The organism is Candidatus Contendobacter odensis Run_B_J11 (assembly GCF_000531125.1).
GTDB lineage: Bacteria > Pseudomonadota > Gammaproteobacteria > Competibacterales > Competibacteraceae > Contendibacter > Contendibacter odensensis.
The window spans coordinates 57,672-115,342 of record NZ_CBTK010000261.1 but is presented as its reverse complement, the minus strand read 5'-3'; the positions used below and the strand labels follow the sequence as shown (position 1 = coordinate 115,342).

The window sequence follows — 57,671 nt, the reverse complement described above, 5'->3', positions numbered from 1 at the left end:
TGAATCTGGATTTCCTCAGCCTCGTGCAGCACTTCGCCCATATTGAACTGCACCGCTCCGGTCAAGGTCTTGGGAATCGGGTTGGGTTTCCATTCGGTTGGTTTTTTCTTACCTTTCTGCGCTTTGGTGTCGGCAAGCAGATCATCCGACGATTCCATGCTGCTGCTGTCCTCTTCCTTCTGACCCTTAAACGCCAGCGAAGAGCCGAACCAGCGGGCGTCCATGAAGCTGTCGAGCAGGATGTTGACCAATTCTTCTCCATCGGCCTTGGCCTTGCCGATACTTTCCAAGTAATACGCTACTCGGCCAGTAAGATTAGTGGTGCGGCCTTCAATATTACCGACCAGAATCTCCTGACCCTTAGCGGCGAGATAATCACGGGCAAAGCGTTTCAACCGCACGTCCGTCACATAAAACCGGCCATCGGGTAGACTTCGCGGGCGGTTTTCATCGGGATCGCCATTCGGGTTGCCCATGCGAATGTCATAACCAAACAAAATTTCCCGGCGGGAAGAGAGCGTAGACATTGTTTCAATCCTCATCTTTTTCAGGATTAGAAGGAATTACATCAACCATAACTGACTGACCGAGTAACAGGTAATAGCAGGTTGTAGTGTTGTCGAGCTGAATAGGGTCGCCTAGTCGAGCGCCGAGACGACCCAAATCCTGAACCAGAACTCGAACATCAGAGTTGGCTTCGGTCTTATAGGTAAGCAGCTTTTCACGGACCCTGTTGTATAACGAAGGCAGATCGCGGCCATCGAGATTTAACCGCTTCAGCCAAGTCAGTGCATTAGATGCAACATTAATTTTGCGAGCAGCCTGCACTTGCAGCACTTTTCCATATAAAATACCAAGCAGAAAAGTGAAGGCTTTTTCCGGGCTGTTTAACCCGGAGCCTGACTCAAAATACGGCTTGAGCGCAGGTAAAGAGGGTTCAAAGGGATCATCGGTAGTTTCCATTGTTAATACTCCAGTTAAGTCCAGGTAATAGAGAATGCGGGCCAGTTGCCTGATCCAACTGGCGAAAGTTTGCTGGTCGCCTTTTTTATTGACGCCCTGATTCAGCAAGTAATTTCGCAGAATGGGTGTATCTTCAGGCAGATCATTTAAATACCATTTGGCTGTGACCAAGATTTCCCGCCACAGTCCAGTTTGCACCCCATCCAGTAGCGAACCGTGATAAATCGCCTCGGCTAATTGCCGCTTGATGGTGAATAATTGATCGCTTTTATTGACTTTTTCCGCTTTTTTTCCGCCAGGACGCTTCAATAGACTCGATAACCAATTCAAGCTGAGATCAAAACGGGCATTTTCCAGCGGATAGCGTGGGGCGAGTGAATGATTCCATTGATTAGCTTGCTGGTTGTGCTTCGCCAATGATCGCAACCGCGATGGCAAAATGTCATTGATTACACCACGCACTTTATCAACTACTTGGCCAAAAATAGCCCAGAGAATATGCAGCACAACTTGGGCGTCGTTCCGTCCTTGCACAAACTCCAACAAGTCATTTTCAAAGGACTCGGCTTTATTGCTCTCCAAATTTTGTAGATATTTCCGCCAATCTTCGAGAAATTGGCGCTTACCTTCGGGATTGCCAAGCAGACTGGGAATCAGCAGCGCCTTGTCACCCGCTACATTGCCGAGAAACTGGTTGAGCAGGTGATTCTTGAAGACATACAGTAAATCAGCACAGTCCAGGCACAGGCCATAGCCTTTCCACGCCGAACCCGTATCCAGACCGGGAAATGCGCCAGCCCGATCCACGTTGGCGAAGTTAATGCCCGTCCCACGCAAATTGGGATACAGTGTGACGCCAGTAGCGCCACAGAGCGGACAATCGGCTGGGCCGTGTGCAGCAGCAGCGCCGGTAACATACTTGTCAGCCAAAATCTGAGCCAAATAAGCATGGTATTCAGAGCAATCGCCGGGCCAGCGTTCAGCCTCATCCAATACGCTCAGAAATACAGTTCCCTTCTCAGGAATCAGCCGAATAGCAGCGGCCAGTACATGTGGATCGGTTTGTCCAGCGCCAACCAAGTAAGATTTATCGGAAAATATCAAGGTATGGCTGCGAAACAGTATTTTGTGCATTTCCTTGAAGTAGGCTCCCCACAAGGATTGATCCTGCCCATGTTCTGCAAAGCTTTTCTCCGTAAGCGCCTGAGTGTTAAGTGTCGGGCTAGGCAAACCGTCTACCTTGCGGCGCTTCATCACTGGCCCGATTGCCGCTACTCTCGACATCACAAAAGGCAGTCGCCGCGCCTTGGCGGCGTCTACATCTTCCATCCACATTTTCACTGCGCCGGGCTGGTCTGATACAGTTTGCAATAGATAAACACGAAGAATTTTCTCAGAGTCTTCCACCAGTAAGGGCGTCAGATACTCGCCATACCCAGAACGTATCTCATCCAGATTGATCCCGGATTGCCTACAACGGTGATTTAATTCCAATAACGCTAATTCCCGCATTGCTTCCAACATGGTTGTTATCTCCTGAACACCCGATATTTGAAATAGCCTGCCACACCTATCCATCCTTGTCCGACCTGACAAGCTTGTCGCCTGCAAACGGCTACTTATGAAAGATGAATCGTTTTCAACTGGACCAGCAATACGGGAATGGCGTCCTGAACAGTACGCCATAAAATGTCCAGATTGACGTCAAAGTAGGCGTGAACCAACCGGTTACGCATCCCGATAATTTCTGGCCAAGGCACTCCGGGCGATGTAGATCGAGCCTCTACGGATACTCTGCTGGCGGCCTCACCGATGATCTCAATCGCCCGTATCAGGGCAAAATGCAGCATTTCATCGCGATCCAAATCAGCGCGAGATCGCCCTTTCACAAAACGCAGGGCCGATTCAGCAGCGTCGATCATGTGCCGAATACGTACACTATCCTCGATATCCATATTGCACCTCGGCGGTACGCACCACTTCGTCACGGAAGTAGCGGGACAAGTCCTGCGGAGTGCGCAAATCGACCTTTTTACCCTTTAGCAAGCCCGAAAGTTCCTGTTCCATCCCGGCAATTCCCAGCAGGCTGGGGATATGCTCCAGGTCGAATTCCACCAGCAGGTCAATGTCGCTATCCGGGCGAGCCGTGCCTTTCAAATGCGAGCCAAACAGCGCCAGACGACGAATGTGGTGCTTTGCGCAAAAGTGCGCCAGCGTCGCCTCATCAATGGGTATGCGCATTACTCCACCTCTTGCGAAAATTAAGGACTGCTCTTTACAGGATTTTCGCTAAGCCCCTTCAATTCGTCATACCCGCGAAAGCGGGTATCCAGTTTTTTCAGTGGCTTACTGGATTCCCGATGACCCAGGAACGACGGAAAGCGAAAGTCTTATCGTTATACCAATTCTCGGTAGTTTTCGTATTTATGGTCGTCATTCCCGCGAATGCGGGAATCCAGCGACCCGCTGCCGGACTGACTGGATACCCGCTTTCGCGGGTATGACGAATAAAGATAAAACCTGCTGGACTGACTGGATACCCGCTTTCGCGGGTATGACGAATAAAAGATAAAACCTATCGCTAAACGGTATTAAGTCTCTTGCGAAAATGGAGGGATACCGGTTTTCACCCATAAACCGCGCATCCCACGCCAACCGTCCAGAGATTGTTTACCTCCGCAGCGCCGCGATTTTCTCCTTGCGCTCCTTCTTTTTGGCACCCCAGCCGACATAGCCGAAGATCGCCTCGGCCAGCTTCGCCAGTTCCTCCCGATCCGGGACCGGCCAGTTCAACCCATCCTTGAGCAACTGGTTGGTCTGATTGATCAGTTCTCCGCCAGCTTCCTTGACGCCGCGCTTTTGATCCGCTTCAAGCCTACTGCGCAGCACATGCAAGGCCCGCTGTTCCGGCGATAGCTTTGCCTCTGCTGCTTGCGCCCTCGCCTGCTCGGCCTTTTCTCGCAAGTCTGCCGTCGCACCTTCGTGTTCCATCATCCGCCCATAACCAGCAGCCGTTTTCGCGCCTGCACCCAGCCAGTCCAGCGCCTGTTTCAGCGCCGCGAAAACCTCCGATAATTCCCCGGCGAATTCCGGGCGGCGCGGCGCAATCCCGAATAACAGCTTGGCATTTTTCACCACCAGAAACGGCACCGGCACCGGATCATGCCAATCAGCGGGAACTCGCCTTTGGGGTTCCTGGCAAGGCTCACCGATCTTCGCGCCCTGTTCGTACCACTGATCCATGTGCGGGGTCATTACATCAGCCGCCAGTGTCACCGGTTCCACTGGCAAGGCGTCGAAGAACCGGAAGCGTCCGGCCTGCTCGGTGGTTCCAAACCAGTCCATCAACCGCCGCTTTTTTTCCTCCTCATTCAGCGACTCATCCCAAACCTCTACCCACGCCTTGACCAGTCCTTTCACTCCACTACCCGCCAGATACGGAACGCCGAGGGTGTGATGCCAGGCCAAGCCGTTTTCCACCGGATGCGGCAGACCCAGACCACTGGCGAAATGCCAGTCAGTGGCGAATACCGCGCCACGTCCGCCGAGCGCCGTGATCAATGCCAGGTGCCGCAGAGATTGGGCTTGCAATATCTCTCGCTGGCCGGTTATCCCTGCGTTCCCGCTGACCCATTGACTCTTACCGGTATCGGGAATCTTCCAATCCGCGCCATAGCAGTTGAAAAAGCGGTTGTACCAAAGTCCCCGGTTGCCCTCGGTCGCCAACAACGGTTCGGTTTCCAAGCGGTAAAGAGGCCAGTTCATGAACTGGCCTCCTCTTCACGGGCCAGAAACGCGCTGGCCAGTTTCTTGACCCAATCCAGAAACAGCATCGCCTCGGTCTGCGCCGCCAGATAGGCATCCATGTCGGATTGAGTGATGCCATCCAACAGATCAGCCTTACCCGCAAAAGGCTGAAGATTTTGGCTTAACCATTCGCCAACTAACCGATAAAGGGAGTAATGAACATCTTTTTCTCCTTTACTGCGATAAAAAGCCGCAGTTTGTCCCAAACCGTTAGCGTGGATCATGAACGGCATGGCGCTGGCGTAACTGTTGAATGCCTTTTGCTTCTTTGGCTCATCTTTCCACTTATCCGCCAATGCCCGAATCCGGGTCAGAGCGAAATGCGCCCGCTGTTGTTGCAATGTGGCGTTGGCGGGAGGGTGGGTATTTTTTTCCCCTCCTTGATCAAGGAGGAGTGGCGACGCAGTCGCCGGGGTGGTTGGTTTTCGTGCTGGCGGGATGGTTGGCGCTTTTTCAACCTTGGCAGTTGAAGCTATTTTTTTTTTTTTCTTCATGTACTTAGGAGCCATCGCTCAATCCTCTCCCCCAGCAAATCGTCACCTTGCACCAACCCATGCCCACCGTCTCATTACCACCCAGTTGCAGATAAGGTCGGGCGAATAAGTCCTTGGTGATATGGTTCAATACTTCGGCAGCGGTCTTGGTTTCGCCCTTCACCCGCGTCGGCTGGGCGTGTAGTCCGACATAAAGCAAGGTATCTGGCGGCAGGCTTTCCTCGTACCACAACGCCCCGGTTTTCACGGTCTTGGTCTTATTATCAATGCAGACATGGGCATTGACCGGGGTGGCGAACTGCGCCAAATGGTTGAACCGGTCGTCATGCACCACTACCAACTGATTTTGCAGCGCGGCGATAGCGTCTTCCCGCCCCATTAACCGGGCCAGCGCCGCAATCACCGCACTCAAATCGGTGGTCTGCGTAGCGAACCGGAACTCCTCTAGAAACAGTGCGCTCACCAACTCACCCGGTATCAGGGCGCTATCCTTGTCATCAACTTCGGGAATGGCGGCGGCGATAAATGTGGGCAAGCCCAGCCGTTCCGCATCAGCGCGGAAGCGTCTCAGCAGCGCCGGACAGGTGATCCATTTGAAATGGCTGGTCAACGAGCGTACCGGCAGCAGCAGCAAACGGGCGTCGCCCACCAGCAACGCCCCGGCATGGTCAGACGCATTCGTGGTTTCCGGCCCGAATACCGGGGTTAGCCAAGCGGCCTTCTGTTCATCGGCTAAAGCGCGCAACGCCCCCTTGACCGCCGAGCCGTACACCACCGGCCAGGCGGTATGCGCCTCACGCTGAATGGGCAGATCAATCACCCCAGCCATCTGGCCCGCCCCAGCGTGAATCGATGTTTCGGCTAACAGACCGAGTAAAGCAGTGTTGTTATTCATTCTTCTTTCTCCAATGCTCAGAATTTCCAAAAACCGACCGCCAATTGCCCACGGCCCAGCGCGGTTTCGTTGCCGATGTGCTGACCGTGCAGCGCATCAACAGCAGCTTTGGGATCGCCGGTCACGGTGCAGAAATACACGCTGCCGGCGGGAATCTGGCTTTTAACCGGGCGTGGTTTCTGATTCAGCAAATCCCAGCCGCCTTCCCGCGCCGCCTTGCCCAACACTGCGCTGTGCAGAATCAGATCAACGCCATGCAGTTGCCCGCACCAGACCCGAATGCCGTTTTGCTCGCTCGACTTGAACTCCGCAGGCAACCAGCGCTGATCGCCGAAATCAGCGTGAGTCAGCAGCATCAGCAATAGATTTTGGCTTTGCTGTTTTGAGGCAGCGGGTAATAGCGCTGCTTCGCCGATAGTCACTGAGCTGGCTCGACCTTCGCCGCCGAAGCGGGTGATGCCGTGGGCCGGGTGCAACTCGGATGGAATGCTGCTCACAGTGACGCCGATGCTCAGTTCCGGGCGGGGGCGAAGATGGCGCGTCTGGTAAAGCAGGCCATCGGCGGCGGTGCGTTGGGCATTGTTGCGAGCAATGCCCAGCCGGGGTTCAACGTCGTACAAATCGCTGGAGCGATACACTGTTTTGGGATTTTCGCTGCACAGCACTCGTTTCAAATCGGCACCGTCCAGCCAGACGCTTTCCAGCGGTTTCGCGCCGGGCAGCACTATTGCCAGTTGCGGCAGCCGGACTTTGCCAAGATCGCACTCCACCGGCTCGCCGGGTTTCAGGAAAACGTATTTCTCTCCTTTCCCCAGCAGATGCAGCGGCGCGGGATACAGCCGCTCTCCCTTCCACAACGGATAGGGGCCGGTGATTTTTAATGTGCCGAGATCGTCGCCGAAGCCGATCCAGCGTTTGAGGTCGGCATACTCACCATCTTGAGCGAACTGTTGCCAATCCACGCCCTGTGTTTCGCCGATCAGGGTGCGCACCGCGCCGGCTACAGTGCGTGCTGACGGCGGAAACAGGCTGCTGAGTTCGTTATTGCCGCTGGTGCCGAAGGCCCGTGCTTCACGGAAGAACCAGCTATCCAGCGGCTCGAACCGCCATTGCTTTTTGTCGCTCATTATCGTTCCACTCCCTTATGCGCCAGGAACCGCACCAATAACGCGCCGTCCGCTTCCAGACGCTTGCTGGTGGAGAAACTCACTGTGCTGTCGTTTTTATGGCGCACCACTGGGCGACACTGTTCCAACAGGGGTTGAATGATGCGTTCGGCATCTTTGATCTTGAGCTTGTCAGGCCGACCCTTGTCAATCCCAGAGGCCAGGTAATCCACCGCCAGCAGTGACAAGGCATCGTTGTCATCGAAAATGACTGCTTCTTCGGCCTGACCTGGCTTGGAGCGTAGCGGATTGAGCAAGTCGAAATGCTCGCGGATTTTGTAGAAGAACTTGCTGCTGAAACGGTCGTCTTCCTTGTCCGTGACGGCGGTATCGTCGCGGGTAAATTGCATCGCCAGTTGCTCGATTGCCAGCTTTCCATCCTGATCAAATACCCGCGCCCACGGCATCGCCCACTCCAGCGCCTGACCGCCGGGTTTCCACACCCGCACCGCAAGGGCATCGCGCCCGCGTTGCTCCTTGGCAACCTCATCCAGCAACTTATGAGAATCGCCCAGAATCCGGGTCAGCGGCATCTTGACATGGGCGTATTCCACCGCCGCCGAGATCGTAGATTCCAAGTTTTGTGCAGCGAAAGCGTCGAGATAGCACTGGCGAACGACCGCCGCGCATTGCAAGGCATCTTCCAGCGGCAATAGCGCCAATACATCATCGCCACCGGCATAGATTAGAAAACCGTTGTGCCGGTCAACAATGTGGGGAACCTTCCCGGTAAAGCGATCCAGCGCTTTGGAAACCGCCGAGCCTGATTTCCGCAGTAGTTCGCCGAGACGGTCGCCGTCCATCAGCAGAATGGCGTAGAACGGTGAGGGCGGTTCTTTCAGATTCAGCGCCTTGATCGCCTGCTTCATCGCCCGTGCTGTGGCCTGATCAGGACATTCCTTCTTGTTATCGAGTACATGGCCGAATAAGGCGCTACTGTTGAGGTGGGTCAAACCCCGCGCCCGATAGGCATCCTTGACGCAACGCAAGCGATGAACGCCACAATCACTCGGTGCAAACAGGGCATCGGCGGCATCGTGCAGACGATCCAGCACCGTTTCCGACCCTTCTCGAACCACCCGCGCCAGCCAGTTGGCCGCCGCCAGATCAAGAGTCGAGGGCGTTTGCGGCTTGACTGTCCAGCCGTGCAGCGTCCAGTCGCCCGGCATTTTCTCCACTCGCACCTGCTCGAAATAATGGGGAAAGCGGCGCTTGACGAAAGCGATGGCACACAGGGTCTCGTCATCGGCCAGATCACGTCCGCACTGCTCGCGTATCGGTTGCCAGAAGGCTTCCAGTACACTTTTCAGCGCCTTGGTATCAGGGGCGAGCAACCCGGACAATTCCTGCCAGCCGGCCATTACTGAACATTTGATCCCGGCCTCATCAGGCGCAAGCTGAGTACGCCAGTTCTTGCGCCGATCCAGCAGTGAATCATCGTCGCCCAGCGCCCAAGCGATTTCCCAGAAACCGTGGATTTGCCGATCCCAAATCACCCGACTATCGGGATAACGCTGGCAATGCCGCGCTAAGTCTTTTCGCCAGACCATTTCTGCAACGGCTCGCCAAGCGTCGCGCACTGCCTGCTCAATCAAGACCGGCTGAAAGTGTTCGCCGACCGTCGCTTTGAAGCGGTTGGGAATGCCACCCTGACGCGGCGGTTTGCCGCCCCTTTTGCTGTGCAGCCAGCCGAGATAGTCCTCATCAGCGGTGGGAAATACGATGGTTCCCTTTTGGGCGATCACGGTTTGCATCGCCGCGCCAGCCAGCCACGACAGCAGGAAGGAACCAGCCCAGAAATCGCGGGTGCGGCGAGCCTGAGCGACAAAGCCCTGTACCGGACCCAAGGTGAAATGAAAGGTGCGGTCGGTCATGAGTGGGCCTCCGCTGGGACAAAACCAGCGACATTACGGTAAAACCCCGCCAGATCTGCGGGTTGATAACGCGGTTCATGATGAAATGCCGCTGGCAGATACAACACGGCAGCGGCGAAGCGGTTATCGCACAGGGCATGAACATGGAACAACAACGGACTGGCGCGGCGATGGTCCGGGTCAACGCCTTGCAACGGCAATCCGAAAGGAATCTTGACGTCTCCTCGTAACGCGCTGGACTGGCCGCGATGATTTTTATATGCCAGACCGGCCTGATTATGGGTTTCACGCGCCTCACGACCGGTTGCCACAATGCCGAACCGGGCATGTCCATTGAAAGCGGTGTAGGGCGGAAAGGCTTTAACCTCAACCGCATCGCTCAGGATCCGCCGCGCCGCCGCTTCATAAGCGGACTGATCGATCTGTGCATCCTGACCGTTCAATTCCAGCAGCGTTATCGAGCCGAAACCGCGCCGCGCCCGGCTGCCCAAGCCGCCGAACAGGCTCCACGCTCGCAAGGTTTCGATGAGGACATCAACATCCGCTGACGGTGTTCCCGGTTTGAAACGCAGTTCGAGGCGGAAATCCGCGCCTTCCTTCAAGCCTTCGCGGTGCAACTGATCATGAGTCGCCATCAGTCCATAACCCAGATAACCACTGCCGGTATTGTTTTGCGGCCAAACGGTTTCGAGCGTGATGCGGGGTTGCTGGCTGACCCGGAGCAGAAAAACGCCTTGACCGAGCGAACGGTCATCTTCGACTACGGCGGCAGTGCCAAATAGGCGCCGCTCTTCCCGATAGAGCCTTTTGAGTGCTTCTGTTGTGGTACCCGCTTCGCTCAGGGATTTTCCCCAGTTCAGCGCCCGCCACCAGAAGCGCAGCGCGCCCTTGATCGAAGGCGGGCGCACGCTATCGGCTTTTTGCTCCGCATTCCCGATAAACATCGGGGTCACGATGCGGTACGTTGCAGTCAAAACAGTCATAGCAATCCTTATGAGTTAGAGATGACATCCGCTTTCTTTCCCCCTCGTTGAATAGGAAAGGGTGGCGGGAAGCGCTGAAGTCATTTGATCGAGCGGCGGCTAACCCAGTGGCGCGGCATCGGGAATCACCCGATACGCTTCCAGGCGTGCGCCGAATTGGTGTAGATCGGCGGCGGTCAACTCCCGACCGCGTTGTTCAGGCGGCACTTCCAAGCTCAGATGCAGATAGCGCCCACCGCGTTGGCAAACCTGCGCCGCCAAGTGAATCGGCAACGTCCCGATCACGGTGTCGCCAGGCTGGATCGTTTCAGGATCGAGATGGGCCAGCATCACATCAACGGCGAGATCTTCCTCAGCCGCCCAATCCAATGCGCCAGGGTGGCGGGTTACAAAATAGGTGGTCATCATCTTTACTGGGAGCCGAGTAATTGAGTAAAAAGACTTTTCATCGTATTGCGCAGATGAGTGGGATCACTGATGGCGCGCTCCGTATCGCGGTTGAAAGGACGCACTCCATGAGCAAATGCGTTGCGCAACCGTCCCAGAGTTTTGAAACCCTCCCGCGTATCCTTCAATTCATTACGCAACTCATCACGGCAGTCAAAATCACCCACATCTCGCCCCCGCTTGATGGCCTCTTGTGAGATCACCGCCTCTAAGCCATAGATGGCCGCACGCACATAATCGCCCCGTTCCAGATACTCCCAAGCCAGGGTTTTCTCCCAGGCAGGCCGATTGGAAAGACGAAACCAGCGTACCCGCTGTTCCAGTTGATCGCGGAAGAGTGGGGCCGCTGGGTCATGGTCTGGATAGCGATCCTCTCGGTTGATCCAGGAGGTCAGCGCCTCGCGAGCCTTGACCGGATTACTGGTGCGCTCAAAAAAGGCGGCTTTCGCCAATTGCGCACCGGCTGGACCGAGCAATTCGGCAAACACGCCATAGTCACCATCCTTGTCATAGGTATTTAGTGCGCTAATCCAATCCGCAATGCGCAGCAATCCGCTCAGGTCAATGACCGGAGCGGCACCGGTATCAGGCTCATAGGCACCATAGTAGATGCCCTCAATCTGCGCGTTGCGCACCACGCGCAGATGCATGGCGCTCAACATCGCCAGCATCGGCAAATGCCGAAAACCATGCGTCACATCAAGACTGACTCGGCTGCCCGGCTCTACTTGCGCCGCCATGATGGTCAGCAAATTCATTTGTTCCGCTTCGTCATGGCAGTAGGGAATCAACACCAATCGCACTTCGCAGCCCAGCCGCTGCGCAAGTAGCGGGGCCAACGGTTCGAGCAACGCCGCCGTTACCGTCTTGGCCTCAGTCGCTTCCTGTAGCGCCAGCCGTTCATCTTCTGCTTCTGCTCCAAAAGCGATGTCCTTTTCAAACAGGTGATCCCACATGCTACCCGCAGTGCCGAGAATGACCAGCCGGTCGGGGGTAAGCCGCCGGTGCAGACTCCATCCAATGAAGGCGGTCGGCTCATCGGGCGCGCCATTGAAGCTGTAGCAAGTCGGTCGGTAGCCGCTGATACCTTTGGGTACGCGACCGAGAAAGGAAATTAAAACGTGCATGGCAGTGGCCTCCTAATAAAAAATTTAGAGTTATTTCAAAGTCTTCATTGAGTATCAACGATGGCTTCAAACCGGATCTGTCCTGGTTCCAGCATCAAGGTGTAGCGCGAAAGGGGACGCTTCTTATCGCTGTGAATCAGATAAGGCTGCGCCCCGGTTTTGCCCAATGCCCGAACCAGCACCTTGCGGACACCCGCCAAGCGTCCATCGAAATAATCCGGTTCCATCCCGCTGTTAAGCGCCAACCGCACTCGGTCGATATCTTGATCCAGCTCGCCATGCAGCGCTTGGTATTCGGCCAGAAATTCAGCAGTCTCAGCGGCGCTAATGCGGTTACGACATATCCCTGGCTGACCAGCCAACGCTCGCCGCGCCAACCAGGCATAGCAGGCAAAATTCACAGGCGGCAGAGTCAGTTCGGTTTCACCACAGCGCACCCGACAGTTCACGAAATCAAGCGTCAGACGAGGCGCGGCCAGATTGCGCTGCGCCTGCGCCACCACCGCGCTGAAACTGGCACCGGGAGTCAGCAACGCTTCCTGTAACCCATCACGCAGACGCACAAACGGAATGTCGGCCAACACCACCGTAGCGGCGCTGGCGTCGAGCGGTTGCTTGTCGGCGGTGTAGATCACCCGTTCCTGGGGCGTCGGATAGAAGAAATCTGGATTGGATTCGTAGCGGCTGGATACCAGTACATGCGACAAGCGGTCCTGCGGGCGACCCAACAGTGACAGTGCGTAGCCCAGATAGAAACCCATGGTCTTGCGCCCGCCCGCTATAGACGCATGAACGGCACTATCAGGATCAGCAGTTAATTCACGCACCATGGCGGTAATGGTGTCGGCAATCGCTTCGTTATCCGCCACGTCGCGGATGTCGTTCAGCAAACGACCGTCAGCGGCGCGAAGAATATGAATCGTGTCGAGGGTGAAACGAATTTCGGGCAGGCCGTGGTCCTGGCGCAGGCGCTGCAACCAGCCAGGTTCATCGCTCAACAAGGTCAAGCGCGCCCGTTCCGCGCCCTCGGCAGTGGTTAGCAGGTGAATTTCGGTGGGAACGAAGCGTGGCTCGCCGATGACCGTCAGGGCGTACAGCGTTTCAGTGACGATTTGCGGCGACAGACCAGCGACACATAACAGGATGCGACGGGGGTAGTTTTCCGGATTCACAGGGAGCCTTTTTTATTCAGCCTAGTGCCAATGCAACTAAGATAAACCCGCTGAAACTCAAAGACCGGCTCGGCAAGCTTGTCGCCATCATTTACCGGGGGGGCGATCTGGTAGCGCCCCAAACCCATCACCGCGCCTTTGCCGGCGTGCGTCCACTGGCCGAGCCAGAGGTACGGCTAGAACGGTTCCTGATCCTGCGAGACCCGCTGTTTTTCATCGGTTTGAGCGCATGGCCGAAGGCCCCCCCGCCGGGCAGATCCGGTATAAGACGGCAACCGCAGGGCAGTGACGACGCGAAAGGTCAGGCGATAACGGGCCAGAGGCAAAACCGGGAAGGTTGGCATGACTCAGAGCAACAGAATTGTTATAGTTTTTCTCTTGGTGCGCTGCTGATCGATGGTAGCGGGTTCGGAGAGCGCATTTGCCGGGCTGGAACGGATAATAATCTGGGTGTGACCGCAGGCGATATGGCCGAAAAAGTAGTTAATCTGGGTGTGACCGCAGGCGATATGGCCGAAAAAGTAGTCCGGTACATTTTGGCGTTTCCGTTATCGATAAAAAGATGCTAAATCCAAGCATTGACCGTGCCATCTTTGTACCAGATGCAGAAGTTGTTGCTGGTGAATGAGTTAGCGTTGCGGGTCTATTCATTAACGACGGGGTGCTGTTTCAATTTGAAATGCTATTTCATGCGCGGCGCTTCAAATTGAAAAAGCGTCTGTGGATGAGGTTTGAAGTCCAACGGTACAGAGCTGGACTTCAAATCTCCCCTACTGGAGATCACTGAATATGTCCCTCATCGGTCATGTGCGGTGCTATCAGCGAGGCTACTTACTCGAAGTGCCGTTGCTCATGATGGCCGTGAGTATTGCTACAGCGTTGCTTTGGAGTGTGCTGCCCGCATGGGCGGCGAAGGTAATGCTGGGATTCGCGGGACTGGTCTGGATGGGTGGGCTGTACTCGATGTGGGTGATGCCAGATTGGCAGCCCGGAAACAGCCATTCGCGACGACCCAACCGTTGGCAGGTACTCATCGGCATAGCATTACTGATTCTGATCGGATGTGGCATGGCGTTGATCATCGGTATGATTGGATAGGCGTCCTTGCTTCATCGCCAGCCCCTCCCGATGAACGCGCCGGGCTTCGGCTTTCCGCTCGCGTTCGTGCTGGCGACAAATTCGACACCGCACCGCCACTGTCCACACGTCGCCCTGCGCCTCTTCATACCACCATTGCTGTTGTGCCGCCGTCCAGATTTCTTCAACGCCGCAATCCTTGCACCGGAAAGGCCGATCCTGGTAATAGCCGCGCTGGACAAAATCGGGGATACCGTAGCTGTTGTTGTGCCGCAGCAATAGCGGTGTGACCGCAACGGTGCCAATCGGTCGATCCACCGGACGGGCGTTGACTGCGCGAGTTTTCTTAACGATACGCCGCAGCCGCTGGGCTTTAATCTCCTGACGGCGTTGCTTGTTGCTTTTCATGGCGCCAATGCGGCTTTAGGCGGAGCGTCGATCTCGCCACGCGCTACACGCGGATCGGTCATTTCCAAGCGTTTCGCCTCAACCCAGCCGCTAATGACATCGCCCTGAGAAAAGTAAGTGATCGATGCCCAACCTTCATGCAGTGCTTGGCTATAGCCGTAGTCATTCGGAATGATGAAAAGAGCCGTTTTGCATTCTGGAAACGGAGCCGAATAGAAATACAACCGGCCTTGACCGACCACCTTGAATTCCACCGGAGTAAAAGGCTCGGCGAGGTCTTCTTTCGATTGACAACGGCTAGGTGGGGACTCATTCACCGTTTGAGCGCTGGCGATGCTCAGGAGAGCAACAAGACCCAGTAAAATCCCTGTCATCCTGTTCATAGCACCGATGCTTTAACAATGGTTCGGACAGTTTTGGCGATTACCATCAACCAGTTAGCTTTCATAGGCTAAATTAAATTCAACTCAGGGATTGACTGGACTTGGATAAACAGGACTTTCACTTTCCGTCATTCCCGCGTAGGCGGGAATCCAGTCAGCCGCTGAAAAACTTGGATACCCGCTTTCGCGGGTATGACGAATTTACGAGTTTAGCGAAAGTCCTGATAAGATAACTTGTTGATTTTAATTAAATTTTCATCAAGGATCGACGCTGTGGTTTTTCAAGGGGTTTCGTGAACTCATCGGGGTTTCGCCCAGACGCCTGGAGAACTGAAACTGTCCGAATTATTGCCCCATCACAGTTGCAAATAATGCCTCCTGTAAATTTTCCTGTGATCGGAACTGTGGGACAGACAGATAAAATAAACATCACCTATTGAAATCAATGAGTTGGATTCAGTCAACACCCTAGCCTGACGCTACCAACCCTCGCCATCACAGGAAAATTTACAGGACCAACAATATTGGTTTGAAATAGTCATTGAGACCCCATTAGTAATATTCAAGTAAGCTGGATTTAATCCACCCGGTTCTGCTGGTAAACAGGTGCATAAATCGCCGCCAGTCGAACTGCTTCTACCATACTCAACGGATTAGCCACCCCTTTACCCGCCAAGTCAAAGGCAGTGCCGTGGTCCACTGAGGTGCGGATGAAGGGCAGGCCGAGGGTGATCGCGATGGTACGCTGGAAATCCACCATTTTGGTCGCAATATGCCCTTGGTCGTGGTACAGCGACAGCACCGCGTCGAAACTGCCCTGAAGGGCGAGATGAAACACCGAATCAGCGGCAATAGGGCCGGTGACGTTAATACCCAAAGCGCAGGCGTCGGCAATCGCCGGTTCCAATTCTCGCCCTTCCTCAGCGCCAAACAGCCCGTGTTCACCGCCATGTGGGTTCAGTCCCGCCACCGCCAAACGCGGCTGAGGAATGCCCAAGGTTTCCAATGCTTCGGCGCAGCGTTGCAGATAATCCAGCACCCGTTGCCGGGTAACCAACCGGATTGCACCCGCCAGCGAAACATGCCGACTCAGAAAAAACACTTTCAGGTTGAACACTTGGAACATCGTCAGCGGATCGGCGGTTCCGGTCAGCCGACCCAGCAGTTCGGTATGGCCGATGTCATGGACGCCAGCGGCTTTGAACGCTTCCTTGTTAATTGGTGTCGTCGCCAGCGCGTCAATCTGGCCGGCTTGGCATCGCTCCACTGCATTCTCGATGAACTCATAGGCGGCACGACCGGCCGTTGCCTGCACTTGGCCGAACGCCACTTGATCGGCGTCCACATTGGCGAGATCGATGAGGTCTATAGCGCCATGTTGGTACTGACCTTGAGCAGGATCGACAAGAATCCGAAGCTCCAGATTCAGGCCAGTAATCCGTAACGCTCGCCGCAATGCCCCCGCTTCGCCAATGACCAGCGGTTTCGCGGTTTGGTAAACGTTCGGTTGCGCCAGCGCCATGACCACGATTTCCGGGCCGATGCCAGCGATGTCGCCGAGTGGAATGCCGATGATGCTTCTGTTCGCTTCGATTTCGCTGCTCATCTCATCACCTCGTTATTATTTCACTTTCGTCAGCCACGCCGTCACTGCTTTCGATAAGCCCTGCTGTGCCTGCTTGGACAGCTCGAAGGGATCAAAACACCAGCGTCAGAAAGCGCTCTTTCCAGAGTCAGCGCCATGGGTACCGCGAAGACAGTCCGATTATTGACAGATGGCGTTTTGGAATCCATATAGTGGAAGTTCGACGCACAACCGGAGAGGTTAAGATCATGACGCCGCACAGGATTACGCCAGAAGAATATCACCAGATGGGGTCCATTTTTCTGGAGGCCCGCATGGAATTGATTGAAGGAGAACTGTTTGATATGGCCCCGATAGGTACCGCCCATTTTTGGACTGTGGCCCAACTGACTAATTTGTTTGCTGTTCAGTTAAGGGATAAAGCGTTTGTTGTCTGTCAGGGTCCACTGTCTCTGCCTGATTCCGAACCGGAGCCAGATGTGATGGTGTTGAAAATGGCGAACTATCGTCATCGTCTCCCCGAACCGGCCGATGTGTTGCTGTTGATCGAAGTGGCCGATAGCTCGGTGAACCATGATCGCACCCGCAAGCTGCCGCTGTATGCGCAACAGGGTGTCCCGGAAGTCTGGTTGATCGATCTGAATGCCCGCGTGGCGGAAGTGCATCGGCAGCCGGAAGGAAACCTTTATCAACAGGTGACGACGCCGAACGTGTTATCGCCGCTGGCCTTTCCTGAACTGGCGATCCCGCTGGAAGACATTCTGCCCTGAATGGTGCGCTGCTTGCTGAGGCTCAATAGGGATTCCGGGTCGTCGAGGACCATTCGCCCAGATGGGGATAGATCGCTAAACTGAACGAGTCCCGCCTGTATTCGCAGCCGAGATATTTCACCCCTCCATACGCAAATAACTTATTGATATTATTTATTATTTTTTTTTTGATTACTCTACTGTTGGGCCGTTTTGCAGCGGCTTCCAATCTGAACATGGCCAAGCGGCCAAGCCCGGTAGTGGTTTCGGCACGGTGACGAGTAACCCGGTAGTGGTTTCGGCACGGTGACGAGTAACCGTTTGTTGACTGGCTGGGGAGCTGCGCCGGTCAGAGAATAGCGTCTGCGCGCTGAACACCGGCGCAAGCGATCAAACGGTCGCTGCCTACTTTTCAGGTGCCGCCATCGCCGCCAGTTACCAGGACGGCGGGCAAGATAAATGCCTGTTCGGCAGCTTTGGTCAAGCCGGTGATTTGCCGGTCGCCGGGAAGTGGTAAATATTGAGCGAGGGTAATGAGTTGGGCGCACCGGGCGGTGCGCCCAATACCCCCCCGCTAATGCGGCGGGAGGATTTCGTGGCCGGACGCCACCATAACCCGTTCAGGAAAGCGATAGCGTGCAATCGGATGCCCGCTTCCGACGATGGACTCGGCGAACCGATGACCAGCGCCACCGTCTCCACGCCCTAACCGCGCAGCAGATTCAGCCGTTGCCGTCGCTCCGCATCCCAGTCGAGCAGGATACAGACAGCTCTCAAGCCATAGGCGTTAAAACCGACGGTGATATAATCTGCGGCTTTCGTAAACTGTGGTTCCGGGCGGCGCGTCTTTCACCACAGCCCTTTCTTCATTATGAATGAGTACCCGCATGACAGAAAATCGTTATCTCCTGAACACGCAACTGGCGCAGATGCTCAAGGGCGGCGTCATCATGGACGTGGTCAACGTCGAACAGGCTCAAATCGCCCAGGAAGCGGGCGCGGTGGCGGTGATGGCGCTGGAGCGAGTGCCCGCCGACATTCGCAAGCAGGGCGGGGTGGCGCGGATGTCCGATCCAGGTCTGATCAAGGCGATCAAGGCCGCCGTTACCATCCCGGTCATGGCCAAGGCGCGCATCGGTCATTTCGTCGAAGCACAAATTTTGCAAGCCCTCAAGATTGACTATATCGACGAAAGCGAAGTGCTAACCCCTGCCGACGAAGAGTGCCACATTGACAAGAGCCGGTTTGAAATTCCCTTTGTGTGTGGGGCGCGCAATCTGGGCGAGGCGGTACGACGGATCGCTGAGGGCGCGGCGATGATTCGCACCAAGGGCGAGGCCGGCACCGGCAACGTGGTCGAGGCGGTGCGGCACATGCGCACCATGAACCGCGAGATTCGCCAACTGGCGACCATGCCGGTTGAGGAGATCATGAACTTCGCCAAGATCAATGGCATTCCTTATGAACTGGCGCTGGAGGTTAAGAAGCTGGGTCGGTTGCCGGTGGTCAATTTTGCTGCGGGCGGGATTGCGACCCCTGCCGACGCCGCGCTGATGATGCAACTGGGCTGCGATGGCGTATTCGTCGGTTCCGGCATTTTCAAGTCCAGCGACCCGGCCCGCTATGCCCGCGCGATTGTCAAAGCGACCGCTTATCACGATGATCCCGCGAAGCTGCTGGAAGTCTCGATGGACCTGGGCGAGCCAATGCCGGGGCTGGACGTGGCGAATATGCCGAGTGCAGAACGGCTGGCAGGACGAGGCTGGTAATGAACGCAGCCGCCGGCGCTATCGGCGTCCTGGATTTGCAGGGCGGAGTGCAGGAGCACCTCGATCACTTGCGGCGAATTGGGGTTGCGGCCCGACCGGTCAAGCGCGCCGCTGAACTGGACGGTTTGGCGGGATTGATCATTCCCGGCGGCGAAAGCACCTGTCTGTCGCGGTTGCTGACTATTTTCGGCCTGGATGATGCGATCCGGCAGGGGTATGGCAACGGCCTGAAACTGTGGGGCACCTGCGCCGGGGCGATTCTGCTGGCACGGGAGAATGTCGGCGAGATGCCGTTTCTGGGACTGATGGACATTGCGGTTAATCGCAATGCGTTCGGCAGCCAGTTGGACAGCTTCAACCGTGACGCGCTGGCGCCAGCCGTAGCCCGCGAGCCGATTCCGTTGACTTTCATTCGCGCGCCCAAGATCGTGCAAGCCGGACCCGGGGTGCGGATATTGCTGCAACTGGATGATTACATCGCGGCGGCGGAAGATGATCAAATCCTGGTTACGGTGTTTCACCCGGAATTGACGCCCAGTCTGGCGTTTCATCGTTATTTCGCCCGCAAGTGTGGCCTCAAGGTGGCGGAGACGGATGACGCCGCCCTTGATCCTGACTGGACCCCGCAAAGCTGGACCCGCTTCAGCTACCACGTTTGAAAAAGATACTCCCTCTCCCACTGGGAGAGGGTTGGGGTGAGGGTGGTTTTGCCACCTTTTCCCGTTTGCATACGATGGAAACCCCTTCTGCCATGCCCACTGATGATCCAAATCATGCTCGCCTGATTGCGCGTCGCAAGGCTGGCTACGAGCACAAACAGGCTCGCGCTACTGGCGAGAAAGGCTTATTGATCGTCTTTACCGGCCCCGGTAAGGGTAAGACGACTGCGGCATTGGGAATGGCGTTACGCGCTATTGGCCACGGCATGCGGGTTGGCATCGTGCAGTTCATTAAAGGCGGGCAGGACAGCGCCGAGCGAGCGGTGTTCAGCGGCTTCGAGAACGTGGATTTCCAGGTCATCGGCGATGGTTTCACCTGGTTGACCCAGAACCGGGAACAGGATATCGCCACGGCGGAACGGGCGTGGGCCGAAGCCGAGCGGATGATTCGCGATCCCCGCTATGCATTGGTGATTCTGGATGAACTTAATCTCGTTTTGAAATACGGCTATCTCGACTTGACGCGGGTGCTGGCTGCTTTTTCGGCGCGGCGGGCGGAATTGCATATCGTGGTCACCGGGCGCAATGCCCCGCAGGCGTTGGTGACGCAGGCCGATTTGGTCAGTGAAATCCGTGTCATTAAGCATCCTTATCGGGAACAGGGCGTAAAAGCACAAAAAGGCATTGAGTTTTGAATATTCAGCCCTTTCGCACTTATCTGGATCAGGTGGCTGCTGCGCTGAAAGCTGGCAACGCGACTGAACACACCCATCGTCCAGCGTTAAAGACCTTATTGGAAGCGCTGGATAGCACGATCATCGCCACTAATGAGCCGAAACGGATTGCCTGTGGCGCGCCGGATTATATCATCATCAAAGGTGATTTGCCGCTGGGTTATATCGAGGCCAAGGATGTTGGGGCTGATCTGGATGCAGTAGAGAAGAGCGAGCAATTACAGCGTTATCGGGCCAGCCTGGGTAATCTGTTACTCACGGATTATCTGGAGTTTCGCTGGTATGTCGCTGGAGAACAGCGATTGGCGGCGCGGTTGCCGCTGAAATGGATTGCAACCGCTGCCGAATCCGTTGCCGAGTTATTCACGCAATTTCTGAACGCCGACGCCCCGCTGATTAACACGCCGCGCGATTTGGCGTTGCGATTGGCGGCGCGGGCGCGATTATTGCGCGGCTTGATTCAGCGGGCATTAGCCGAGGAAGCCGCCGAAGGTTCATTACAGGGTCAAATGCAGGCGATTCAGGAAGTTTTATTGCCAAATTTGACGGTAGAGCAATTTAGTGATCTGTACGCACAGACGCTTTGTTACGGCCTGTTTACCGCCCGCTGCCACGCTAAATCGGGAACGCATTTCACCCGCCAGCACGCCGCTTATGATCTGCCGAAAACCCATCCCTTTCTACGCACTCTGTTCAATCATATTGCTGGACCGGAGTTGAATGAGGACATTGCCTGGGCAGTGGATGAGGTCGCGGAATTGCTGGCGCGTGCAGACATTGCGGCGATCTTGCAGGATTTCGGTCAACGCACCCGCCGGGAAGATCCGGTGGTTCATTTCTATGAAACCTTTTTGACAGCGTATGATCCCGCATTGCGGGAAACCCGGGGCGTGTATTACACCCCGGAGCCGGTGGTGTCGTATCTGGTGCGCAGCGTGGATGCGCTGTTAAAGCGGGTTTTTCAGTTGCCGCTGGGTTTAGCCGACGCCGGAAAAATGACCCTTACCGAGGGTGAAAAAGAGATACAGGCCCATCGAGTGCAGATTCTCGATCCAGCCACTGGTACCGGCACGTTTCTATACGAGGTGATTGCGCATATCCACGCTACATTCGCCGGTAATCAGGGTTTATGGTCGGATTATGTGCGCGAGCATCTGTTGCCGCGTCTGTACGGCTTCGAGTTGTTGATGGCGCCGTACACTGTTGCACATTTGAAACTTGGCCTGCTGTTGCGGGAAACCGGTTATGACTTCGCCAGCGAGGATCGCTTGCGGGTGTATCTGACCAACACCTTGGAACAAGTTCGGGAATTAACTCATCTGCCGCTGTTTGGCGAATGGCTGGTCAAGGAAGCGCGTAATGCCGCTCACGCCAAGCAGAACGCGCCGATTATGGTGGTGCTGGGTAATCCGCCTTATTCCGGGCATTCCGCTAATCAGGGTGAATGGATCGCCGGTTTATTGCGTGGACTGGATGGGTTGAGTAATAAAAAAACCGGCAGTTATTTTATGGTGGACGGGGAACCCCTCAAAGAGCGCAATCCCAAATGGTTGAACGATGATTACGTCAAATTCATTCGCTTTGCACAATGGCGAATCGAGCGCACCGGTTACGGGATTCTGGCGTTGATCACTAATCATGGCTATCTCGATAATCCGACGTTCCGGGGAATGCGGCAAAGCCTGATGCAGACTTTCGACCAGATGTATCTGCTGGATTTGCACGGCAACAGCAAGAAGAAGGAGAAAGCGCCGGATGGCGGAAAGGATGAAAATGTGTTTGATATTCAGCAGGGTGTGGCCATTGGGCTGTTTGTTCGCTCGCCTCTCCTGGTGGGGGAAGCGTTGGAGGCGAGGGCCAAATGCCAGGTGCATCATGCGGAATTATGGGGCGAACGGGAGGGAAAATATCGGCAGCTTTTGGAAAACGAGGTTGAAAGCACGGAATGGCGACGCATTGAACCACAAGCGCCTTATTATCTGTTTGCGCCGCAGAATGTGGATTTGCTGGGTGAGTATGAATCCGGCTGGAAAATCAACGAAATCATGCCGGTTAACAGCGTCGGCATCGTGACCGCCCGCGACGATTTGACGATTCATTGGAGCAAAGAGGAAATATGGGAAACGGTTCAGAACTTTTCTTCCCTGCCTTCAGAGGAGGCGCGAGATAAATATAGCTTGGGTAAGGATGCGCGGGATTGGAAGGTCAGTCTGGCGCAGAACGATTTAAAATCCGGCAAAGGGTTGTCCAAGGATTATATAAAACCGATTCTCTATCGACCTTTCGATGTGCGTTATACCTATTATACCGGGAAAACGCGGGGATTTATTTGTATGCCGCGCCCGGAAGTAATGCAGCATATGTTAAAGGATAAAAATATTGGACTTATTGCAACTCGTACAACAAAAGACGAATGGGATTGTTTGGTAACGAAAAGCGTATGTGGTCATAAATCGTGTGCAGCTTACGATATTAATACGCTCTTTCCACTATACCTTTATGATATTACAGGTAAGACATGCAATTTTACTCCTAGATTCATGGCTAATTTAGAAAAGATTCTAAATCTTATTTTCATTCCTGATGGTCGAGGCGATCTGGAAACGACAATCGGTCCCAAAGATGTCTTTAACTACGCTTACGCTATCTTCCATTCTCCTGCTTACCGCAGCCGCTACGCCGCCTTTCTCAAAATGGATTTCCCACGCCTTCCTCTAACTTCGGATCGAGCGTTATTCCAGACATTATGCATCCTCGGCGCGGAACTGACGGCCCTGCATCTGATGGAACGCGATGCTCCCGCTATTGCCAGTTATCCGGTTGCTGGCACAAACCGAATTGATGCCGTTCGCTACTCTGAACCCAACAACGATACGCCAGGCCGAGTCTGGATCAATGCCTTGCAGTATTTCCAAGGCATTCCCCCAGAGGTGTGGAATTTTCATATCGGCGGCTATCAAGTTGTGTCCAAGTGGTTAAAAGACCGCAAAGGGTGCGTACTCCGCTTTGATGATCTGACTCACTATCTAAGGATTTCCGCCGCGATCCAGCGTACTCTGCAAATTCAGCAGAAAATCGATGAAGCGATTACGGAATGGCCGATTCGGTAGCGGGTTAAGGAAGGCGGCTTATTAGGTTAACCACATTTCCAGGGAACTTAAATTCAAATGCGCTTCAATCGCATCCGCCAGCCTGTTTATACCATCTTCTCGTTGTTGCCGATAATCCGGCGTTTCCCTGACCGCCAATCCCGCCCAATGCAATAACGCATCACGAGCCGAAGCCGCGTCAAACAGTCCATGCAAATAAGTACCGAAAATTTGACCGTCATCCGACACGGCACCATCCCAGCGACCATCGCTTAACTGAACTACCGGTTTTGCCAACGCCGGTCCGGTGCTAACGCCCACATGAATTTCATAACCCGTGATCAACGCATCGGACAGCATCAAACGACCATCGACCCGTCGCAACTGCTTTTCCGGTTCCAGCGTCGTCTCAAAATCCAGCAGTCCCAATCCCGGACTGCTGCCCGGTTCGCCTTCCAACCCTGCCGGATCGTGGATCCAGCGCCCCAGCATTTGAAAGCCGCCGCAAATGCCGATCAGCTTGCCGCCGTAGCGCAAATGCCGATGAATGGCCGCATCCCAACCCTGCTCGCGCAACCGTTGCAAGTCGCCGCGAGTGCTTTTACTGCCAGGCAGGATGATCAGATCGACGGATGGAATCAATTCACCGGGCCGCACCCAGCACACTTCCACCTGCGGATGCAGCCGCAACGGATCGAAATCGGTGTGGTTGCTCATTCGCGCCAGCACCGGCGCCGCGACGCGCAACCGCTCAACATCCTTGACCACGCCGGACTCGCGCGGCAGAGAATCCTCGGCCTCCAGATGCAACCCTTGCAGATAAGGCAGCACGCCCAGCACCGGTTTGCCAGTTTCGCCGGTCAGCCAATCCAATCCTGGCGTCAGCAGGTTCACATCGCCCCGGAACCGATTAATGATCAAGCCAGTAATTCGCGCCTGCTCACTGGGCGACAGCAGCGCCAACGTGCCATAAAGATGAGCGAACACGCCGCCGCGATCAATATCGCTCACCAGCCATACCGGACAATCCACTGCCTCGGCAAAACCCATGTTAGCGATGTCCTTATCGCGCAAATTGATTTCCGCCGGACTGCCCGCGCCTTCCACCAGCACCACATCATAGGCGGCGCACAGCCGTTGATACGATTCCAACACCGCCCGCATCGCGGTCGGCTTGTAGTCGTGATAACAGCGGGCGTCCATATTGGCCAGCACCCGACCGTGGATGATGACTTGTGCGCCGATGTCAGTATTGGGCTTGAGCAGCACTGGGTTCATATCGGTGTGCGGTTCCAGAAAAGCGGCTTGCGCTTGCACCGCCTGAGCGCGGCCAATTTCGCCGCCGTCCACGGTGACGGCGCTGTTCAGAGCCATATTCTGTGGCTTGAATGGCGCCACGCGAACACCGTGCCGCGCCAGCAGCCGGCACAGACCAGCGACTATAGCGCTCTTACCGGCGTCAGAGGTGGTGCCTTGAATCATCAGAGTTTTAGTATTCATAACGAGATTTTGACTGAAACAGTTGGTTTTTGGCTACACTAAACACCTTGGTAAATTTCGGAAAACACGATGCAATTGAGAAATAACCCTCACTCCCAGCCCCTCTTCCACCTATGGGCGAGGGGTGTTTTATGCTGACCGCACTGCTGTGCATTGGGGCCGCGCTGCTGGATCACTATTTAGGTGAGCCGCGTCGCTGGCATCCGCTGGTGGGTTTCGGTGGGCTGGCACAACGGGTCGAGGCACTGGCTTACGGTCCTCCAGAACTCAGTGCCAAGGCACGGCGTGAACATGGCATCGGTGCCGTGATTGTGTTGCTAGTGCCGTTCATCGTTACGACCTGGCTATTGATAAAAATTCCACTGATCGGGTTAGCCGTGGCGCTGGGCCTGTTGTATCTGGCGATTGGCGCCCACAGTCTGGCCCAACATGCCGAGGCGGTGATGGCAGCGCTACAAGCGGGCGATCTGCCACTGGCACGACAGAAACTGGCAATGATCGTCAGCCGCGATACCGACGATCTCGACGAAGAGGGCATCAGCCGGGCCACGGTGGAATCGGTGCTGGAGAATGGTTGTGACGCGATTTTTGGCGCGCTGTTCTGGTTCGTGCTGGCGGGTGCGGCGGGGGTAGTGGGATACCGGCTGGCGAATACCCTGGACGCCCTATGGGGCTATCGCACTCCGCATTATTTGCACTTCGGCTGGGCGGCGGCGCGGCTGGATGATGCGCTGAACTGGCTGCCGGCGCGGCTGACCGCGTTGAGTTATGCGCTGGCGGGGCGACAACCGGCTTTGGCATGGCGCTGCTGGCAAGAGCAGGCGCCGGGCTGGAAAAGTCCCAATGCCGGCCCGGTGATGGCGGCGGGTGCCGGGGCGCTGGGTTTAGCGTTAGGCGGGCCGGCCCGGTATCACGGCGAATGGCAATCGCGTCCAGCGCTGGGCGAAGGTCTAGCCCCACGCGCCGAGGATATCGGCCGGGCGGTGGCGCTGGTGCGGCGGGCATTGTGGTTGTGGCTGGCGGCGATCCTGGTGGGAGGGCTGGCGCTTGCTTGAGCATGGCGGCGCACTCCGCGCTGCGGTGGCGCACTATGGCCTTCCACTCGATAACTGGCTGGATTTATCTACGGGGATCAATCCCAATGGCTGGCCGGTGCCGCCAATGATTCCGCCTGCGGTCTGGCAACGCTTGCCGGAACCAGACGATGGGCTGGAAACGGCGGCAGCAGCCTATTACGGAACGCCGCACCTGTTGCCGGTCGCCGGTTCACAGGCGGCGATTCAGGCATTGCCACTATTACGCAAACCTGGCCGGGTCGGGGTGTTGAATCCCAGTTATGCCGAACATGCCTACGCCTGGCAGCGGAACGGACATCGAGTCGAATTATTGCCGGTTGAGGCATTAAACGCGGCAATAGATCGGCTGGACGTGCTGGCGCTGGTTCACCCCAATAATCCCACCGCCGCGCGTTTTCCGCTCAATCTGCTGCTGGATTGGCGGGCGCGACTGGCCGCGCGAGGGGGGTGGCTGATAGTAGATGAAGCCTTCATGGACGCAACCCCGGCGGAAAGTCTGGCAGGTTACACCGGTTCGCCGGGATTAATCGTATTACGTTCGCTGGGCAAGTTTTTCGGGCTGGCCGGGGTGCGGGTGGGCTTTGTACTGGCAGAACCGGCAGTGCTGGAATCATTGCAGGAGCAGTTAGGACCGTGGTCACTGAGCGGTCCCAGCCGGTGGGTGGCGACGCAAGCGCTGGTTGATAGCGACGGGCAGGAAAAAATGCGGGCTGGACTCGGCCGACTCAGTGGGCGATTGGCGGAGCTGCTGAAGCGACAGCGGTTGCCCGTGGCTGATGGCACAGCCCTGTTTCAGTGGGTGCCGACGGCGGATGCGGAATTCTGGCAGGACGCTTTGGCGCGGCGTGGCATTCTGGTTCGCCGCTTTGCCGACCCGCCGGGACTGCGCTTCGGCTTGCCCGGATCGGAGCCAGCGTGGCGACGGCTGGAAATGGCGTTAGCTGGAGTACGCGCCGAGCGGTTGTGCTGAGCTGCAATTCGTTTTTCACCATAACGGACAGAATATGATCGTGGAACCGTTCGATCCAAGCCCGACGCAATCTTCAGTCGGCGAAGTTTATCTGGTGGGGGCCGGTCCCGGTGACCCCGAACTGCTGACCTTGAAGGCGGTGCGGCTGATGAAACAGGCCGACGTGGCCGTGTACGACCGGTTGATTGCACCAGCGATTCTGGAGGTGCTGGAGACCCGGGTTGGACGCATTTTTGTCGGCAAGGAACCGGATCGCCATACGCTACCGCAACACGATATCAACCAGTTGCTGGTAAATTTGGCTATGCAGGGCAAGAAGGTGTTGCGACTCAAGGGAGGCGACCCGTTCATTTTCGGGCGAGGCGGTGAAGAGATTGAGACCCTGATGGCGGCGGGCATTCCCTTTCAGGTGGTACCGGGTGTTACTGCCGCTGCCGGTTGCGCCGCTTACGCCGGTATTCCGCTGACCCATCGTGATTATGCGCAGTCCTGCGTGTTTGTGACCGGCCATCTCCGGGATGGCGCGCTGGATTTGAACTGGCCGGCACTGGTGCAACCGCATCAGACGGTGGTGTTTTACATGGGGCTGAAGAGCGCTCGTCCTATCTGCGAAAAGCTGCGCGAACACGGGATGGCCGCTGATAGGCCGGTGGCCTTGATCGAGCAGGGGACTACGCCTCAGCAGCGGGTGTATTGCGCCACGCTGGCGACGTTGCCCACTGTGATTCAGAACACCGAAATCCGCCCGCCGGCGTTGCTCATCGTCGGCGAAGTGGTGAAATTGCACTCGCAGTTGGCCTGGTTTCAACCGACTGGCGCCGTTCAAGCGCAACCGGCGTTGCAGGTCGGGATTGCGGTCGGTTAGCGCCGCTCAACGGTCCCGGAATACACCTGGCGATGCCGGCGCGATGCCGGCTGGCGCTGGTTTGAAGGGCGGGTTGGGCTTGGCCAGCGGCACCGGCGGGCGCACGGGTGGCCTGGGCTGGCGACATTCGGGCCACGGTTGGCACGGTGGCCCAAGATGCGGCGGATAAGGCGGCCTTGGCGGGTAGGGCGGGTAGAGCGGGTAGAATGGATACGGATTGGGGTAGGGCGGCGGATAACCGATGATCACGCTATTACTGTTGTCTTCCTGTTGCTGCTTTTGTTGTTGCAACTGCTGGTTCAGCAGGTCATTTTGCAACTGCTGATTTTCCTGTTCCAAGTTGCGGGTCGCCTGCTCCTGGCGAGCCTGTTCCGTCGCTTGACGTTCACGAGCCATTTGATCGGACAAGGCGTTGATGCGGGCGATTTCGGCAGCGGAATCGACGCTGGAAGGAGCTGGGGGCGGTGGTGGGGCAATGTCAAGCGTCTGCACTTGGGCTGCGTCATCGGGTTTTTTTTCGCTGTAATGCACCTGACCGCTGGCGTCGGTCCATTTGTAAATCTGCTGAGCTTCTGCGGCGTCGTCCAATATCGGGAATAGCGCGGCGGCGAGGATCAGGGAAGTCAGCGGTTTGAATTTCATGATGAGCCTCTATAACCGGACTGCTAGAATCGCAAACTTTGTTTAGGCCACGATCTGAAGGAGTTTCTTTGGACATTCTGTTGATTCTCAAGGCGCTGCTCCTGGGGCTGGTGGAAGCGGCCTCGGAGTTTCTGCCCATCTCCAGTACCGGTCATTTGATCATTGTAGGGGATTTTCTGGATTTCACCGGATCGCGGGCGGAGGCGTTCGAGATTTTCATTCAACTCGGAGCGATTTTGGCGGTGGTGTGGATTTACCGTGAACGGTTGCTCGATATTGCGCTGAACGTAGACTGGGATCGTAAGGTGCAGCGACTGGTGATCAATCTGGCCATCGCGTTCGTACCGGCGGCGGTACTGGGTTTGTTGCTGCACAAGACTATCACTCATTATCTGTTCAACCCGGTGAGCGTGGCCGGGGCACTGGTGCTGGGCGGTTTCGCGATTCTGCTGATCGAACGCTATGCGCGGACGGGGCGGGTGCAGGCGATGGAGGAGATGCGCTGGAAGGATGCACTGCTGGTGGGGATCGCGCAGAGTCTGGCCTTATTTCCGGGGGTGTCGCGGTCGGGCGCGACCATTATGGGCGGGATGGTGGGCGGAATGTCGCGGTTCGCGGCTACCGAGTTTTCGTTCTTTCTGGCGATTCCAACCATGTTCGCCGCGACCTTTTACAGTCTTTATAAAGAATGGCATAACCTGAATTTGGCGGATGTGCCGATGTTCGCAGTCGGCTTTATGGCGGCGTTTCTGGGGGGGCTGGTGGTAGTGCGTTTCCTGCTGGCCTATGTCGGCAAGCACAGTTTCGCACCCTTTGCCTGGTACCGGATTGTGTTTGGCGGCTTGCTGCTGCTGTATTTCCACTATCACCCTTGGGTAGGCAAAGGCGGATGAGCAGGATCGAGAGTTGCCGGCTGGTTGCCGTGAAAGAACCGCTTGAGAAAGATATAACCATGCAGGTGTTTTCCGAGGCGTGGATGCATGAATACGCCCGGTTGTGGAACGCGGAGCAGGCGATGGTCAGGGAATTGATCCGGCAACGGTTTAATGCGGTGATCGGCTATGGTTTTCTGGATCAGCGCAAGCCGCACGGGATTTTGCGGGTGGCACATGGTATCGCTAAACAGGCGAATCATTATGATGACTGCGAACTGAATTGGGATTTACGGGCAGCACCGTCCGATTGGGCACAGTGGCTCGGTCAGGGTTTCAATTTGTCGAATCTGCTGGTGGCGGTGGGTACCCAGCGCCTGCAAGTCTGGAAAGGCGACCACCGGCAGATTCTGCGTAAACCGCCACTGGTCAATGCGTTGCTGCGGGCATTCGCATTGATGACACAAGTCCGGGTTGGTGAACTGTTAACGCATGATGATTAAACGCATGATGATTAACGAGGGCTATGCAGATGCAAAAGACGCTTCTTGACTTCTGGTTTGGCCCGCTGACGGGACCGGAGGCTTTCAACCGCGACCGTTATGACTTGTGGTTTCAAAACGGTCGTGCCTATGACCAAATAATCCGCGAGCGTTTTGGTAAGGGGTGGCGGCAGGCAGTCGCTGGAGAACTGGACGGTTGGGCAGAAACTGCTCAGGGGCGACTGGCGCTGATTCTGCTGCTCGATCAGGTGCCTCGCCACCCACATTCACCGAGGTACAGCGGCAGCGTTCGCGCAGGATCATCGAGCACAAGCACTGACCCTGGCGGGCATGGTGCAAGGCCATGATCGGGAGCTGTGGCCGATTCAGCGGTTGTTCTTCTATTTGCCGTTGGAACACGCTGAAGATTTGGCGGTGCAGGAGCAGAGCGTGGCCGCCTTTACTCAACTACGCGACGAAGCACCAACAATGCTTACGGAAGATTGCGAAGGATTTCTGGATTATGCCCGCCGCCACCACGAGGTGATCGCCCGCTTTGGGCGCTTCCCGGATTTGAACGTCATCCTGGGCCGGGATAGTACGCTAGAGGAGCTGGCATTTCTGAAAGAGCCGGGTAGTTCGTTTCTCTGAAATATCTTGATCTACCTTCATTACTCCAATCAGGATGTAGCCGATTCCAGTCGTCGTCGAAACGCTGCGTAATACAGCACCGGGATGAACACCAGCGTCAGCACAGTGGACACCATAATTCCAAAAATCAGCGAGATCGCCAAACCCCGGAAGATTGGATCGTCGAGAATGAACAGTGCGCCAAGCATAGCCGCCAATGCGGTTAGGATAATCGGCTTGGCCCGCACGGCGCTGGAGCGGATCACTGCTTCCTGAAACGGCATACCGTTCGCCACTTCCAGATTGATGAAATCCACCAGCAGGATCGAATTGCGGACAATAATCCCGGCCAGCGCAATCATGCCAATCATCGAGGTCGCGGTGAATTGGGCGTGGAGCAGGGCATGGCCCGGCATCACCCCGATCAGGGTTAGCGGAATCGGTGCCATGATGATTAGCGGCACCAGATAGGATCGGAATTGCACCACTACCAGCAGGTAGATCAGAATCATCCCTACCCCGTAAGCAATTCCCATGTCGCGGAAAGTTTCATAAGTGATCTGCCACTCGCCATCCCACTTCAGGCTGTAGCCATAGGGATTGTCCGGCTGGCGGATGAAGGACTGTTCCAATGTGCCACCGCCGATAAGCTGATCACGCAGGACAGCGAAGATTTCAAACATGCCATACAGCGGACTGTCGAGCGGGCCGGCCATGTCGCCGAACACGAACACTACCGGCAGCAGATCCTTGTGATAAATGGCGTTCTCACGCTGCGTTTTTTCAACATCCACGATTTCCGACAGCGGCACCAAGGATCCGCTTTGGCTGCGGGTTTTCAGGCTCAGCACTTCGGCGATAGCGGCTTTATCGGCGGTGGGCAGTTCCAACCGCAACGGAATCGGATACTTGGCGCTGGCCGAGTGCAAATAGCTCACATCTTCGCCGCGCAGAGCGGTGTTGAGGTCGGCGGCGACCGCCTGCTGCGACACGCCGAGCAAGGCTGCTTTCGCCCGGTCCACATGGGCGATCAGCCGCTCGGCGGGGTCTTCCACGGTATCGTCTACATCAATAATATCCGGTGTGGCGCTGAATATCGCTCGCACTTGTTGGGCAGCCTGAATCTGGCCGGGATAGTTCAGCCCGTAGACCTCGGCCACCAGCGGGGCCATGACCGGCGGGCCGGGCGGCACTTCCACCACCTTGACGTTGGCGTTATAGCGCTGGCCGATCTCCTGCAAGGGGCCGCGCACTGCCAAGGCGATTTCATGGCTCTTGCGCTGGCGATGTTTCTTGTCCACCAGGTTCACCTGGATATCGCCGACGTTAGCGCCAGCCCGCAAGTAATACTGCCGCACCAGCCCGTTGAAGTTGATCGGCGCAGCGGTACCGGCATAAACCTGATAGTCAGTGACTTCCTCGACGGTGGATAGAGAACGGCCCAGCTCGCCCAATACCCGCGCCGTTTGTTCCAGCGTGGTCCCTTCCGGCATGTCCACGATCACCTGGAATTCTGACTTGTTATCGAAGGGCAGCATCTTCAGCACCACCAACTCGAAATAGGCAAGGCTGACCGAGCCACCGATCAGCAGTAGAACGCTAATGCCCAGCAGCCAGCGCAAGGGTCGGCCACGATTTCCACGCAGGAACGGCCCGACTACGCGCCGGAACAGGCGGTGGGAGAAATTCTCGCTCCCCGCGCCCGGTGGGAGAGGGGTTGGGGGTGAAGGTATTTCGCTCTCTGCGCCCGGTGGGAGAGGGGTTGGGGGTGAGGGTTGGTGCTTTTCCACTACCCGCCGCAATACCTTGTAAGTCAGCCACGGTGTGAATACGAACGCCACCGCCAGCGAAATCAACATGCCCATGCTGGAGTTGATCGGGATCGGACTCATGTACGGCCCCATCAACCCGGAAACGAAGGCCATCGGCAGCAGGGCGGCGATCACGGTAAAGGTCGCCAGAATAGTGGGGCCACCGACCTCGTCCACCGCCAGCGGGATCGCGTCAACCAGACTGCGCCCGCCCAACTGGATATGGCGATGAATGTTTTCCACGACTACGATGGCGTCATCTACCAGAATGCCGATAGAGAAAATCAGCGCGAACAGTGACACCCGGTTGAGAGTGAAACCCCAGGCCCAGGAGGCGAACAGGGTAATGGTCAGGGTCAGAATCACCGCTGCGCCGACGATGAACGCCTCACGCCAGCCCAGTGCGAACAACACCAGTACGATCACCAGCCCAGTGGCGAAGATCAGCTTGGTGATTAACGTCACCGCCTTATCGTTGGCGGTGACGCCATAGTTGCGGGTGACGGTGACGTTGACGCCTTCGGGGATGACGGTGCCCTGGAGTTGCGCGACCCGCGCTATTACCTGATCGGCAATTCGCACCGCGTTCTCGCCGGGTTTCTTGGCAATGGCGAGGGTCACGGCGGGGAATTCGCCCCGGATGTTGATCCCGTTGGTTTTTGCCGCCGGCCCGGTGCCCAGCCATACCGAGCGTTCCGGCTGATCCGGTCCCAGGGTAACTTCGGCGACATCGGCCAGATAGACCGGGGTGCCTTGGTGCAAGCCCACTACCAGACTGCCGATGTCCTCCGAATCCACCAGAAAACTGCCGGCCTGCACCGGAATTTCCCGATTATCGCTGACCAGCGCTCCGGCGTCGGTGGACGCATTCGCGGCTTGCAGCGCGCTGCGTAGGTCACTCAGTGCCAGCCCGTAGCCGGACAGCTTGGCTGGATCGAAGCGCACCCGCACCACCCGGTCGGGCGCACCGATGGTGTACAGATCGCGGGTGCCGGGAACCCGCTTCAATTCGGTTTCCAGGGTATGGGCGACCCGCGCCAAATCATCGGCACTGCGTTGGGGATCTTCGGTCCACAGTGTCAGACTGACGATAGGTACATCGTCAATTCCCTTGGGCTTAACAATGGCTTGGCCGACGCCGAGGTGGGGCGGCAGTCCGTCCGCATTGGAATAGAGCTTGTTGTACAGCCGGACGATGGCGTCGGTACGCGGTTCACCGACCTTGAACTGCACCGTCAGTACCGCCATGCCGGGCCGCGACACCGAGTAGATGTGTTCCACGCCCTCGATTTCTGCAAGCATCTGTTCCGCCGGATTGCTGACCAGCTTTTCCACTTCCTGCGCGGTGGCGCCGGGGAAAGGGATGAATACGTTAGCGAAGGTGACATTGATCTGCGGTTCTTCCTCGCGGGGTGTAACCAGCACCGCGAGTACGCCCAGCAACAGCCCGACCAGCGCCAGCAATGGCGTGATCTCACTCAGCAGGAATTTTTTCGCAATCGCCCCGGACAGGCCGAGGCGCGGTTCAGCGGCATCGCTCATTTCATTTCTCCACCGTCCGCTGCTGCTGTTCCTTGAGGTAGACCCCAGCCTTGATCGGGTCCAGTGCCACTGCTTCGCCCGGCTCCAATCCCGCCAGAATTTCGATCACCTCCCCCTCGATCCGGCCGGGCCGCACCTGCCGCAAGCTGACCTGTCCCTCCCTGACCACATAGACCCCGCTCACCTCGCCGCGCTGGGCCAGCGCCTGACGGGGCACGGTCAAACGCTCCTCCTCACCCACCCGGAAGGCGGTCTTAACGAACATGCCGGGGTAAAGGCCCTCGGTTTTTTTGGGCAGGTAGATTCGGACCTTGAAGATATTGCTTTGCGGATCGGCGTAAGGGAAGAAGGTCAGTTTCTCGGCAGGGATACTCTTGCCATCATGCGGTCGCAGGATTCGCGCCTGGTTGTATTGGCGTACCAGCGTGATCAGCCGTTGCGGTACCTCGGCCATCACCCGCAATTCGTCAAGCGAAAATCCGGTCATCAGCGGCTTGCCAGGCTGAACGGTTTCGCCGGGTTGGACATGGCGCTCCAGCACGATCCCGCTGTAGGGGGCGTTGACCGTGGTATAGCTGAACGATTCCCTGGCTTGCGCGACTCCGGCTTGAGCGGCGTCGAGCCGCGCTTTAGCGGCGTCGAGCGTGGCACGTTGCGAATCCCTGGCTTTGGCGACCCCGGCTTGAGCGGCTTCAAGTCGTGCTTTAGCGGCGTCGAGCGTGGCGGTAACGGTGTCCATCTGTGCTTTGGAAACCATCTGTTTCTCGTAGACGTTGCGAATACGGTTGTATTCGGCCTGGGCTTCAAGGGAGCGGGCCTGCGCCTCGCGCAGATTGGCCTGGGCTTGGTCGATGCCGGTACGCTCCTGAGCCTCGGTAAAACGGGCCTGGGCTTCGCGCAGACTGGCCTGGGCCTGGTCGAGACCGGCGCGCTGCTCGGTGTTGCGCAGGCGGAGGATCGGCGCGCCCTGCGGCACGAAGTCGTTGACATCCACCATGATTTCTTCAACCCGTCCGGCGGTCTGAGCGGAGACGGTGCTTTTATTGACTGCTTCAACCACGCCGTCGAGGACGTGTTCGCTGGGCAGGGTTTGCAATTGGGCTTTGGCGACTGGAAACGGCACTTCAGCGGCGACGGGCAATCCCGGCGCGACAGCTAACAGGCACCACAACAGCAGTGGACGAGCGGGTATGGACATGGCAGCCTCCCTTGAACCTGACGGGTTTTAGAGTCGGTATATTAGAGAATACTAATGTTTTTGAGGGTAATGAATCAATCTATTCGGGGAAAAACAAGTTTCAGTCTTGTAGAGTAACCTCGCCCAAATTTCCAACAACGGGCCGAATCCCCGTTTTTTTAACCCGCCAGCATGATCAATACAACGGTTTCAGCCAATTCGCAGGCCGCACCCAAAGTATCGCCCGTTGTACCGCCCAAACGCGCCAGAAGCCAATGGCGCAGACCGAAAAAACCCATGCCTAGCGTAATAAGCAATACGCCGCCCTGCCATTTCAACAACGCAACGGTTAAAACAGCAATCAGCAACACCAGCAGACCACAATTCAACCGGGGCAGAGCGTTCGCATAGGGAGCGCCCAAGCCACCAGGACGCACATAAGGCGTGGTGATCAACAGCAGGATGATAATCGTGCGGCCCAGCACCGGGGCCAGGAACAAGGCGAGGTAGGCACCACCGGCCAGCAGCAGGTGCAGGGCAGCGAATTTGTTGAGCAGCAGCAATATGATAACGACAATCGCGATGGGGCCGCTGCGTGGATCTTTCATGATCGCCAGGGTGCGGTCGCGGTCGCCCTGCCCGCCGATCCAGGCATCGGCGCTGTCGGCCAGACCGTCCAAGTGCAGACCACCGGTCAGCAACACCCAGATCGTCAGCAGCAACGCCGCCAGCACTTCGGAATCAATCCGCCACAGCGCAATCTGTAACCCAGCCAGCAGCGCACCGATCAGCAACCCGACGCTTGGAAACCATAGTACCGACTGCCCCAGCTCTTCAGGGCGCGGTGCTGCGCTGGAGGACGGGATCGGCAGCCGGGTCAACAGTTGCAGAGCCAGCACAAACGGTCGAATCATGCCGGGCGGCCGTTAAGAAACACCAGTTGCGGATCAGCGTCCGGGTCGTTATACCGCCGCACCCGGCTCAGTGCAGCGTAGGGTACCTCGAACCGCCAGAGGTTACGCAGTGGTAGATCAAGGACTTGACGCAGCACCATCCGGATCGTACCGCCATGCGCGACCAGCAATACTTGCTGACCTCGATAGCGCTCCAGCAACGCATTCCAGGCGGCGCCGACCCGCTGGTCAAAATCGCTGACCGGTTCGCCGCCGGTAATCGGGTACATCACCGGGTCGCGCCAGAATTGCGCCACCGCCAGCGGATCAGCGGCGTAAATCTCGGCGCTGGTGCGGCCTTCCCATGCGCCGAAATTCAACTCGCGAAAATTGGGCACGATCTCCAGTGGTCGATCCAGTCGCTCTGCCAGTTCCTTGGCAAAGGCGGCGCAGCGAATCAGCGGCGAACTGACGATCACTTGCCAGTCACGGTAGTCACCGACCGATATTCGTAACTGTTTCCAGCCGAGTGAACTCAGTGGGTCATCCAGCGCGCCCCGGAATTTCTGGCCGCCTTCCGGTTCGCCGTGCCGCAGCAGGTCCACGGTCGTGAAATCGCTCATGCGGTTGAAACTCCTGCTTCGGCGAAAGTCGCCATGCCGGCGTGTAAGGCAGCGGCGGCGCGCAGGATCGGCACCGCCACTGCTGCGCCGCTGCCTTCACCCAGTCGCATCCCCAAATCGAGCAGCGGTTTTGCCCCCAATGCTTCCAGCACTTGGCGATGACCGGGTTCAGCGGAACAGTGTGCGTAGAACAGCCAGGCGGCCAGCTCCGGTCGCAGCCGTACCGCCGCCAGTGCCGCCGCAGTGGTGATGAAGCCATCCACCAGTGCTGGTAGGCCCAGTTGGCCGCAGCGCAAATACGCTCCTGTTAGTGCAGCGATCTCGAAGCCGCCCAGTCGTTGCAGCGCGATCAGCGGGCTTGGGTCGCGGTGGCGAGCCAGCGCCCGCTCAATGACCAGCCCCTTGTGGATGACGCCAGCGGCGTCCAGACCGGTGCCGGGGCCGGCTAGTTGCGCAGCAGGCAAGCCCAGCAGCGAACAAATGACGCCGGTAGCGCTGGTGGTATTGCCAATGCCCATCTCGCCGCCGATAAACACCTGTGCGCCGTTAATCGCGGCGCGTTCAGCAGCGTCGTGGCCAGTCGCTAACGCCTCGTGCAACTGCTCGACCGTCATAGCCGGCTCATGAACGAAGTTGGCGGTGCCGGGGCCAACCCGTGCGTCCAGCACGCCCGGCAGGTCTTCCAGCGGTTGCACGGTGCCGACGTTTACCACTTCCAGCCGTGCGTTCCATGCTTTAGCTAATACGCTAATCGCAGCACCACCTCGGGCAAAGTTGCGCACCATCTCGGCAGTCACCACCTGCGGGAAGGCGGAAACGCCTTCAGCCACAACCCCGTGATCGCCGGCGAACACCGTGATCCAGAGTTTATCGATACGGGGATGTTGGGTGTCCTGCATCGCCGCCAAGGTCATGCCCAAATCTTCCAGCCGGCCCAGCGAGCCGGGCGGTTTTGTCAGTTGCGCTTGCCGCTCGTGGGCGACGGCTCTTACAGCAGCATCGGGGGCGGCAATGGGTGGGTCAAACCAGTGATGGCTCATGCAGGGCAGTCCTTGAGGGTGAGGGGTAGACCCGTGATCACGAAAGTGACCCGGTCGCAGTGGCGGGCGACAGCCTGATGCAACCAGCCGGCTTCATCGCGAAACCGGCGGGCCAGCGGGTTGGCAGGAACGATGCCCTGGCCGACTTCGTTACTGACCAAGAGGAGATGGCCGGGCAGGACTGGAAGCGTGTCTAGCAGGGCGCTGATTTCGGTGGACAGCCGTTCGTCGCCGGCAGCCAGCAGGTTGCTAAGCCACAGGGTCAGGCAGTCTACCAGCAGGCAGCGGTTGGGATTAGCGTGGGTTTTCAGGGCAGCGGCCAGTGCCAGCGGCTCTTCCACCAAGCCCCAGCCAGCAGGACGTTCAGCGCGGTGGCGGGCGATCCGTGCGATCATTTCCGCATCGCCGGCTTCAGCGGTAGCGAGGTAGATCACGTTCAGGCCACTGGTTTGCGCCTGGTGCTGGGCAAAGGCGCTTTTACCGGAGCGGGCACCGCCGAGGATGAATTCTTTCATGGTAAGGGACTATTTTTACGAAGGCGTTGCCGGGATGGCAACCTATTATCGTTGATTTCAGGGGATTGCCAAAACGGATCGGTGGTAAGCGCTGGCCGGTTATTCGCTGCATCGTCCGGCATTGTGCCCCCGGCGCTTTCCCCCTAGAATGCTTACCCCTTGCGGCCCGGAACCGGGCTGTGACTCCTTGCCTCATCGCTCACGCGGGAGGCTACCCATGATCCGTAGGGAGCCGTGCATGCGTCATTATGAAATCGTGTTTCTGGTCCATCCCGACCAGAGCGACCAGGTTCAAGCGATGGTTGATCGCTATCGGGTGATGATCGAAGAGGATGGTGGCAAGATCCATCGTCTGGAGGATTGGGGCCGGCGGCAGTTGGCCTACCCGATCAACAAGATTCACAAAGCGCACTATGTGCTAATGAACGTCGAGTGCAGCCAGACGGTGCTGGATGAGATGCAGAGTGCGTTCCGCTTCAACGATGCCGTCATCCGCAACCTGGTCATCCAGCGGGACGGCCCTGAAACCGAGCCTTCACCTTTGATCCGATCCCGCGACGAGCGGGATACCCGCGATGATCGTGAGGACCGCGACGACCACGATGATCGTGAGGACCGTGAGGACCGTGATACTCGCAGAAGTCGTGGCGGTCGCGATCCTGTTGATGACGAGGTTGAGGCCGACGACGAAGCCATCTGAGCGAGTTCCATGCCGCCCGCGCCATTTGCTGACAACTGTTTGATCATTGCCGGCCAACTGGCGGGGTCGTGCGAGGTTCGCACCTCGCCGGCTGGAGTGACGATCAGCCGCTTCCTGTTGGAACATCATTCTGGACAACTGGAAGCCGGCGTTGCCCGCGAGGCGTATTGCCGCATACCCGTTATGGCCTGCGGCGAAGGGTTCGCTCGCACGGTGGGGCGGTTGCCGCAGGGTACTCCAGTCCGGGTACGGGGGTTTATCAGTCGTGCTAATTCCCGCGAAGGCGAATACCGGGTGGTGGTGCACGCCGCTCACATTGATATTCTCGATTCTGATTCATCTGAATGATCCTAGGGGTTAACCATCATGTCCCGTTTTTTCCGCCGTAAAAAGTTTTGCCGTTTCACCGCTGAAGGCGTCAAGGAAATTGATTATAAGGACATCGCGGTCCTGAAAAACTATATCACCGAGACCGGAAAGATCGTGCCGTGTCGCATCACCGGAACCAAAGCTCGCTACCAGCGGCAATTGTCGGTCGCGATCAAGCGCGCCCGCTTTTTGGCATTGCTTCCGTACTGCGACCGGCACTGAACCGGTTAGCTGTGCGGTTTGCCCGACTCAGGGTGCATTCAGCATGAAAGCACTGGCTACCTTCGTGATGCGGGGTCGCTCAGCCACAGTGCTGGTGATGGTGGTCTCAGCAATGCTGTTCTGGCTGTTTCCACCGGTTCTGGTGGTGTCAGGTGCGGCGCTGGCGCTGGTGACGTTGCGCCGAGGTGCGATTGAGGGTGTGTTGCTGATGGCGCTGGCCGGGCCGGCCGCTGTCGGTCTGACCGGGATCGCATTAGGGACGCCGTGGCCGATGCTGGAGGTATTACTGATCGGCTGGCTACCGCTCTGGTTGCTGGCGTTGGTGCTGCGCGCCACGGTGTCGCTGTCCCGGACCTTCCAGGCGGCGGCGCTGCTGGGTGTGCTGGGTGTGGCCGGTTTCTATGCGGTACTGGGTGATCCGGCGATCTGGTGGGGCCGTGTACTCAGTCAGTGGGAGCAGGAACTGATGGTGCTGGCGTCCATAGGGCAGGAAGCAGACCGGGCCATGCTGGAGCAATTGCTGGCATTGCTAAAGGGATGGGTGCCGTTCCTGCCGGGGCAGGTAGTGAGCGCGGCGCTGCTGTTGGTGCTACTGGCGCTGATCTTGGGCCGCTGGTGGCAGGCGGTGTTGTTCAATCCGGCTGGCTTCCGACCCGAGTTTCACCAAGTGCGCTTAGGCCGACCACTAGCGACGCTGATGCTGGTGTTATTCGGCGCAGCGGTATTATCCGGTTGGCCGTTGTTGATCAATTTCATGCTGGTGCTGGGTACGCTGTATACCTTACAAGGCATCGCCCTGATTCATGCTGTAGCGTTCAAGTGGCAACTTTCGCCAGCCTGGTTGCTATTGTTTTACCTGTTGCTGATTCCGTTGCTGTCGCAGTGGGTGATGGCGTTGGGTATCGCCGATGCTTGGGCCGATTTCCGCAACCGCATCAAGCCACGCTTGAGCCAGCGCTGAATTCCGTATTGATGTATCGAATCGAATTTTGGAGTCCGACGATGGAAATTATTCTGCTGGAAAAAGTCGCCCATTTGGGCATCCTGGGTGACCGGGTTAAAGTGAAGTCGGGTTATGCTCGCAACTTTTTGATCCCTAAGGGTAAGGCAACGCTGGCTACTTCGGCCAACGTCACTCGCTTCGAGGCGCGCCGCGCTGAACTGGAGCAGATCGCTGCTGAGGGGCTGGCTACTTCCAAAGCCCGAGCCGAGCAATTGGCCGAGTTGATTGTGACCCTGTCGGTGAAAACGGGCAGTGAAGGCCGGTTGTTCGGATCTGTGGGCGCTGTCGATATCGCCAACGCGGTGTCCGCTGCAGGTATCGAGTTGCAGAAGCATGAGGTACGGCTGGCGACCGGGTCGATCCGCCAGATCGGTGAGTATGATGTGGATTTGCGTCTGCATAATGAAATCAAGACCCAGATCCGGGTCAACGTTATTGCTGAGGTCTGAAGTCGTTACTGCTGCACTCGCGCCGGGGGCAACTCGACTACACTGGAGTAATCCCCGTGTGCGTCGCCCGACAGTGATTGACCCACTGGATGGGTTATCGCCCCTTCGCGGGAGTTTCGTGGCCGTGCCGCCGGATGATCGCGGCGGGCGGCGGATCACCGGTGTTCCTTCCGAGAGTTCCGTCATGCAGCCCGTTTCGCCGTTTCCCTATCGCAAGGACACCGCCGCCGAGATCCTGCGGGTGCCGCCGCATTCGCTCGAAGCCGAGCAGGCGGTGTTGGGCGGTCTGATGCTGGACAATACCACTTGGGATCAGGTGGCGGACTGCCTGGATGAGAGTGATTTCTACCGCAACGATCACCGGCTAATCTTCCGGGCGGTTCGCCGGCTGGCCGAAAACAGCAAGCCGTTTGATCTGTTAACTCTGGCTGAATGGTTGGAGAACAATAAACAACTGGAGGATGCGGGGGGGTTCGCTTATCTAGGGGTGCTGGCGCATGACACGCCAAGCGCTGCTAATGTGCGCGCCTATGCGGATATTATCCGCGAGCGGGCAATGCGCCGTGAGCTGATCCGCACCGCCACCGAAATTGCCGATAGCGCCTACGATCCCAAAGGTCGTGATAGCCGGGCGCTGCTGGATGACGCTGAGAAGCGGGTATTTGCGATAGCGGAGCGGGGTTCCCGCACCCAGCAGGGTTTCGCCAACATCAAGGATTTGCTGGCGAGTACCGTGGAGCGGATTGATGTTCTGTTCCAGCGCGATAACCCCATTACGGGTATTCCCACCGGCTGGGCTGATTTCGACGAGAAGACCGCCGGTTTACAGCGCGGCGATCTGATCGTGATTGCTGGGCGACCGTCCATGGGTAAAACCAGCCTGGCAATGAATATCGTGGAATATGCAGCTATTCAGGTGAAGTGTCCGGTGGCGGTTTTTAGCATGGAAATGCCGGGGGAAAGCCTGATTATGCGGCTGGTGTCGTCACTGGGACGGATCGATCAACATCGGGTGCGCACTGGGCGACTGGAAGACCAGGACTGGGATCGGTTGACTTCGACCGTAACCATTCTGTCCGAGGCTCGCCTGTTTATTGATGACAGTTCCAGCTTGAGTCCCAACGAGTTGCGGTCACGGGCGCGGCGGTTGCATCGGCAAGAAGGACAGTTGGGGCTGATTGTGGTGGATTATCTCCAGTTGATGGAGGTGCCGGGAACGAAGGAGAACCGTGCCACTGAGGTTTCGGAGATTTCCCGCTCGCTTAAAGCCTTGGCCAAGGAATTGTCGGTGCCGGTGCTGGCGCTATCACAGCTCAACCGTACTCTGGAACAGCGTGGCGATAAGCGGCCGATCATGTCGGATTTGCGGGAATCGGGCGCGATTGAGCAGGACGCTGACTTGATCTGTTTCATCTATCGCGATGAAGTCTATAACCCGGACAGTCCCGACAAAGGCAAAGCCGAAATTATCATCGGCAAGCAGCGCAACGGTCCCATCGGCATGGTTCCGCTGACCTTCATGGGTCAGTACACCCGTTTCGAGAGCTACATCCCCGAATTTCACTCATCAGGTTCCGGTTATGAGTCGAGCAACCACGGTGCGTCTCGATCTGGGGGCGCTGGTTCACAATCTTCGGCGGGTGCGGGCAGCCGCGCCGGGCCGGCGGGTAATGACCGCCGTTAAAGCCGAAGGCTACGGCCATGGACTGCTGCGAGTGGCCCGTAATCTGGACGCCGACGCCTTTGCGGTATCCTGCATTGAAGAGGCGCTGACCCTGCGTGAGGCGGGAATTGATCGTCCGGTCCTGTTGCTGGAAGGGGTATTTGAAGCGTCCGAGTTGCCGTTATGCGCCCGCCATCGCCTGGAGATCGCTGTTCACCATCCTGAACAGGTGTTGATGTTGGAACGCACCCGGTTGGAATGGCCGCTGCGGATTTGGTTGAAAATAGACAGCGGAATGCATCGCTTAGGGTTGCAACCGGGGATAGTAGCAGCGATTTATCAGCGATTGCTTAGCTGCCCGGCGGTCGCGCCGCAGATGGGCCTGATGAGTCATCTGGCGCGGGCCGACGAGCGCGATTGCGACGCCACCCTCCAGCAACTTCAAACCTTCAATGCGGCTACTGCTGGATTACCGGGGGAGCGTTCATTGGCTAATTCCGCTGGCATTCTCGGCTGGCCGCAGACTCACTTCGATTGGGTGCGACCTGGGATCATGCTGTATGGTGCTTCGCCTTTTGTGGATAGCCTGGCGGCGGATGAGAATTTACGGCCAGTGATGACGCTGAGTACGCGCTTGATTGCCATTAACCGACTGCGGCAAGGCGAAGCAGTGGGTTATGGCGGAACCTGGATTTGTCCTGAAGAGATGGATGTGGGAGTGGCGGCAGTCGGCTATGGCGATGGTTATCCGCGCCATGCTCCCTCCGGGACGCCAGTTTTGGTCAATGGTCGCGAAACGGTTTTGATCGGGCGGGTGTCCATGGACATGATTACGCTGGATTTGCGTCGGCATCCCGAAGCCCGGATTGGCGATCCGGTGGTGTTGTGGGGCGAGGGCTTGCCGGTGGAGCGGGTTGCTGCGGTCGTTAGCACTATTTCCTATGCCCTGCTGTGCGGGATAACGGCACGGGTGCGGATCCAGGTTATTTCGGTCGAGGATTTCACCGCATGAGCATCAATAAGGTAAAAACATGTTGAAAATTAAAGCAAAACCTTTTTTGAAATGGGCGGGTGGAAAAAGCCAGTTGCTTTGTCAATTTGAAAAGTATTATCCCGGTGATTTGTCAGGAGGAATCATCGAGAACTATATTGAGCCTTTTGTAGGTGGCGGCGCCGTTTTTTTTGAAGTCATACAGAAATACAATATCCAGTCTTCTTATATTTACGACATTAACAAGGATTTAATTCTTACGTATCAAGTTATTCAAAAAACACCGGATTTGTTGTTGGAAATTTTACAGCGATATCAATCCGATTATAATCATGCGGATGAGCAGGGCCGGAAAAACCTGTTTTTGTCGGTAAGAAAACAATTTAATGTTGAACGCCTTGAAATAAACCATACGATTTTTTCAGAAAACTGGATGCCCAGGGCGGCGCAATTTATCTTTTTGAATAAAACCTGTTTCAATGGTTTGTTTCGCTTGAATTCCAAGGGTGAGTTTAATGTTCCTTTTGGTGGATATAAAAAGCCTAATATATGGGATGAAAATAATATATTAGCGGTTTCTGAGCTGTTACAGAATACCATAATTGAACTTTCCACCTACGAAAATTGCTTTGATTTGGCAGATGAAAAAACCTTTGTCTATTTTGATCCGCCTTACCGTCCAATTAGCAAGACCGCCAGTTTTACTACATATACAGGTTTTGAATTCACCGATGTTGAACAAATTAAACTGTCTCATTTTTTTAAGAAACTGGATACGCAAAAATGTTCCAAACTCATGCTGAGTAATTCAGACCCAAAAAATGAAAATCCCAACGATGATTTTTTTGAAAAAATCTATAACGGTTATGAACTGCACCGCGTATATGCAAGAAGAATGATAAACTGTAATGCAGAAAAACGCGGTAAAATCAACGAACTGCTTGTTACTAACTATGGATTGCCGACATGAATCATGAACCTTGGTTATCGATTTTTGATAGCTATCAAAATAATAGTATTAAATTGATAAAAAGTGAAATTTGAAATTTCTTGCTTTTAGAACCAACTTGGAAAATTTATGGCCGAGTCAAATAATGAAAATTTATAAAAGTTGATAGTTCAGCAAGATGATGGAGGGACCAGGATGAGCAAAGGCCGCACGATCTACGCTTGCACTGAATGCGGCGCGCAAGCTAACAAATGGGCGGGCCAGTGCGGCGATTGTGGGGCGTGGAATTGCTTGCAGGAAGCGCCGGCCATGCCGCCCACCGCCAAAAGTGGGATCAAGCCGGCGGGCTATGCCGGCGCGACAGTGGGATCGGAAGTGCGTACCTTGGCCGAGGTGGATGTCACCGCAGAAATCCGCCAATCCTGTGGCAATGGTGAATTGGACCGGGTACTGGGTGGTGGACTGGTGCAGGGTTCGGTGACGCTGATTGGCGGCGATCCGGGCATCGGCAAGTCTACCTTGTTGTTGCAGGCGCTGGCGGAACTGGCGGCGCGCAACCGCACTTTGTATGTAAGCGGTGAGGAATCGCCGCAGCAAATCAGTATGCGCGCCCAGCGACTGAGTCTGTCCCGCGACTGCTTGCGGTTGTTGCCGGAAATCAATGTCGAGCGAATTCTGGCAATTGCTGAAGCCGAGCAGCCACAGGTGATGGTGATTGATTCGATCCAGACTGTGTTCACCGAACGGCTGCAATCGGCTCCCGGTTCGGTGGCGCAGGTGCGCGAGAGCGCAGCGCAACTGGTGCGCTATGCCAAGGCCAGCGGTACGGCACTGTTTCTGGTTGGGCATGTCACCAAGGAGGGTGCGATTGCTGGGCCGCGTGTCCTGGAACATATGGTGGACACGGTGCTGTATTTTGAGGGTGATCCCAGTGGACACTTGCGAGTGCTGCGGGCGGTGAAGAACCGCTACGGACCGGTCAACGAATTGGGCGTTTTCGCGATGACCGAGCGCGGATTAAAGGAAGTCAGTAATCCATCGGCCATTTTCCTGTCGCGCCACGATACGCCAGTCGCGGGCAGTGTGATTATGGTCACCCGCGAGGGTACTCGACCGTTATTGGTAGAGATTCAGGCGCTGGTGGACGAGTGCCACGGCAGCAATCCGCGCCGGGTGACGCTGGGCTTGGAGCAAAACCGGCTGGCGATGTTGCTGGCGGTGCTGCACCGGCACGGTGGGATCGCGATGTACGATCAGGATGTCTACGTCAACGCGGTGGGCGGGGTACGGATCAACGAGACAGCCGCAGATCTGGCGGTGCTGCTGGCGGCACTGTCAAGCTTTCGCGACCGGCCTTTGCCAATTGATCTGGTGGTGTTTGGCGAAGTTGGCTTGGCGGGCGAAATTCGTCCGGTGCCGAATGGCGAGGATCGTTTGCGGGAAGCGGCCAAACACGGCTTCAAGCAGGCCATTGTGCCCCGCGCTAATCTGCCCCGGCGTGGCAGTCGGGTGGAGGGGCTGGAACTGCGCGGTGTTACCCGGCTGGCCGAGGTGATGGGGAATGTCTAAGACGGAAAATCTTAGCCTCGATTTCATCTTTTGAGTTAGTGCAAGGTGGGAACTTGAGTTAGACTAACATAGCGTTTTCTATAGCAAATAACTAATATATCCTATTGATTAGAAAAACAAATTTGTTTAATAATGTTTTTCAGGAAGTTCACGCGATGCGAGGATCTGGCGCTGGAAACCAGGTGGTACAGACAATGCTGACGTTGATTGCAGGACTTTTGGCTGTGCTGGCGGTTCGCACGTCGACCAGTCGGATGTTGGAAAAGGGCGGGCTGCTGAGTGCATTGGGCGGTACCGAAGGCATCATTTAAATTTGGCCACTATGTATAAAGGGATAGTTCTCTACGATTTTCTGCTAGTCCGAGGTGGCGCTGAGCGCCTGACGCTGACTCTGCTCAAAGATTTACCAGGTGTGGACCTTTGCATCGGCTTTCGCGATCCACATGCTTTCTCAGAAGCAGACATCGCTGGTATCACAACTCGAGATCTGGGCGCAGAAACGACTCTGCCAGTTTGGCGGTCGCTTAAAGTAATGCGTGCTTTCGCGCACCAGACTCAATTTCTCAATGGCTACGACTGGGCGCTATTCAGCGGCACTCACGCACCCTTGGCCGTTCACAACCATACCTCAGGCCAAAACTATTACTATTGCCACACCCTGCCGCGCTTCGTTTACGATCTTAAGGACTATTATCTTCAGCGCTATCCATTGGCACTCCGCCCAGCATTGCTGGCGCTCATCGCCTACGTTAAGCCCCGCTATGAACAGGCTATTGCCCGGATGGATATCCTTATCGCTAATTCTGAAACTGTCCGAAATCGCCTACGCCGTTATTTGAACCGGGATGCAGTGGTAATCAATCCACCCTGCGAGATCGATTATTTCCAGTGGCAAGGACAAGGTGATTACTATCTGTCTACTGCCCGACTCGAACCTTTCAAGCGGGTGGATTTGCTGATTAAAGCTTTTAAACAAATACCAGACCAGCGACTGATTATCACCTCGGGCGGATCGCAATTCTCGGCGTTGCGGCGGCTGGCCGGTGGTGCGTCCAATATCATCTTCACCGGCTGGCTGGGCGATGCCGCGTTGTGTCAACTGATCGGCAATGCCATTGCCACGCTGTACGTTGCCAAGGATGAGGATTTTGGCATGTCACCGGTCGAGAGTATGGCGGCAGGCAAACCAGTGATCGGCGTTGCCGAGGGTGGACTGCTGGAAACGGTGCTGAATGGGGAGACTGGTTTGCTGCTGCCGCTGGATTTAACTGCTGAAGGGATTACCGAAGCCGTTCGGACCCTGAACGCCTCACGCGCACTAGCGATGCGAAGCGCCTGTGAACTTCACGCCCGCCGGTTTTCCCGAGCGATTTTTCTTGAAAAGATGCGGTCCATTCTGCCCGCCAACTCCTTATTGACCAATCCATGATCGAATATGACTCTGCTCAAAGACCACACCCGTTCGTAGATGAATGTATCCAGCTTTTTCGCTATCGCGACCTGATCCTATTAATGATTGGCAACATTCTGAAGAATCGCTATAAACGATCGATGCTAGGAATTTTCTGGATGCTACTGAATCCCCTATTGCAAACTATGGTGTTGGCTGTGGCGTTCGGGACGTTATTCAAGTCAGCGCTGCCGAATTACGCAGTCTATTTGCTGAGTGGATTGTTAGCCTGGAGCTTTATGACTCAGACGACCCAGTACGCTATGGGTGTTATGGTGGGCGGCAGTGGATTGCTCAAACGGATCTATATCCCACGGGCAACTTACGTCGTGGCGGTCGTTGGCAATGGTCTGGTCAACTTTTTAATCTCCATTCTGCCGCTAGCGCTCATCGTTCTGGTTCTCCAGCATCCGGTCAGCGCCAGTTGGTTGTTCCTACCGGTCAGCATCTTGGTTCTGGCCGTATTCACTCTTGGCTTGGCACTGTTGTTATCCACCGCTTCGGTCTTCTTCACCGACTCCATCGATATCTATCAGATTGTGGTCCAAGCCGGCTTTTTCCTGACCCCGATCATGTATCCGCCTTCGGTGTTGCCAGAGGCGCTGAGCGGCTGGATGGTTCTGAACCCGTTCTTCCTGATGATCGAACTATTCCGTATGCCAATTTACGCTAGCACTATTCCCGACATTGGTCTGACTACGGCTGCTGCCGTGCTGGCTTTCGCCACGCTGCTGGCCGGCTGGATGGTATTTACCCACAAAGCCGATCAACTGGCCTACCGGTTGTGATGCCGATGAGCAACTCCCCGATGATCCAGTTGGATAACGTGACGGTTCGTTTCCGCATCCCGCACGAGCGGATTCCTACGTTTCAGGAATACGCGATCCGCTGGTTGAAGCGCGGTATCCGCTATGCCGATTTTAATGCACTCAATGACATCAGTTTCTCGATTGACCGAGGCGAAACCGTCGGGATCATCGGCCCCAACGGTGCTGGGAAAAGCACCCTGCTAAAAGTTATTGCCCAAGTCATCCGTCCCACTCTGGGCCGGGTGCGATTGCGCGGTTGGGTCGCGCCGCTACTGGAATTGGGTGCAGGCTTCGATTACGAGATGACGGGGCGCGAGAACGTGTTTCTAAATGGCGCAGTATTAGGCTTCAACCGCCAGGACATGTCTCAACGGTTGGGACGCATCGTTGATTTCTCCGGAATCAGCGATTTCATCGATGCCCCAGTGCGGACTTATTCCAGCGGCATGGTGGCACGACTGGGCTTTGCTGTAGCAACCGATGTGCAGCCTGAAGTATTGATCATCGACGAAGTCCTAGCAGTAGGCGACGCCGATTTTCAGCAGAAATCAGCAGCACGCATCCGCGAATTCCGTGAAAGCGGCTCGACCATCCTAGTGGTCTCGCACAGCCCGGCCTCCATCAAGGCTCTGTGTAGTCGTGCGCTCTGGTTAGAACGCGGTGCTATTCGCCTGATGGGATCTGTGGATACGGTTTTAGATCAATATATTTTAGGCCAACCATCCAGTTAATAGGGTAACAACGTTGCAAATTATTATTCTTGGAATGCATCGGTCTGGCACCTCGGCTGTGACGCGACTCATTAATATGATGGGAGCCTATATTGGTCCTGAGGATCAATTTCTGCCAGCTCAACCAGATAATCCAAAGGGTTTTTGGGAGCGTATTGACGTTATTAATTTACATAAATCTATGTTGGAAAAATTGGGTATCGATTGGCACCTGATTTCTACTCTCGATCTAAACAGTATTGATACCGAGTTAGTAGATACTTTTACACAGGGAGCCAAAAAAATCATGCTTGGGATCGATAGCCATCGTCCTTGGGTGCTAAAAGATCCGCGACTCTGTCTATTATTGCCGCTTTGGCTATCACTGCTTGAGGTTCCGGTTTGCGTTCATGTTGCCCGTCATCCGCTATCAACCGCTCAATCTCTAGCAAAACGGGATGGTTTTCCTTTGCATTTCGGTATTACTCTCTGGGAACAGTATAACGCCCGTGCCTTGGTTGTCTCGTCCGGCTTACCTCGGTTTTCCATCTGTTACGAGCAGTTAATGGAACAGCCGGTGGAAACTGTTGAGTTATTATACAAACGCCTTTGCGACTGTGGGGTTCAAGCATTGCGCCTGCCCTCCGAACGGGAAATCCGGGCATTTTTGGAAAGTGAACTGCAACATCATCGGACCAGTGAGACACAAGACACAGGATGGCTGACTCCAGCCCAGAGTCAACTTTGGGAGGTACTACGAGATTCCAAGTTGGAGAATATCGAACATGAAATTCTGGAAAACCCGGCGCGAAGGGTATTGTTGGCCGGCTATGAAACCCTACTCCAAGAACGGAATAGTTTACATCAACGCGACGTTCAATTGGCTGCCACTCAAGAGCAACTGGTTACCGCTGAGTTCGATCTCCAGAAAGGGGAGATGCTGCTTAAAAAAAGTGCCGCTGATCTCAAGGCGCTTGGTCGATTATTTGAAACGCTGCATTATGATATTCAATTGGCGTTCGAGTCGTTAACTTGGCGACTGGGATTTGCCATTGCTGACGCTGGCCGCAAACTCGGTCTACTGCAACGAACATTCATGGTGCAGGATCATGTGGCACAGATTGCCAGAAATTATCAGTCTTGGTTGCGCCATCAATCCAGTCACTACGAATTGAACAGCGCATTAAATGAGGAGGATTTTAGCGAAGAAGATTACCTGGCCCAATACCCGGATGTTCGGCTTGCTATCGAACGCGGCGAGTTCCATAGCGGGCGCGAACACTTCGAACTGCGTGGGCATCAGGAAATCGCTCATGGTACCCGAATCTTCATTCCAAATTTTATTTCGGCAAGGAATAGTATTATTCAAAAAACCATTGACCCGGAACAATGCATGAAAGAAATTGCACGCTGGCCTCGGCGACCAGTGGTGTCGATTGTTATGCCTGTTTACAACATTGATCCATGCTGGCTGGAAGCAGCCATTTCGTCTGTCACACAACAGATTTATCCGAACTGGGAATTATGTATAGCGGATGATGGTTCGACTCGCCAAGAGACACTCGATGCGTTGCGTCGATTGCGCGATCCTCGCTGTAAGATCGAGTTCATGGAAAGCAACCAGGGTATTGCTGGTGCATCTAATGTTGCTTTAGCGCTGGCTACTGGCGAATACGTCGCTTTCCTGGATCATGATGATGAATTAACGCGGGATGCTCTTTATCATGTTGTCAAGGCTATCAATGACCACGACCCCGACTTTATCTACTCTGACGAGGACAAGTTATCGCTTGAGGGCTATCATCTGGAACCACACTTCAAGCCTGACTATTCTCCAGACCTTCTTCTGTCTACTAATTATATCTGCCACTTTAGCGTCTATCGTAAAACGGTGCTGGATCAAGCAGGTTCTTTTCGTGAAGGTTTTGAGGGATCTCAGGATCATGACTTGGTTTTACGTACACTCGACTATACGGATCGAGTGTTTCACATCCCCCGCGTATTGTACCACTGGCGGATGATCCCTGGATCGACTGCGGCTAAATTTGATAGTAAAAATTACGCTTGGGCAGCAGGACGACGTGCTATTGAGGATACCCTGCAACGGCGTAGCATCATTGGTGGGGTGACTCTCGGTCAGCATCCTGGCACCTACCGGGTTAAGCGAGTGATCCAGGGTCAACCCCGAATCAGCATTCTTATGCCGTTCCGCGATCAACCTGACTGGTTACGCACCTGTTTGGATTCGATTCTCGAAAAAACCAGTTATCCAAATTTTGAACTGCTCGGCATCTCCAATAACAGCGTGGAACCAGCAACCTTCGCCCTGATGGAACATTACGCTGCGGCCGATTCACGTATCCGATTTATCCGCCATGATGTTCCATTTAACTATGCTGCTCTCAATAATTTTGCGGTAGGTCAAGTAGAAGGCGAACATTTACTGCTACTCAACAATGACATGGCGGTGATTTCCGCGGACTGGCTGGAAGCTTTATTAGAACACTCCCAGCGGACGGAAGTTGGTGCAGTCGGGGCCAAACTATACTACCCCGACGACACTATCCAGCACGGTGGGGTCATCATTGGAATCGGTGGCATCGCCGGTCATGCCCATCGGCAGTTCCAACGGCATAATCCAGGATACTTCTCGCGACTGCATCAGATTCAGAACGTGAGCGCGGTCACTGCGGCCTGTCTGATGGTGAAAAAGTCTCTTTATCAGGCGATGGGTGGCATGGATGAAAAGCATCTGGCAGTCGCTTTCAATGACGTAGATTTTTGCTTACGCCTGCGCGAAAAAGGTTATCTGAATATATTTACGCCCTATTGCGAACTCTATCATTATGAGTCCAAAACTCGCGGTCACGAAGACACCCCACAAAAGCAGCATCGATTCGCCCAAGAAGTTGCTTATATGAGAAAGCGGCATAGGGCGATCCTGCAAAACGGCGATCCCTACTACAATCCCAATCTGCCGCTGGACCGCGACGACTTTGGAATGCTGTAAATGCCAAGTATCCAGATTATTCTGCCGGTTCATAACGGTCTAAGTCATGTGCGCGACTGTTTGGATGCATTATTAGCGTATACACCGCGCTGCGATAATCAGTTGTTGATCGTAGATGATGCCAGTGATGCTGTGACTGCGGCTTGGCTTTGTGACTGGGCTAGATCTTCTGTAGTAATGAGGGAAGCCGCTAGACCACTGCATTGGATCACCCTACAACGCCATAATGAAAATGTAGGTTTCCTAGTGAGTTGCAATTGGGCAATGGAACAAGGTGATTCCGATTATGTATTGCTGCTTAATAGTGATGCGCTGGTCGCTCCCGGCTGGCTTGCGCGGTTGCTGGCTTGCGCTGAATCAGACCCTCGCATCGCAGCGGTCAACCCACTGAGCAATCGCGCTGACAATATCGATCTGCCCATGATGCCCGGCGCCAGCTATCTGGCGATGAATGATGCTCTGGCCGCGCAACGCCAGGGACAATGCCACGATGTCGTTACCGGAGTAGGTTTTTGCCTGCTGCTGCGGCGCAGTGCCCTGCGCCAAGTTGGGTTGTTTGATCCGATCTACGAACACGGGTATTGCGAAGAATCCGATCTCTGCATGAGATTAACTACCGCCGGCTTCCGCACTGTGGTTGCCGAGGATGTCTATGTTTACCATCGGGGGGGTGGTTCCTTCAGCGATGGTCGGGAACGTTATCTGCGCAACCGGCGGTTGTTCGATCAGCGCTGGGGAGCGGTGTACCGACAGCAGTTCCGTGCTTTCCGTCGCGCCGATCCGTTAAAACCGGTTCGCCATTTATTTGCACTTTCCAATCGGTGGGATCCGGTACCGGCGTTGTGGCAGGCCGGTCGTGATCTGCTCGCTGAATGGAAGGGGAGACGTTCGCCGAAGCAACTGACTCGGCTTGGCGTTCGCCACTTCATCGCAATTTTGACTGCGCGGCGGCTTTGTCCGCGCCGGACGCTGATGCAACGCTGGACTCCAGTGGGACGGTTACGGGTGACCTATGTGCTGGACCGTCTGGTAGTGGCCGGCGGAGTACTTTCGGTATTGCAAGTGGTCAACGAATTGATCCGGCTGGGGGTTGAGGCGCGAATCGTTGCACTGTATGAAGATCCGCTGATTTACGACTGGTGCCGGTTGTATACCCAGCCGCTGATCTATCGGAGTGTCAAGGAGCTGCTGGCCGAATGTCCCGATAGCGAGGTGATCATCGCCACGCACTGGAATACTGCGGAATGGGTGCATCGCTTGTGGCAGGATAGCCGAACTCGGGTTGCCGCCTATCTGATTCAGGATTACGAACCCTGGTTTTTTCCAGAGTCGTCAGCCTCTCAGCGGGACCGGGTAAAAGCGACTTACCGGTTATTGCCACATCGAGTGGTGATGTCGGACTGGCTGCAAGAGCAGCTTGCCGGTGACGGGTATACCAGTGACAAGATTCCACTCGGTATGGATCTAGGCCAGTTCTACCCGCGCTCGATCCAGCGCGGTCTACGACCGGTGGTGCTGGCTATGGCCCGACCTGGCACTCCACGGCGCGGCTTTCCCACAACCATCGCTGCGCTGGCTCAAATCAAGCAGGCCCGTCCCGAAACCGAGATCGTGCTATTTGGTGATCGGTTCCTCGACCGGCAGGCGATTCCCTTCCCGTTTCGCAACGAGGGGTTGGTCATCCGTCAGGAGCGACTCGCTGAGCTGTACTCCGAAGCCGACCTTTTTTTGGATGGTTCCGAGTTTCAGGGTTTTGGGCGCTGCGCCTTGGAAGCAATGGCTTGCGGCGCAGCCTGTGTATTAACCGATGTTGGCGGCGTTTTGGAGTATGCCCGGCATGAAGATAACGCCCTGCTAGTGCCGCCAGGGCAGCCGGAATTAATGTCAGTCGCCCTCCTGCGTCTGCTGGATGATGCAGCACTGCGCCGGCGGCTGGTTACCAGCGGCTTGGGTACGGCGGCGCGATTTTGCCACCGTCGCGAAGCGCACAATACCTTGACCTGGATTGAACGGATATTGGCTGCTGAGGCGGTACCATGATGGGTGAGATCGCAGTCATCGTCATCAATTACCGGCGCGCCGCTGATACTGTGGAGTGTCTCGATTCGCTGCTGCGGGTTGCTACGCCAGCGTTTGACATTTTTCTGGTGGATAACGGTTCCAGTGCCGCTGATGTTGCCCAGTTGCATGACTATGTTGCTTGCCATCCCGAACGCATTGCCTTCACCGCCTTTCCAGAAAATTACGGGTTCACCGGCGCACATAATCGCTTGTTCGAGCAGTTGATTCCCAATGGACGCTACGAATTCTTCCTCCTGCTTAATAATGACGCCGTGGTCGAGCCGGACTTTCTGGAACGGATGCTGGCGCAAATCGACCGGATGCAACGGGTTGAAATGGTGGCGGCACGGGTCATGAAGTATTCCGACCGTGCGCAAATTGATAACTTGGGAATCACTTTTTATAAGTGCGGGCTGGCTTCCAACCGCAAATCGCCGGACGATCCGCTGCTCGGTCCCAGCGGCAACTGCGCGCTGTATACGGCGGATCTGCTGCGTCAGGTTCATCACACCTCCGGCGAGTACTTCGATGAGCAGTTCTTCTGCTACGCCGAGGATACCGACTTGGCCTGGCGGGCGGTGTTGCTAGGCTATCGGGCGGCTTACGCTGAGGACGCCCGGATTTATCACAAAGGCTCCGTTTCCAGTGGCGGACCGAATAGCGATTTTGTGCTCTACCATGGCATCCGTAATTCGCTGTTCACGCTGATCAAGGATGTACCGACTCGGTTTCTATTGCGAAACCTGTTCTGGATGCTGGTGCTGCACATCGCCATCCTGTTGCGTTACACGATCAAGGGCAAGCTGAGCGTCGTATTCCGGTTGTATCGGGATTTTTTGCGCGGTATCCCGGCGATGCGCCGCAAGCGCCAACCGATCCAGCAGCAGCGGCAGATTCCACCCTGCGAGATCGAACGGCGCATCAGCCGGTTGTTTTACGAACGGGGTTACGCACTGGGCGCGTTGCGGGATTTGTATTGAGAAGCCGCATGGAATCGTCAGTCCACCGGTTCCTCCCAGCGCTGCACTTGTCCGTCCTGCTGATTCTGACGGCGGCATTGACTGGTTATGCCCGTTGGGGGCTGAGCTATCCGATCTGCGGTACCGACGAGCAGAACTATCTAAAAATCTTCGACTGGCTGGATAGCGGAGGCGTTTGGCCGATTTCTGGGCCGGGATACGCCGGGTTGATCCTGGAATTGAGCCATTGGACCGGCTGGGAAACCCGTTCGCTGGTGATCGCGGTTGCTGCCCTGAACAGCAGCGTGATTCTGCCTCTAGGACTCTGGTTGTTGTACCGCGTGAGTCTAGGCAACGCCGGGGCCGCTTGGCGGTGCCTACCCTGGTTGTTTACCGGTAGCTATTTCCTTGGCCCCTGGCTGGAAGGTCGACCGCAACAGTTGGGCATGTTACTGGTGATAGCCGGTGCCTGGCGGGCTTACCGGGACTTGCAGGGGTGCGGGCGCTGCGGTGGCAGCTTCTTTCTGCTCTGGTTGCTGTGTTTCGGCTATCACGCGCTGAGCTTCGTGGTACTCACTGCTTTGGTTTTTGGGTTCTGGGCGCGGTGCTTCGTCCAAGGCCGTTCCGGGTACAGGGTGCTAACGACCCTGCTGTTGGGATTGGCCGGCTGCCTGGCGCTGGGCACACAGTGGTATCCCTTAATCTGGCTGGATATCCGCACTAATCATATCCAGGGTATCCAATCGAGCGGGTTTTTTGGCGTACTGGTGGGCGTATTGGCGGGTGCATTGCTGATAGTGCATGGCCTGCGTCGTTACGGAAACGGTGCGCGCCTGATTCGCAGTCTGCGCGCCGGCTTGTCGATGCCGCTGATTCAGGGGTTGGCCGTGGGCAGTACCGTGGCGGCGCTAATCTGGCAATACACTTGGCTGGGTCGCATCTACCAGGGTGTGAATCCTGGGGACATCGTTTGGTATCAGGGCGGTAATATCCTGCTGGCGATGCTGTTTCTGTCGGGATTATGGCGGATAGGTAGGGAATCCATGCCGGGATTGACGTTTTTCGTCGAATCCTGCGTGATTCTCATGGCTTTCGGTGGGGTATTTCTGGCGCTGACTCCGTGGTTGCGGGACCACAACTGGACGCTGCGGATCATGACCTATTGGACTTGGTACGCTGCACCATTGGCTGCTTGGGGCTGGTCGGGTTTGCCGGAGCGCTGGCGCTGGGGGTTGCTGCTACTCAGTCCGCTGCTATTGGCCGGCGGATTGCATCATGTAGTGTATGCGCCGACTTGGACCTGCCAAGTCGAGGGCTAATGGGTTTAGTCACGCGGTAACCAATTTTTTGCTTCCAAACAGAACGGGGAAGCCTTGCTCTATTTTCTTAAATTTCCCCTTTTTTATGACTATCGCTTCAAAAAAATGACATAATTAAACGCATTTTCCTGATTTGAGGTGAACCTGATGAAAATGACCCTGTTGATAGCCAGCGGTCTGCTGGTGGGAACCACCGCCTTCGCCTCGGCCAGCGAGTTGCTGCACATGGCAGAACCCGATCCGCCGTTAACATTGGATCTGGAATACCCGGTGCTGCTCCAGTTGAATCCGGTACCCTTTGTCACTGCCGCGCCCGCTGCTGAATGGACCTATCACCGAACCGCTGATGGTCAACACCCCAACGGTGATGAACAGGCGCTGGTCTGGCTGATGAACCGCGCCCGGCGAGATCCGGCTGCTGAGGGTCGGTGGCTGGCGACGGAGCCAAACTCTGATGTCGCCAGTGGTCGGAGTTACTTCCAGGTGAACACTAATCTGCTGCAAAGCGAGTTCGCCAGCTATGCCGCTAAACCGCCTGCCGCGTTCGATGCTCGACTGTATCAGGCGGCCAAGATGCATTCCGACGATCTGATCTCCCGCGATGCTCAGGATCACAACCAGCAGTTCGACCAGATCACCGCTGCCGGTTTCCGCTTTACCCTGGCGCGTGGTAGTGTCTTTTCCTATGCAACCAGCGCGTTGAATACTCATGCTGCCTGGAATATTGATTGGGGTCCGGGCGATGGCAGCGGGATGCAGCCCGGTCGAGGCCACCGCATGGGGTTGATGGCGATTGACTTCGATTACACTAATGTGGGCCTTGCCGCAGTGGCCGAAACCAATCCGGCTACTGCTATTGGCCCTCTGGTGGTCACCGGCAACTACTGTTACGCCACTGAAAATGGTGTCGATCAGTTCAATGTCTTTTTGGTCGGCACGGTCTGGCAGGACAAGGATAAGAACGGACGTTACGATCCGGGTGAGGGTTACGGCAACGTGATGGTTCAGCCCAGTCAGGGCACGTATTACGCGATGACTGCGGCAGGCGGCGGCTATGCGATTCCAGTAACCGCCAGCGGTGCCCTGACCGTCAATTTTTCCGGCGGCGGGGTACCGAGCGCCAGCCGTAACGTGACCGTGAGCGGCAGCAGTGTTTTATTGGATTATCAGATTGATGCGGCGGGACCAACGCCAACGCCATTGTCCACCCTGTTGACCAACATCTCTACGCGGGGCTGGGTTGGCACGGGGGATAGCGTGATGATCGGTGGTTTTATCATTAGTGGCAGCGCCGCAAAAAAAGTGTTGATCACTGCCAAAGGTCCGACCCTGACTCAGTCAGGCGTGCCTTCGGTGCTGAATGATCCTAATATCACTCTGCATAACGCCAGCGGTCAGCCCATCCTTAGCAACGACAAC

Annotated in this window: 52 protein-coding genes and 2 pseudogenes (2 of these 54 cut by a window edge); 29 read left to right on the top strand and 25 right to left on the bottom strand. The window is 56.1% G+C overall.

All coding sequences use genetic code 11. The annotated features are described in order from the left end of the window. From cas7b to pdxA, 17 genes are all read right to left on the bottom strand, one after another. A protein-coding gene (gene cas7b / locus BN874_RS15755) for a type I-B CRISPR-associated protein Cas7/Csh2 (RefSeq protein ID WP_154724970.1) crosses the window boundary here: on the bottom strand, positions 1 to 527 show its 5' portion. It extends 496 nt beyond the left edge of the window; the window shows 527 of its 1,023 coding nt (coding positions 1-527); it begins with the start codon at positions 525 to 527; the stop codon falls past the left edge of the window. 4 nt (positions 528 to 531) lie between these two features. Beyond that, positions 532 to 2,487: a TM1802 family CRISPR-associated protein gene (locus tag BN874_RS15750; protein WP_051497925.1), complete on the bottom strand. Its 1,956-nt coding sequence runs from the start codon at positions 2,485 to 2,487 to the stop codon at positions 532 to 534. A 95-nt stretch (positions 2,488 to 2,582) separates the two neighbouring features. Next, the gene (locus BN874_RS15745) at positions 2,583 to 2,918 is read right to left on the bottom strand and encodes a HepT-like ribonuclease domain-containing protein (protein ID WP_034435142.1); all 336 of its coding nucleotides are present in this window, start codon (positions 2,916 to 2,918) and stop codon (positions 2,583 to 2,585) included. Then, positions 2,902 to 3,204 (bottom strand): nucleotidyltransferase family protein, encoded by a 303-nt coding sequence (locus BN874_RS15740; RefSeq protein ID WP_034435141.1) that lies wholly within the window; start codon positions 3,202 to 3,204, stop codon positions 2,902 to 2,904. The genes BN874_RS15745 and BN874_RS15740 overlap by 17 nt, the downstream gene beginning before the upstream one ends. Positions 3,205 to 3,633: 429 nt before the next feature. After that, positions 3,634 to 4,728, bottom strand: coding sequence for a type III-B CRISPR module RAMP protein Cmr6 (cmr6, locus tag BN874_RS15735; protein ID WP_051497924.1), 1,095 nt, complete (start codon positions 4,726 to 4,728; stop codon positions 3,634 to 3,636). Further along, positions 4,725 to 5,279 (bottom strand): type III-B CRISPR module-associated protein Cmr5, encoded by a 555-nt coding sequence (gene cmr5 / locus BN874_RS15730; RefSeq protein WP_081756438.1) that lies wholly within the window; start codon positions 5,277 to 5,279, stop codon positions 4,725 to 4,727. Before cmr5 ends, cmr6 begins: the two co-directional genes overlap by 4 nt. Further along, positions 5,269 to 6,159 carry a type III-B CRISPR module RAMP protein Cmr4 gene (gene cmr4 / locus BN874_RS15725; RefSeq protein ID WP_034435139.1) on the bottom strand — a complete coding sequence of 297 codons (891 nt, stop codon included), beginning with the start codon at positions 6,157 to 6,159 and terminating at the stop codon, positions 5,269 to 5,271. Before cmr4 ends, cmr5 begins: the two co-directional genes overlap by 11 nt. Positions 6,160 to 6,176: 17 nt before the next feature. After that, positions 6,177 to 7,286 carry a type III-B CRISPR module-associated Cmr3 family protein gene (locus BN874_RS15720; protein ID WP_034435138.1) on the bottom strand — a complete coding sequence of 370 codons (1,110 nt, stop codon included), beginning with the start codon at positions 7,284 to 7,286 and terminating at the stop codon, positions 6,177 to 6,179. After that, positions 7,286 to 9,199 carry a type III-B CRISPR-associated protein Cas10/Cmr2 gene (cas10, locus tag BN874_RS15715; protein WP_034435136.1) on the bottom strand — a complete coding sequence of 638 codons (1,914 nt, stop codon included), beginning with the start codon at positions 9,197 to 9,199 and terminating at the stop codon, positions 7,286 to 7,288. The genes BN874_RS15720 and cas10 overlap by 1 nt, the downstream gene beginning before the upstream one ends. Next, positions 9,196 to 10,182: a type III-B CRISPR module RAMP protein Cmr1 gene (cmr1, locus tag BN874_RS15710; protein WP_034435135.1), complete on the bottom strand. Its 987-nt coding sequence runs from the start codon at positions 10,180 to 10,182 to the stop codon at positions 9,196 to 9,198. Before cmr1 ends, cas10 begins: the two co-directional genes overlap by 4 nt. Positions 10,183 to 10,281: 99 nt before the next feature. Next, entirely contained in the window at positions 10,282 to 10,590 is a 309-nt protein-coding gene (gene csx16, locus BN874_RS15705; RefSeq protein WP_420886141.1) for a CRISPR-associated protein Csx16, read from the bottom strand. A 2-nt stretch (positions 10,591 to 10,592) separates the two neighbouring features. Further along, a complete protein-coding gene (gene csx2 / locus BN874_RS15700) occupies positions 10,593 to 11,756 on the bottom strand; it encodes a TIGR02221 family CRISPR-associated protein (protein WP_034435134.1) in 1,164 nt (387 codons plus the stop codon). A 44-nt stretch (positions 11,757 to 11,800) separates the two neighbouring features. Next, on the bottom strand, positions 11,801 to 12,928 hold the full coding sequence (gene csm6 / locus BN874_RS15695; RefSeq protein ID WP_034435133.1) for a CRISPR-associated ring nuclease Csm6: 1,128 nt from the start codon (positions 12,926 to 12,928) through the stop codon (positions 11,801 to 11,803). 827 nt (positions 12,929 to 13,755) lie between these two features. After that, on the bottom strand, positions 13,756 to 13,962 hold the full coding sequence (locus BN874_RS24685) for a hypothetical protein (RefSeq protein WP_154724969.1): 207 nt from the start codon (positions 13,960 to 13,962) through the stop codon (positions 13,756 to 13,758). A gap of 10 nt (positions 13,963 to 13,972) precedes the next feature. Continuing rightward, the gene (locus tag BN874_RS15690; RefSeq protein ID WP_081756437.1) at positions 13,973 to 14,413 is read right to left on the bottom strand and encodes a zinc-ribbon domain containing protein; all 441 of its coding nucleotides are present in this window, start codon (positions 14,411 to 14,413) and stop codon (positions 13,973 to 13,975) included. Further along, positions 14,410 to 14,796: a hypothetical protein gene (locus tag BN874_RS15685; RefSeq protein WP_154724968.1), complete on the bottom strand. Its 387-nt coding sequence runs from the start codon at positions 14,794 to 14,796 to the stop codon at positions 14,410 to 14,412. Before BN874_RS15685 ends, BN874_RS15690 begins: the two co-directional genes overlap by 4 nt. A gap of 577 nt (positions 14,797 to 15,373) precedes the next feature. After that, positions 15,374 to 16,402, bottom strand: a complete 1,029-nt coding sequence (pdxA, locus tag BN874_RS15680) for a 4-hydroxythreonine-4-phosphate dehydrogenase PdxA (protein ID WP_034435131.1) — start codon at positions 16,400 to 16,402, stop codon at positions 15,374 to 15,376. A 227-nt stretch (positions 16,403 to 16,629) separates the two neighbouring features. Here pdxA and BN874_RS15675 point away from each other — a divergent pair, with 227 nt between their 5' ends. The 6 genes from BN874_RS15675 to BN874_RS15655 all read left to right on the top strand — a co-directional run bounded on the left by BN874_RS15675 (position 16,630) and on the right by BN874_RS15655 (position 23,402). Beyond that, complete coding sequence (locus BN874_RS15675; protein WP_051497923.1) at positions 16,630 to 17,151, top strand: Uma2 family endonuclease; 522 nt, start codon at positions 16,630 to 16,632, stop codon at positions 17,149 to 17,151. A gap of 499 nt (positions 17,152 to 17,650) precedes the next feature. After that, positions 17,651 to 17,839, top strand: a complete 189-nt coding sequence (locus BN874_RS24680) for a hypothetical protein (protein ID WP_154724967.1) — start codon at positions 17,651 to 17,653, stop codon at positions 17,837 to 17,839. 178 nt (positions 17,840 to 18,017) lie between these two features. Next, positions 18,018 to 18,899 (top strand): pyridoxal 5'-phosphate synthase lyase subunit PdxS, encoded by an 882-nt coding sequence (pdxS, locus tag BN874_RS15670; RefSeq protein ID WP_034435129.1) that lies wholly within the window; start codon positions 18,018 to 18,020, stop codon positions 18,897 to 18,899. Then, complete coding sequence (gene pdxT, locus BN874_RS15665; RefSeq protein ID WP_034435127.1) at positions 18,899 to 19,558, top strand: pyridoxal 5'-phosphate synthase glutaminase subunit PdxT; 660 nt, start codon at positions 18,899 to 18,901, stop codon at positions 19,556 to 19,558. The genes pdxS and pdxT overlap by 1 nt, the downstream gene beginning before the upstream one ends. A gap of 92 nt (positions 19,559 to 19,650) precedes the next feature. Continuing rightward, a complete protein-coding gene (gene cobO, locus BN874_RS15660; RefSeq protein WP_034435126.1) occupies positions 19,651 to 20,253 on the top strand; it encodes a cob(I)yrinic acid a,c-diamide adenosyltransferase in 603 nt (200 codons plus the stop codon). Next, positions 20,250 to 23,402, top strand: a complete 3,153-nt coding sequence (locus BN874_RS15655) for a type ISP restriction/modification enzyme (protein WP_230314459.1) — start codon at positions 20,250 to 20,252, stop codon at positions 23,400 to 23,402. The genes cobO and BN874_RS15655 overlap by 4 nt, the downstream gene beginning before the upstream one ends. 21 nt (positions 23,403 to 23,423) lie before the next feature. On the opposite strand, the gene BN874_RS15650 is transcribed toward BN874_RS15655, so the two are convergent. Then, complete coding sequence (locus tag BN874_RS15650) at positions 23,424 to 24,881, bottom strand: cobyric acid synthase (protein WP_034435125.1); 1,458 nt, start codon at positions 24,879 to 24,881, stop codon at positions 23,424 to 23,426. 131 nt (positions 24,882 to 25,012) lie between these two features. On the opposite strand from BN874_RS15650, the gene cbiB reads away from it, so the two are divergent. The 3 genes and pseudogenes from cbiB to cobA all read left to right on the top strand — a co-directional run. After that, positions 25,013 to 25,936 (top strand): adenosylcobinamide-phosphate synthase CbiB, encoded by a 924-nt coding sequence (cbiB, locus tag BN874_RS15645; RefSeq protein WP_034435124.1) that lies wholly within the window; start codon positions 25,013 to 25,015, stop codon positions 25,934 to 25,936. Then, positions 25,929 to 26,927, top strand: coding sequence for a threonine-phosphate decarboxylase CobD (gene cobD / locus BN874_RS15640; protein WP_034435123.1), 999 nt, complete (start codon positions 25,929 to 25,931; stop codon positions 26,925 to 26,927). The genes cbiB and cobD overlap by 8 nt, the downstream gene beginning before the upstream one ends. A gap of 64 nt (positions 26,928 to 26,991) precedes the next feature. Next, a pseudogene (gene cobA, locus BN874_RS15635) lies at positions 26,992 to 27,792 on the top strand (uroporphyrinogen-III C-methyltransferase); the annotation flags it as partial. 6 nt (positions 27,793 to 27,798) lie between these two features. Here cobA and BN874_RS25805 read toward each other — a convergent pair. After that, positions 27,799 to 28,434, bottom strand: coding sequence for a DUF4124 domain-containing protein (locus BN874_RS25805; RefSeq protein ID WP_034435121.1), 636 nt, complete (start codon positions 28,432 to 28,434; stop codon positions 27,799 to 27,801). 68 nt (positions 28,435 to 28,502) lie between these two features. On the opposite strand from BN874_RS25805, the gene BN874_RS15625 reads away from it, so the two are divergent. The 3 genes and pseudogenes from BN874_RS15625 to BN874_RS15615 all read left to right on the top strand — a co-directional run bounded on the left by BN874_RS15625 (position 28,503) and on the right by BN874_RS15615 (position 30,439). Beyond that, on the top strand, positions 28,503 to 29,327 hold the full coding sequence (locus BN874_RS15625; RefSeq protein ID WP_034435120.1) for an undecaprenyl-diphosphate phosphatase: 825 nt from the start codon (positions 28,503 to 28,505) through the stop codon (positions 29,325 to 29,327). Next, positions 29,324 to 29,809 carry a hypothetical protein gene (locus BN874_RS15620; protein WP_051497921.1) on the top strand — a complete coding sequence of 162 codons (486 nt, stop codon included), beginning with the start codon at positions 29,324 to 29,326 and terminating at the stop codon, positions 29,807 to 29,809. The genes BN874_RS15625 and BN874_RS15620 overlap by 4 nt, the downstream gene beginning before the upstream one ends. Positions 29,810 to 29,832: 23 nt before the next feature. After that, a pseudogene (locus BN874_RS15615) lies at positions 29,833 to 30,439 on the top strand (DUF924 family protein). 29 nt (positions 30,440 to 30,468) lie between these two features. Here BN874_RS15615 and BN874_RS15610 read toward each other — a convergent pair. The 6 genes from BN874_RS15610 to cobU all read right to left on the bottom strand — a co-directional run bounded on the left by BN874_RS15610 (position 30,469) and on the right by cobU (position 38,019). Then, entirely contained in the window at positions 30,469 to 33,771 is a 3,303-nt protein-coding gene (locus BN874_RS15610; protein WP_034435119.1) for an efflux RND transporter permease subunit, read from the bottom strand. Between the two features lies 1 nt (position 33,772). Beyond that, entirely contained in the window at positions 33,773 to 34,969 is a 1,197-nt protein-coding gene (locus BN874_RS15605; RefSeq protein ID WP_034435118.1) for an efflux RND transporter periplasmic adaptor subunit, read from the bottom strand. 158 nt (positions 34,970 to 35,127) lie between these two features. Next, positions 35,128 to 35,859: an adenosylcobinamide-GDP ribazoletransferase gene (locus BN874_RS15600; protein ID WP_154724973.1), complete on the bottom strand. Its 732-nt coding sequence runs from the start codon at positions 35,857 to 35,859 to the stop codon at positions 35,128 to 35,130. Then, entirely contained in the window at positions 35,859 to 36,464 is a 606-nt protein-coding gene (locus tag BN874_RS15595; protein ID WP_034435116.1) for a histidine phosphatase family protein, read from the bottom strand. The genes BN874_RS15600 and BN874_RS15595 overlap by 1 nt, the downstream gene beginning before the upstream one ends. Continuing rightward, the gene (cobT, locus tag BN874_RS15590) at positions 36,461 to 37,504 is read right to left on the bottom strand and encodes a nicotinate-nucleotide--dimethylbenzimidazole phosphoribosyltransferase (protein WP_034435115.1); all 1,044 of its coding nucleotides are present in this window, start codon (positions 37,502 to 37,504) and stop codon (positions 36,461 to 36,463) included. Before cobT ends, BN874_RS15595 begins: the two co-directional genes overlap by 4 nt. Further along, complete coding sequence (cobU, locus tag BN874_RS15585; RefSeq protein WP_034435113.1) at positions 37,501 to 38,019, bottom strand: bifunctional adenosylcobinamide kinase/adenosylcobinamide-phosphate guanylyltransferase; 519 nt, start codon at positions 38,017 to 38,019, stop codon at positions 37,501 to 37,503. The genes cobT and cobU overlap by 4 nt, the downstream gene beginning before the upstream one ends. Before the next feature lie 238 nt (positions 38,020 to 38,257). Here cobU and rpsF point away from each other — a divergent pair, with 238 nt between their 5' ends. The 17 genes from rpsF to BN874_RS15480 form a co-directional block, all read left to right on the top strand. After that, positions 38,258 to 38,719 carry a 30S ribosomal protein S6 gene (rpsF, locus tag BN874_RS15580; RefSeq protein WP_034435112.1) on the top strand — a complete coding sequence of 154 codons (462 nt, stop codon included), beginning with the start codon at positions 38,258 to 38,260 and terminating at the stop codon, positions 38,717 to 38,719. Positions 38,720 to 38,728: 9 nt separating this feature from the next. Next, complete coding sequence (gene priB, locus BN874_RS15575; protein WP_034435111.1) at positions 38,729 to 39,067, top strand: primosomal replication protein N; 339 nt, start codon at positions 38,729 to 38,731, stop codon at positions 39,065 to 39,067. 18 nt (positions 39,068 to 39,085) lie between these two features. After that, positions 39,086 to 39,310: a 30S ribosomal protein S18 gene (rpsR, locus tag BN874_RS15570; RefSeq protein WP_034435110.1), complete on the top strand. Its 225-nt coding sequence runs from the start codon at positions 39,086 to 39,088 to the stop codon at positions 39,308 to 39,310. Between the two features lie 43 nt (positions 39,311 to 39,353). Next, positions 39,354 to 40,271, top strand: coding sequence for a DUF2232 domain-containing protein (locus tag BN874_RS15565; RefSeq protein ID WP_034435109.1), 918 nt, complete (start codon positions 39,354 to 39,356; stop codon positions 40,269 to 40,271). 41 nt (positions 40,272 to 40,312) lie between these two features. Further along, complete coding sequence (gene rplI / locus BN874_RS15560; RefSeq protein ID WP_034435108.1) at positions 40,313 to 40,762, top strand: 50S ribosomal protein L9; 450 nt, start codon at positions 40,313 to 40,315, stop codon at positions 40,760 to 40,762. 184 nt (positions 40,763 to 40,946) lie between these two features. Continuing rightward, positions 40,947 to 42,446 (top strand): replicative DNA helicase, encoded by a 1,500-nt coding sequence (gene dnaB, locus BN874_RS15555; protein WP_081756446.1) that lies wholly within the window; start codon positions 40,947 to 40,949, stop codon positions 42,444 to 42,446. Then, positions 42,343 to 43,437, top strand: a complete 1,095-nt coding sequence (alr, locus tag BN874_RS15550) for an alanine racemase (RefSeq protein WP_034435107.1) — start codon at positions 42,343 to 42,345, stop codon at positions 43,435 to 43,437. Before dnaB ends, alr begins: the two co-directional genes overlap by 104 nt. Positions 43,438 to 43,456: 19 nt before the next feature. Next, the gene (locus BN874_RS15545) at positions 43,457 to 44,386 is read left to right on the top strand and encodes a DNA adenine methylase (RefSeq protein WP_034435105.1); all 930 of its coding nucleotides are present in this window, start codon (positions 43,457 to 43,459) and stop codon (positions 44,384 to 44,386) included. 174 nt (positions 44,387 to 44,560) lie between these two features. Continuing rightward, complete coding sequence (gene radA / locus BN874_RS15540; RefSeq protein ID WP_034435104.1) at positions 44,561 to 45,934, top strand: DNA repair protein RadA; 1,374 nt, start codon at positions 44,561 to 44,563, stop codon at positions 45,932 to 45,934. A gap of 532 nt (positions 45,935 to 46,466) precedes the next feature. Next, positions 46,467 to 47,363, top strand: a complete 897-nt coding sequence (locus BN874_RS15535; protein ID WP_230314458.1) for a glycosyltransferase — start codon at positions 46,467 to 46,469, stop codon at positions 47,361 to 47,363. Next, positions 47,360 to 48,172 carry an ABC transporter permease gene (locus BN874_RS15530; protein ID WP_081756436.1) on the top strand — a complete coding sequence of 271 codons (813 nt, stop codon included), beginning with the start codon at positions 47,360 to 47,362 and terminating at the stop codon, positions 48,170 to 48,172. The genes BN874_RS15535 and BN874_RS15530 overlap by 4 nt, the downstream gene beginning before the upstream one ends. A gap of 5 nt (positions 48,173 to 48,177) precedes the next feature. Then, entirely contained in the window at positions 48,178 to 48,924 is a 747-nt protein-coding gene (locus tag BN874_RS15525) for an ABC transporter ATP-binding protein (protein WP_034435101.1), read from the top strand. Positions 48,925 to 48,937: 13 nt separating this feature from the next. After that, positions 48,938 to 51,913, top strand: a complete 2,976-nt coding sequence (locus tag BN874_RS22800; RefSeq protein WP_154724966.1) for a glycosyltransferase — start codon at positions 48,938 to 48,940, stop codon at positions 51,911 to 51,913. After that, positions 51,914 to 53,953 (top strand): glycosyltransferase, encoded by a 2,040-nt coding sequence (locus BN874_RS22795; RefSeq protein ID WP_081756434.1) that lies wholly within the window; start codon positions 51,914 to 51,916, stop codon positions 53,951 to 53,953. Then, a complete protein-coding gene (locus tag BN874_RS15490) occupies positions 53,950 to 54,954 on the top strand; it encodes a glycosyltransferase family 2 protein (RefSeq protein WP_034435095.1) in 1,005 nt (334 codons plus the stop codon). The genes BN874_RS22795 and BN874_RS15490 overlap by 4 nt, the downstream gene beginning before the upstream one ends. Before the next feature lie 8 nt (positions 54,955 to 54,962). Next, entirely contained in the window at positions 54,963 to 56,252 is a 1,290-nt protein-coding gene (locus tag BN874_RS15485) for a hypothetical protein (protein WP_034435094.1), read from the top strand. 147 nt (positions 56,253 to 56,399) lie between these two features. Then, on the top strand, positions 56,400 to 57,671 hold the 5' portion of the coding sequence (locus BN874_RS15480) for a spore germination YkwD domain-containing protein (protein WP_034435093.1). The gene runs 567 nt beyond the window's last position; the window shows 1,272 of its 1,839 coding nt (coding positions 1-1,272); the start codon lies at positions 56,400 to 56,402; the stop codon falls past the right edge of the window.

Bases quoted from the DNA above. Each gene is read 5' to 3' on its own strand.
- BN874_RS15750 (WP_051497925.1), bottom strand. From the start codon at position 2,487: ATGTTGGAAGCAATGCGGGAATTAGCGTTATTGGAATTAAATCACCGT.
- BN874_RS15745 (WP_034435142.1), bottom strand. From the start codon at position 2,918: ATGGATATCGAGGATAGTGTACGTATTCGGCACATGATCGACGCTGCT.
- BN874_RS15740 (WP_034435141.1), bottom strand. From the start codon at position 3,204: ATGCGCATACCCATTGATGAGGCGACGCTGGCGCACTTTTGCGCAAAG.
- cmr6 (WP_051497924.1), bottom strand. From the start codon at position 4,728: ATGAACTGGCCTCTTTACCGCTTGGAAACCGAACCGTTGTTGGCGACC.
- cmr5 (WP_081756438.1), bottom strand. From the start codon at position 5,279: ATGGCTCCTAAGTACATGAAGAAAAAAAAAAAAATAGCTTCAACTGCC.
- cmr4 (WP_034435139.1), bottom strand. From the start codon at position 6,159: ATGAATAACAACACTGCTTTACTCGGTCTGTTAGCCGAAACATCGATT.
- BN874_RS15720 (WP_034435138.1), bottom strand. From the start codon at position 7,286: ATGAGCGACAAAAAGCAATGGCGGTTCGAGCCGCTGGATAGCTGGTTC.
- cas10 (WP_034435136.1), bottom strand. From the start codon at position 9,199: ATGACCGACCGCACCTTTCATTTCACCTTGGGTCCGGTACAGGGCTTT.
- cmr1 (WP_034435135.1), bottom strand. From the start codon at position 10,182: ATGACTGTTTTGACTGCAACGTACCGCATCGTGACCCCGATGTTTATC.
- csx16 (WP_420886141.1), bottom strand. From the start codon at position 10,590: ATGATGACCACCTATTTTGTAACCCGCCACCCTGGCGCATTGGATTGG.
- csx2 (WP_034435134.1), bottom strand. From the start codon at position 11,756: ATGCACGTTTTAATTTCCTTTCTCGGTCGCGTACCCAAAGGTATCAGC.
- BN874_RS24685 (WP_154724969.1), bottom strand. From the start codon at position 13,962: ATGAGTACCTGCCAACGGTTGGGTCGTCGCGAATGGCTGTTTCCGGGC.
- BN874_RS15690 (WP_081756437.1), bottom strand. From the start codon at position 14,413: ATGAAAAGCAACAAGCAACGCCGTCAGGAGATTAAAGCCCAGCGGCTG.
- BN874_RS15685 (WP_154724968.1), bottom strand. From the start codon at position 14,796: ATGAACAGGATGACAGGGATTTTACTGGGTCTTGTTGCTCTCCTGAGC.
- pdxA (WP_034435131.1), bottom strand. From the start codon at position 16,402: ATGAGCAGCGAAATCGAAGCGAACAGAAGCATCATCGGCATTCCACTC.
- BN874_RS15675 (WP_051497923.1), top strand. From the start codon at position 16,630: ATGACGCCGCACAGGATTACGCCAGAAGAATATCACCAGATGGGGTCC.
- pdxS (WP_034435129.1), top strand. From the start codon at position 18,018: ATGACAGAAAATCGTTATCTCCTGAACACGCAACTGGCGCAGATGCTC.
- pdxT (WP_034435127.1), top strand. From the start codon at position 18,899: ATGAACGCAGCCGCCGGCGCTATCGGCGTCCTGGATTTGCAGGGCGGA.
- cobO (WP_034435126.1), top strand. From the start codon at position 19,651: ATGCCCACTGATGATCCAAATCATGCTCGCCTGATTGCGCGTCGCAAG.
- BN874_RS15650 (WP_034435125.1), bottom strand. From the start codon at position 24,881: ATGAATACTAAAACTCTGATGATTCAAGGCACCACCTCTGACGCCGGT.
- cbiB (WP_034435124.1), top strand. From the start codon at position 25,013: ATGCTGACCGCACTGCTGTGCATTGGGGCCGCGCTGCTGGATCACTAT.
- BN874_RS25805 (WP_034435121.1), bottom strand. From the start codon at position 28,434: ATGAAATTCAAACCGCTGACTTCCCTGATCCTCGCCGCCGCGCTATTC.
- BN874_RS15620 (WP_051497921.1), top strand. From the start codon at position 29,324: ATGAGCAGGATCGAGAGTTGCCGGCTGGTTGCCGTGAAAGAACCGCTT.
- BN874_RS15610 (WP_034435119.1), bottom strand. From the start codon at position 33,771: ATGAGCGATGCCGCTGAACCGCGCCTCGGCCTGTCCGGGGCGATTGCG.
- BN874_RS15605 (WP_034435118.1), bottom strand. From the start codon at position 34,969: ATGTCCATACCCGCTCGTCCACTGCTGTTGTGGTGCCTGTTAGCTGTC.
- BN874_RS15595 (WP_034435116.1), bottom strand. From the start codon at position 36,464: ATGAGCGATTTCACGACCGTGGACCTGCTGCGGCACGGCGAACCGGAA.
- cobT (WP_034435115.1), bottom strand. From the start codon at position 37,504: ATGAGCCATCACTGGTTTGACCCACCCATTGCCGCCCCCGATGCTGCT.
- cobU (WP_034435113.1), bottom strand. From the start codon at position 38,019: ATGAAAGAATTCATCCTCGGCGGTGCCCGCTCCGGTAAAAGCGCCTTT.
- rpsF (WP_034435112.1), top strand. From the start codon at position 38,258: ATGCGTCATTATGAAATCGTGTTTCTGGTCCATCCCGACCAGAGCGAC.
- priB (WP_034435111.1), top strand. From the start codon at position 38,729: ATGCCGCCCGCGCCATTTGCTGACAACTGTTTGATCATTGCCGGCCAA.
- rpsR (WP_034435110.1), top strand. From the start codon at position 39,086: ATGTCCCGTTTTTTCCGCCGTAAAAAGTTTTGCCGTTTCACCGCTGAA.
- BN874_RS15565 (WP_034435109.1), top strand. From the start codon at position 39,354: ATGAAAGCACTGGCTACCTTCGTGATGCGGGGTCGCTCAGCCACAGTG.
- rplI (WP_034435108.1), top strand. From the start codon at position 40,313: ATGGAAATTATTCTGCTGGAAAAAGTCGCCCATTTGGGCATCCTGGGT.
- dnaB (WP_081756446.1), top strand. From the start codon at position 40,947: ATGCAGCCCGTTTCGCCGTTTCCCTATCGCAAGGACACCGCCGCCGAG.
- alr (WP_034435107.1), top strand. From the start codon at position 42,343: ATGAGTCGAGCAACCACGGTGCGTCTCGATCTGGGGGCGCTGGTTCAC.
- BN874_RS15545 (WP_034435105.1), top strand. From the start codon at position 43,457: ATGTTGAAAATTAAAGCAAAACCTTTTTTGAAATGGGCGGGTGGAAAA.
- radA (WP_034435104.1), top strand. From the start codon at position 44,561: ATGAGCAAAGGCCGCACGATCTACGCTTGCACTGAATGCGGCGCGCAA.
- BN874_RS15535 (WP_230314458.1), top strand. From the start codon at position 46,467: ATGCGTGCTTTCGCGCACCAGACTCAATTTCTCAATGGCTACGACTGG.
- BN874_RS15530 (WP_081756436.1), top strand. From the start codon at position 47,360: ATGATCGAATATGACTCTGCTCAAAGACCACACCCGTTCGTAGATGAA.
- BN874_RS15525 (WP_034435101.1), top strand. From the start codon at position 48,178: ATGAGCAACTCCCCGATGATCCAGTTGGATAACGTGACGGTTCGTTTC.
- BN874_RS22795 (WP_081756434.1), top strand. From the start codon at position 51,914: ATGCCAAGTATCCAGATTATTCTGCCGGTTCATAACGGTCTAAGTCAT.
- BN874_RS15490 (WP_034435095.1), top strand. From the start codon at position 53,950: ATGATGGGTGAGATCGCAGTCATCGTCATCAATTACCGGCGCGCCGCT.
- BN874_RS15485 (WP_034435094.1), top strand. From the start codon at position 54,963: ATGGAATCGTCAGTCCACCGGTTCCTCCCAGCGCTGCACTTGTCCGTC.